This is a genomic window from Flavobacterium sp. GP15 (assembly GCF_014281985.1).
GTDB lineage: Bacteria > Bacteroidota > Bacteroidia > Flavobacteriales > Flavobacteriaceae > Flavobacterium > Flavobacterium pygoscelis.
The window spans coordinates 173,015-230,685 of record NZ_JACFTC010000004.1; the positions used below are offsets into that span (position 1 = coordinate 173,015).

At 33.5% G+C, this 57,671-nt stretch carries 45 protein-coding genes and 1 tRNA gene (2 of these 46 running past the window's edge); 29 read left to right on the plus strand and 17 right to left on the minus strand.

The annotated features are described in order from the left end of the window. From H2650_RS10365 to H2650_RS10380, 4 genes are all read right to left on the minus strand, one after another. Positions 1 to 512 carry the beginning of an FAD-binding and (Fe-S)-binding domain-containing protein gene (locus H2650_RS10365; RefSeq protein WP_188050735.1) on the minus strand. It extends 2,401 nt beyond the left edge of the window, so 512 of the gene's 2,913 nt are visible here — the first part of the coding sequence; it begins with the start codon at positions 510 to 512; the stop codon falls past the left edge of the window. 140 nt (positions 513 to 652) lie between these two features. Further along, positions 653 to 2,680, minus strand: a complete 2,028-nt coding sequence (locus H2650_RS10370) for a beta-N-acetylhexosaminidase (protein ID WP_188050736.1) — start codon at positions 2,678 to 2,680, stop codon at positions 653 to 655. Between the two features lie 26 nt (positions 2,681 to 2,706). Next, positions 2,707 to 4,632, minus strand: a complete 1,926-nt coding sequence (nagB, locus tag H2650_RS10375; RefSeq protein ID WP_188050737.1) for a glucosamine-6-phosphate deaminase — start codon at positions 4,630 to 4,632, stop codon at positions 2,707 to 2,709. Between the two features lie 126 nt (positions 4,633 to 4,758). Then, positions 4,759 to 5,508, minus strand: coding sequence for a DeoR/GlpR family DNA-binding transcription regulator (locus H2650_RS10380; protein ID WP_188050738.1), 750 nt, complete (start codon positions 5,506 to 5,508; stop codon positions 4,759 to 4,761). A gap of 215 nt (positions 5,509 to 5,723) precedes the next feature. Between H2650_RS10380 and H2650_RS10385 the strand changes: the two genes are divergently transcribed. From H2650_RS10385 to H2650_RS10500, 24 genes are all read left to right on the plus strand, one after another. After that, complete coding sequence (locus H2650_RS10385; protein ID WP_188050739.1) at positions 5,724 to 8,990, plus strand: TonB-dependent receptor; 3,267 nt, start codon at positions 5,724 to 5,726, stop codon at positions 8,988 to 8,990. A 24-nt stretch (positions 8,991 to 9,014) separates the two neighbouring features. Continuing rightward, on the plus strand, positions 9,015 to 10,742 hold the full coding sequence (locus tag H2650_RS10390; protein WP_188050740.1) for a RagB/SusD family nutrient uptake outer membrane protein: 1,728 nt from the start codon (positions 9,015 to 9,017) through the stop codon (positions 10,740 to 10,742). A gap of 224 nt (positions 10,743 to 10,966) precedes the next feature. Continuing rightward, complete coding sequence (locus H2650_RS10395; protein ID WP_188050741.1) at positions 10,967 to 12,172, plus strand: exo-beta-N-acetylmuramidase NamZ domain-containing protein; 1,206 nt, start codon at positions 10,967 to 10,969, stop codon at positions 12,170 to 12,172. A 66-nt stretch (positions 12,173 to 12,238) separates the two neighbouring features. Further along, complete coding sequence (gene murQ, locus H2650_RS10400) at positions 12,239 to 13,066, plus strand: N-acetylmuramic acid 6-phosphate etherase (protein ID WP_188050742.1); 828 nt, start codon at positions 12,239 to 12,241, stop codon at positions 13,064 to 13,066. 53 nt (positions 13,067 to 13,119) lie between these two features. After that, positions 13,120 to 14,628: a sodium:solute symporter gene (locus H2650_RS10405; protein WP_188050743.1), complete on the plus strand. Its 1,509-nt coding sequence runs from the start codon at positions 13,120 to 13,122 to the stop codon at positions 14,626 to 14,628. A gap of 87 nt (positions 14,629 to 14,715) precedes the next feature. After that, entirely contained in the window at positions 14,716 to 17,715 is a 3,000-nt protein-coding gene (locus H2650_RS10410) for a glycoside hydrolase family 3 N-terminal domain-containing protein (RefSeq protein WP_188050744.1), read from the plus strand. A gap of 172 nt (positions 17,716 to 17,887) precedes the next feature. Next, positions 17,888 to 19,096, plus strand: a complete 1,209-nt coding sequence (locus H2650_RS10415) for an anhydro-N-acetylmuramic acid kinase (protein ID WP_188050745.1) — start codon at positions 17,888 to 17,890, stop codon at positions 19,094 to 19,096. Positions 19,097 to 19,124: 28 nt separating this feature from the next. Then, positions 19,125 to 20,396, plus strand: coding sequence for an acyltransferase family protein (locus H2650_RS10420; protein WP_188050746.1), 1,272 nt, complete (start codon positions 19,125 to 19,127; stop codon positions 20,394 to 20,396). 151 nt (positions 20,397 to 20,547) lie between these two features. Further along, on the plus strand, positions 20,548 to 22,080 hold the full coding sequence (locus H2650_RS10425) for a glycoside hydrolase family 10 protein (RefSeq protein ID WP_188050747.1): 1,533 nt from the start codon (positions 20,548 to 20,550) through the stop codon (positions 22,078 to 22,080). Between the two features lie 25 nt (positions 22,081 to 22,105). Continuing rightward, entirely contained in the window at positions 22,106 to 23,416 is a 1,311-nt protein-coding gene (locus H2650_RS10430; protein WP_188050748.1) for an MFS transporter, read from the plus strand. A gap of 145 nt (positions 23,417 to 23,561) precedes the next feature. Beyond that, positions 23,562 to 25,172, plus strand: coding sequence for a glycoside hydrolase family 3 protein (locus H2650_RS10435; RefSeq protein ID WP_188050749.1), 1,611 nt, complete (start codon positions 23,562 to 23,564; stop codon positions 25,170 to 25,172). 220 nt (positions 25,173 to 25,392) lie between these two features. Next, positions 25,393 to 26,850 carry a Na+/H+ antiporter NhaC gene (gene nhaC, locus H2650_RS10440; protein ID WP_188050750.1) on the plus strand — a complete coding sequence of 486 codons (1,458 nt, stop codon included), beginning with the start codon at positions 25,393 to 25,395 and terminating at the stop codon, positions 26,848 to 26,850. 180 nt (positions 26,851 to 27,030) lie between these two features. After that, positions 27,031 to 29,211, plus strand: coding sequence for a catalase/peroxidase HPI (gene katG, locus H2650_RS10445; RefSeq protein WP_188050751.1), 2,181 nt, complete (start codon positions 27,031 to 27,033; stop codon positions 29,209 to 29,211). Positions 29,212 to 29,438: 227 nt separating this feature from the next. Then, a complete protein-coding gene (locus H2650_RS10450; RefSeq protein ID WP_188050752.1) occupies positions 29,439 to 30,077 on the plus strand; it encodes a peroxiredoxin in 639 nt (212 codons plus the stop codon). 72 nt (positions 30,078 to 30,149) lie between these two features. Then, on the plus strand, positions 30,150 to 30,458 hold the full coding sequence (locus tag H2650_RS10455) for a co-chaperone YbbN (RefSeq protein WP_188050753.1): 309 nt from the start codon (positions 30,150 to 30,152) through the stop codon (positions 30,456 to 30,458). Between the two features lie 56 nt (positions 30,459 to 30,514). Further along, positions 30,515 to 30,772: a hypothetical protein gene (locus H2650_RS10460; protein WP_188050754.1), complete on the plus strand. Its 258-nt coding sequence runs from the start codon at positions 30,515 to 30,517 to the stop codon at positions 30,770 to 30,772. A gap of 190 nt (positions 30,773 to 30,962) precedes the next feature. Beyond that, positions 30,963 to 31,460, plus strand: a complete 498-nt coding sequence (gene tpx, locus H2650_RS10465; protein WP_188050755.1) for a thiol peroxidase — start codon at positions 30,963 to 30,965, stop codon at positions 31,458 to 31,460. 10 nt (positions 31,461 to 31,470) lie between these two features. After that, entirely contained in the window at positions 31,471 to 31,845 is a 375-nt protein-coding gene (locus H2650_RS10470; RefSeq protein WP_188050756.1) for a diacylglycerol kinase family protein, read from the plus strand. A gap of 18 nt (positions 31,846 to 31,863) precedes the next feature. Continuing rightward, a complete protein-coding gene (locus tag H2650_RS10475) occupies positions 31,864 to 34,308 on the plus strand; it encodes a DNA translocase FtsK (protein ID WP_188050757.1) in 2,445 nt (814 codons plus the stop codon). A 4-nt stretch (positions 34,309 to 34,312) separates the two neighbouring features. Continuing rightward, positions 34,313 to 34,990: an outer membrane lipoprotein carrier protein LolA gene (locus H2650_RS10480; RefSeq protein ID WP_188050878.1), complete on the plus strand. Its 678-nt coding sequence runs from the start codon at positions 34,313 to 34,315 to the stop codon at positions 34,988 to 34,990. A gap of 8 nt (positions 34,991 to 34,998) precedes the next feature. After that, positions 34,999 to 36,432, plus strand: a complete 1,434-nt coding sequence (locus H2650_RS10485; RefSeq protein ID WP_188050758.1) for an LptF/LptG family permease — start codon at positions 34,999 to 35,001, stop codon at positions 36,430 to 36,432. A gap of 8 nt (positions 36,433 to 36,440) precedes the next feature. Continuing rightward, entirely contained in the window at positions 36,441 to 37,574 is a 1,134-nt protein-coding gene (gene ribB / locus H2650_RS10490) for a 3,4-dihydroxy-2-butanone-4-phosphate synthase (RefSeq protein WP_188050759.1), read from the plus strand. A 166-nt stretch (positions 37,575 to 37,740) separates the two neighbouring features. Then, positions 37,741 to 37,828, plus strand: a tRNA-Ser gene (locus tag H2650_RS10495). A 250-nt stretch (positions 37,829 to 38,078) separates the two neighbouring features. Next, positions 38,079 to 39,293, plus strand: coding sequence for a site-specific integrase (locus H2650_RS10500; RefSeq protein WP_188050760.1), 1,215 nt, complete (start codon positions 38,079 to 38,081; stop codon positions 39,291 to 39,293). A gap of 138 nt (positions 39,294 to 39,431) precedes the next feature. Here H2650_RS10500 and H2650_RS10505 read toward each other — a convergent pair whose 3' ends face one another. Next, positions 39,432 to 39,725, minus strand: coding sequence for a helix-turn-helix domain-containing protein (locus H2650_RS10505; protein WP_248428647.1), 294 nt, complete (start codon positions 39,723 to 39,725; stop codon positions 39,432 to 39,434). A gap of 1,534 nt (positions 39,726 to 41,259) precedes the next feature. Here H2650_RS10505 and H2650_RS10510 point away from each other — a divergent pair. Together H2650_RS10510 and H2650_RS10515 are read left to right on the plus strand one after the other, a co-directional pair. Beyond that, entirely contained in the window at positions 41,260 to 41,652 is a 393-nt protein-coding gene (locus tag H2650_RS10510; protein ID WP_188050761.1) for a single-stranded DNA-binding protein, read from the plus strand. 45 nt (positions 41,653 to 41,697) lie between these two features. Further along, positions 41,698 to 42,771 (plus strand): DUF932 domain-containing protein, encoded by a 1,074-nt coding sequence (locus tag H2650_RS10515; RefSeq protein WP_188050762.1) that lies wholly within the window; start codon positions 41,698 to 41,700, stop codon positions 42,769 to 42,771. Positions 42,772 to 43,148: 377 nt separating this feature from the next. Here H2650_RS10515 and H2650_RS10520 read toward each other — a convergent pair whose 3' ends face one another. The 12 genes from H2650_RS10520 to H2650_RS10575 form a co-directional block, all read right to left on the minus strand. After that, complete coding sequence (locus H2650_RS10520; RefSeq protein ID WP_188050763.1) at positions 43,149 to 43,427, minus strand: molybdenum ABC transporter permease; 279 nt, start codon at positions 43,425 to 43,427, stop codon at positions 43,149 to 43,151. A gap of 212 nt (positions 43,428 to 43,639) precedes the next feature. After that, entirely contained in the window at positions 43,640 to 44,542 is a 903-nt protein-coding gene (gene traN / locus H2650_RS10525) for a conjugative transposon protein TraN (RefSeq protein ID WP_188050764.1), read from the minus strand. Positions 44,543 to 44,575: 33 nt separating this feature from the next. Next, positions 44,576 to 45,865 carry a conjugative transposon protein TraM gene (gene traM, locus H2650_RS10530; protein ID WP_188050765.1) on the minus strand — a complete coding sequence of 430 codons (1,290 nt, stop codon included), beginning with the start codon at positions 45,863 to 45,865 and terminating at the stop codon, positions 44,576 to 44,578. A gap of 285 nt (positions 45,866 to 46,150) precedes the next feature. Next, positions 46,151 to 46,774, minus strand: coding sequence for a conjugative transposon protein TraK (gene traK / locus H2650_RS10535; RefSeq protein WP_188050766.1), 624 nt, complete (start codon positions 46,772 to 46,774; stop codon positions 46,151 to 46,153). Positions 46,775 to 46,793: 19 nt separating this feature from the next. Continuing rightward, on the minus strand, positions 46,794 to 47,786 hold the full coding sequence (traJ, locus tag H2650_RS10540; protein ID WP_188050767.1) for a conjugative transposon protein TraJ: 993 nt from the start codon (positions 47,784 to 47,786) through the stop codon (positions 46,794 to 46,796). A gap of 2 nt (positions 47,787 to 47,788) precedes the next feature. Next, the gene (locus H2650_RS10545) at positions 47,789 to 48,394 is read right to left on the minus strand and encodes a DUF4141 domain-containing protein (RefSeq protein WP_370566849.1); all 606 of its coding nucleotides are present in this window, start codon (positions 48,392 to 48,394) and stop codon (positions 47,789 to 47,791) included. A 51-nt stretch (positions 48,395 to 48,445) separates the two neighbouring features. Next, positions 48,446 to 50,950, minus strand: coding sequence for a TraG family conjugative transposon ATPase (locus H2650_RS10550; protein WP_188050769.1), 2,505 nt, complete (start codon positions 50,948 to 50,950; stop codon positions 48,446 to 48,448). Further along, positions 50,947 to 51,279: a DUF4133 domain-containing protein gene (locus H2650_RS10555; protein ID WP_188050770.1), complete on the minus strand. Its 333-nt coding sequence runs from the start codon at positions 51,277 to 51,279 to the stop codon at positions 50,947 to 50,949. Before H2650_RS10555 ends, H2650_RS10550 begins: the two co-directional genes overlap by 4 nt. 10 nt (positions 51,280 to 51,289) lie before the next feature. Beyond that, entirely contained in the window at positions 51,290 to 51,592 is a 303-nt protein-coding gene (locus H2650_RS10560; protein WP_188050771.1) for a DUF4134 domain-containing protein, read from the minus strand. 363 nt (positions 51,593 to 51,955) lie between these two features. Next, on the minus strand, positions 51,956 to 52,588 hold the full coding sequence (locus H2650_RS10565) for a conjugal transfer protein TraD (RefSeq protein ID WP_188050880.1): 633 nt from the start codon (positions 52,586 to 52,588) through the stop codon (positions 51,956 to 51,958). Between the two features lie 7 nt (positions 52,589 to 52,595). Beyond that, complete coding sequence (locus H2650_RS10570) at positions 52,596 to 53,021, minus strand: DUF3408 domain-containing protein (RefSeq protein WP_188050772.1); 426 nt, start codon at positions 53,019 to 53,021, stop codon at positions 52,596 to 52,598. A 4-nt stretch (positions 53,022 to 53,025) separates the two neighbouring features. Further along, on the minus strand, positions 53,026 to 53,793 hold the full coding sequence (locus H2650_RS10575; protein ID WP_188050773.1) for a ParA family protein: 768 nt from the start codon (positions 53,791 to 53,793) through the stop codon (positions 53,026 to 53,028). A gap of 715 nt (positions 53,794 to 54,508) precedes the next feature. On the opposite strand from H2650_RS10575, the gene mobA reads away from it, so the two are divergent. From mobA to mobC, 3 genes are all read left to right on the plus strand, one after another. Beyond that, the gene (gene mobA / locus H2650_RS10580) at positions 54,509 to 54,955 is read left to right on the plus strand and encodes a conjugal transfer protein MobA (RefSeq protein ID WP_370566850.1); all 447 of its coding nucleotides are present in this window, start codon (positions 54,509 to 54,511) and stop codon (positions 54,953 to 54,955) included. Then, on the plus strand, positions 54,952 to 56,268 hold the full coding sequence (mobB, locus tag H2650_RS10585; RefSeq protein ID WP_188050774.1) for a conjugal transfer protein MobB: 1,317 nt from the start codon (positions 54,952 to 54,954) through the stop codon (positions 56,266 to 56,268). Before mobA ends, mobB begins: the two co-directional genes overlap by 4 nt. 116 nt (positions 56,269 to 56,384) lie before the next feature. After that, on the plus strand, positions 56,385 to 57,671 hold the 5' portion of the coding sequence (gene mobC, locus H2650_RS10590) for a conjugal transfer protein MobC (RefSeq protein WP_188050775.1). 714 nt of this gene lie beyond the right edge of the window; 1,287 of the gene's 2,001 nt are visible here — the first part of the coding sequence; it begins with the start codon at positions 56,385 to 56,387; its stop codon lies beyond the right edge, outside the window.

Consider the following 57,671-nt stretch of genomic DNA (forward strand, 5'->3'; position numbering starts at 1 on the left):
CCATCACTCAATATTGCTTTTATTTCAACTATTTTATCTCTGGTCACTCCATATCGAATAGAGGTTGTTCCCGAAGAGTTATTTCCTACCATGCCTCCAATCATACATCGGTTGGATGTTGATGTATTGGGGCCAAAAAATAATCCGTGTGGCTTTAAGTATAAATTTAATTCATCTCGAATTACACCCGGTTGTACAGTTACTGTTTTATGGATTGGATCAAAAGCTACAATTTTTGTAAAATGCTTAGAAACATCAACAATTATCCCGCCTCCAACCGTCTGTCCTGCGAGAGAAGTACCTGCTGTTCTTGGTGTGATAGATATATTATTTTTGGATGCAAATTGAATAATTTTTACAATATCTAACTCAGATTTTGGAATGGCAGCAGCAATAGGAAAGATTCTATACGCAGAAGCATCAGTAGAGTACAAAATTTTATGTAACTCATCGTGCAAAAGTGTTCCTTCTAATGATGTTGATAATTCTAATAATTTTTGAGTAATAGTCATTTATATATATTGTAATTAATTAGTTTTAAAAAAAAGTAAATTATAGTAAAATCATTCTATAAAAACTTCTAAAATTTGAGTCAATAGCTAATCTAAAAAAAGTTTTAAATAGGAAACTCAGTAAACATCTTCTTTGTTATTTATAAAAGCAGTTTTATACCTGAAAGCACAGCCAACTCTACATCAGCGTCATTTCGAATATTTGCTTGTTCTATCAAAACATTCAGTTTCGACTTATCACTATTCTTTTTCTTTTCTATTAAAAGTAACAGTTGCTCTGAAATTTCACTTAATTTTTGGGATAATGGTAAAAGAGGTTGCACCAATGGAGCATTACTACTTACAATGATTAAATCAGTATTCATTTTAATCCATTTTCTAAAAAAGTTAGTTACTACAACTTCATTTTCTATATTCTTATTGTCTAAATATTTTTTTACAGCGAAATTAAAATCAATTGCGTCAGAAGCATCTACAGTACAAGCATCTGCAAAAAGTGTTAGTGGAGAATGCATGCGGTATTTTTTACCACCACCATTGCGTTTATAATTTTTTAGAGGTTCACAAACATTCGAAAAATCATTTAAGGCTATTGTATTTTGGTTGTTGCTAATGTTTCTTAAAATAACCTCTTTATTTCTGATGTGTGTAATTCCGACCTCTTCTAACCTAAAGGAAATTGTTTTTAACCTTTCATACAAACTTTGCAAATCATTTACGTTTTCGTTAGACCATAATCGCTCTGCTATAGCTGCTGTTCGTGGCCAGATTCTAGAATCAATATTTAAAGGTGTTGCTAATTCACTCCACATTGCTGCTTCACCACCTAATATTCTTGCTTTTTCCTCAGGACTTAATAACGCATTTTTAGAGAGCGATTCATTTTGATAGTGTGTTGCTATACTTAGCATTAAATCGATATAAAACCCATTAGACAATACTGTATTATACCCGTTTTTTGCCGCTTTAATTAATGATTCACCAGGCTGTAGTCCTTCATTTACGCCACGCCAAGCATGTATTATGGCATCTTTAGACATTTTGTCTGTCATGATTTCTTCCCAACCCATAAGCTTTTTAGAATGCTTTTTTAGCATCGGAATTAACCTCATATTAAAATAGGTCTGTAAATCATGTTTTCCAGAAAACTTATTTTTTTTCATAAATTCCTGAATTCTAGGATTTGAGGCCCATTCTTTTCCGTTATTTTCGTCCCCACCAATATGAAAATAAGCACCAGGAAATAAGGGACAAACCTCATCAAAGATTTCTTCAAGCAATTGATAGGTTTTAGGATTTGTAGGGTCTAAAACGGCATTATAAATCCCTGAGTTGGTTTGAATTGCATAACTACCAATTCCGTTATCTACCCTACTCCCTATTTCAGGATAGGCAGCCAATAATGCCGATGCGTGTCCAGGAATATCTATTTCTGGAACAACAAGAATCCCTCTCTCATCAGCATATCTAACAATATCTTTTATTTCTTCTTGCGAATAAAAATTTCCATTTGAACCTAAATCAGTTAGTTTAGGTAGTTTTTTTATTTGAATTCTCCATCCTTGGTCATCGGCTAAATGCCAATGAAAAACATTCATTTTCATAGATGCCATAGCATCTAAATTTCTCTTAATAACAGCTACTGGTTGAAAATGCCTTGAGGCATCAATCATTAAACCTCTCCAGGTAAATCGTGGAGCATCAGTAATGGAAACAGTAGGGAAATAGTAAGAAGTACTATTGTTTTGAAGTAATTGTAACAAAGTTTCTAAACCATGTAAAGTTCCTAAATCATTTGGTGCATTTAGTGTTATTTTACTCGACGTAACAATAAGTTCGTAGCTTTCATTTTCGTTAATTTCTATTTTACCAGCTGATCCACAATTAATTTGCAGTTCAGCCTCGGAGCTTTCATTAATTTGAGTCAAAAAATTTTGTGGCAGAAATAATCCTGTTCTATTATCTAACCTACGCAAAAAGCTAGTTGCTCCTATAAAAATTCGGGAGTTTGGATTACCAGTAATATTAACTTTAAAATTTTTGTTTAAAGCGAAAGTTCCAGTACCCAAATCTATCTTTTGAGGCCAAGGCATTAAGTCTAACTGCTCTTTTTGTATTTGAGCATTAGAAACAAAAACCGATAATAATAGAATTAATATATACTTCATAATTTAAAATTTGCCTCTAATATAAATCAATAATCAAAACGTTTAAAAGCTTCTATGGCTTCATATTGTGCTAGACCCAAATCATCGTATGTTTTTGCTGTATTTTTATTTCGATCTTCGGCTCTAACCCAAAATTCTCTAGAATCATTTCCTTGAAACATGACTCTGTCTTTTTGAGATTGATGGTATAAAATAGCATGCCTTTTAATCAAAACTTCATCAGGACTTAATGGTACTGCCATGTCAATTTCATCAATATCCCATTCGTGCCATGCACCTCGATACAACCACAACCAACAATCGTTCATATACGATTCTGATTTTAATTTTTTCATTGCTGCAAAAATGGCATTCAAACAAACTTCATGTGTACCATGCGGATCTGCTAAATCTCCCGCTGCAAAAACTTGATGCGGCTTTATTTTTGAAATTATTTCAGCAACAATTGCGATGTCTTCTGGACCTAATGGATTTTTCTTTATTTGTCCTGTTTCATAAAAAGGAAGATCAAGAAAATGAGTGTTTTCATCTTTAAGACCTATATACCTAGTGGCAGCGTAAGATTCTCTTCTTCTAATAAGACCTTTTAATTTTCTTACTTCTAGAGAATCGGTTTCATTTTCAGTTTTATTTTTTAAATCCTCAATAACGGATAAAAAATCTATACCATTAGAATGATCTCCTATAAAATCAAGACCAACTTCGGCAAATTTCAAAGCTTCATCATCGGTCACAGCTATATTGCCCGAAGTTTGATACACAACATGTACATCGTGCCCTTGCTTTATTAATTTAGAAAATGTTCCTCCCATAGAAATCACATCATCGTCTGGATGTGGACTAAAAAGAATAACTCTTTTTTGGGCAGGATTAGAACGTTCTGGCCTATTACTGTCATCGGTATTGGGCTTTCCTCCAGGCCAACCCGTTATAGTATGTTGTAAAACATTAAACATATTTATATTGAGATCATAGGAAGAACCTTCGAGCGCCAATAGATCAGACATACCATTATTGTTGTAATCACGATCGGTGAGTTTAAGTATCGATTGTTTGGTTTCATTACAAAGCCAAATAATTGCTTTACTTTTTAATTCTTGTGTCCAAATACATTCTCCAACCAACCAAGGGGTTTTAAATCGTGTAAGTTCTGAAGCCGCAAATTGATCTAAAACAAAAGTGGTATTCGAATGATTTTGCAAAAAAGTAGCAGGAACGTCTGCGCTAATGTCCCCTTGAATTGTTCTTTTTACAATATCAGCTTTATTCTGTCCCCAAGCCAATAGTACGATTCTCTTTGATCTTAAAATAGTAGAAACGCCCATGGTAATCGCTCTTTTAGGAACGTTTGCAATACCATTAAAACCCGAAGAAGCATCAATTCTAGTAATATGATCTAAGGTTATAATTCTAGTTCCAGAATTAATGTGAGATCCTGGCTCATTAAAACCAACATGACCCGTACGCCCAATTCCTAATAACTGAAAATCAATCCCTCCAAGCTGCATAATTTTTTTATCATAATCTATACAGTATTGGTTTAATTTGTCTAAAGTAACAGTTCCATCTGGAATATTTATATTTTCGGGCTTTATATCTATGTGATTAAACAAATGTTGATGCATAAAATAGTGATAACTCTGGCGATTTTCCTTAGTCATCGGATAATATTCATCTAAGTTAAAAGTTATCACATTAGAAAAACTTAATCCTTCCTCTTTGTGCATTCGAACTAATTCCTCATAAACCTTGATAGGCGATGATCCTGTAGCTAATCCTAGCACACATAATTCGTTTGAAGACTGCTTATATCGTATTAATTGTGCTATTTCTTGTGCAACATTTTGAGAAGCCTCGATTGCACTTTTAAAAATTACATTATGATTTTTTTCAAATCGAGTTTCCTCAAATTTGCCAGGAACATCATAAGCCAAGGAAGCATTGTCTTTCATAATCGATGATATTAGTTAAAATAGTTTAACAAATATATACAAAAAATAAAAAGATTATTTTATTTTGCATTATTTAACAAATAAAAACAAAATAACGCATAAAAACGCAAAAGTAATTAGATACAATTAGATAATAGAAACACCTGATTTTTTAAACTCTTCTAGTTTGATCTCCTCTGGATCTAAATCGGTCACAATGGTATCTAACTTACTTAAATCACAAACAACATGTGCTTTTTTAGTATTCAATTTATCCGAAGTAAACATTGCTATCACCTTATCTGATGATTCTATCATTGCTTTTTTGACAACCGAAACCTCATATCCTTCTTCAGTAAGACCTTGCTTTATATCGATACTACTAACCCCCATAAAACAAATGTCTGCTTTAATTTTTGAAAGAACCTGCAAAACATCAATACCAATAGTAACCATTGCATTCTTTTGCATTTTACCACCAATAAAAATCAAATCAATGTTAGGGTATTGCGATAATTGCATCGCTATAGGCAAACTATAGGTATATATTGTCGCCTTTAACATTGTTGGAATGAGTTTTGAAAAAACTAAGTTCGTAGTACCACCACTCATTATGATCACTTGCCCATCATGCAATAAAGACAATGCCTTATATCCTATTTTCTTCTTCTTGTCTTCATTAGTTATCACAATATCAAAAACACTTTTGTTTTTTTCAGTAATAGGAATTGCGCCACCATATACTTTTTCAAGCGCCCCTTTTTCATGTAGTTTATTCAAATCTCTCCTAATAGAATCCTCTGAAATTCCCAAATCTAAAGCTAATTCAATAGTACTAACACGATGCTGTTCAGCAAGTTTAGTTTTTATGTAATTATGTCTTTCTGCTTTTAACATATTCTTTTTTATCGATAGGAGGCAAATGTATAAAATATTTGATTTAATATAAGTTATCTCCTATCATAAGTTAGCAAAATAATTATAAAATAACAATAAAATTATGCGTTATTTTGCATTATTAGATAAAAATATTAAAATAATTCGAAAAATGTTGCAAAAATACAGTGCGTTTAAATATATTTGTACTATAACCATAAAAAAACCAAATAATTATGAAAAAATCATTGCTGATTTCATTATTGTTTTTTTTAGTACAATTGACATTTGCACAAACGAAAACAATTTCTGGAACTATTACAAACAATGCAGATGGAATCCCAATTCCGGGTGCCACAGTTCTAATTAAAGGCACAACAAAAAGCAGTGTTACGGACATGGACGGACAATATCTAATCAATGCATCCGTAAATGATGTTCTTGTTTTTAGTTATATGGGCTTTACCACGAAAGAAGTTAAAATTGCGCAACAACAAACAGTAAATGTTGTTCTCTTAGAAAATACATTAAACTTAGATGAAGTTGTAGTGGTTGGTTTTGCCTCTCAGAAAAAAGCAAACTTAACAGGTGCAGTTGCAAAAGTAGATGTTGAAAGAGCGCTTGGTAGCAAACCTCTAACTGACATAAGTAAAGGACTTCAGGGTACAACTCCTGGTTTAAACATTACTTTTAATTCTGGTAATATTGGTAAATCTTCTAATATAAACATTCGTGGAGCCGGAACAATTATAAATGGTACTGCAACAGGATCTCCTTTAGTATTAGTAGATGGGGTCCCGTCTGATATGTCTTTAATAAATCCAGAAGACGTAGCCTCTATGTCGGTTTTAAAAGATGCAGCATCGGCTTCTATCTATGGTGCTCGTGCCGCTTTTGGTGTAATATTAATTACAACTAAAAATGGGAAAGATTCTAAAGGAAAAGTTCGTTTTTCATATAGTAATAATTACGGTTGGAGCAATCCTATCTCTCTAATTGAGTTTAATGATCCTACTGTAGAACTTCCAGCCATGATTCAGGCGCAGGAACGCGCAGGAAATGCAAATCCAGAATCGTTTGGAATGAATTATAAAACATTACTACCAGGAATTATAAATTGGCAACAAAAATATGCTTCATCACGAAATAGTAATGATAAAAACATGATTTTAGGCGAAGATTTTGAAGTTATTGGTGGAAAAGAATATTTTTATAGAGTTTGGGATCCGCATAAAGAAATGCTTAAAAAGAATGCAATTCAATCTTATCATAACTTTTCTGCACAAGGTTCTTTATCCGAAAAAAGTTCCTTTATAGTTTCCTTAGGAGTGGCCAATCAAGAAGGAGTTATGAATATTAATACCGAAACAAATCAAAGGATTAACCTAAATATGGGTATGAGCACCCAATTAGCAGATTGGTTAACAGGAGATTTCAAAATCCTTTCTTCTATCCAGAAATACGACTCTCCATTTAACTATTACAATAGCGGATTAGATACAGCTGGTAATGGATATTTTGGTTATTATATGCGTTGGGGATCATATTTTCCTTACGGTACTTACAAAGGTGTTTCTTTTCGTCATGCACCAGGTTATATGAATAATGCGTCAATGAATGAAAGAGTTGAAAATGACACCCGAATCAGTGCTAAATTGACTGCTCAGGTTACAAAAAACTTTAATATAATTGGTGAATACAGTGTAGATAACAATTACCTAAGTAATAAAATGAATGGTGGGCAAATTCCGTTATGGGATTGGTGGACAAGTGCTGCCGATTTAGTAGCTGGAATACCAACAATGATGGAATCTGGGAATGATTTTGTTGCTCAAGCAAAGTCTTCTTACATCATTAATGTAGCAAACGTTTATGCCAATTATTCTAAAACACTAAATAGCGTACACAACTTTAAAGTTTTAGGTGGATTAAACTCAGAATGGCAATCCTTTGAAAGAACTTATGCTCGAAGAAATACATTGTTGGATAAAAATAAACCCGAATTTAACCTAGCCATTGGGGATCAATTTACCTCACCCCTTTCTTCTAATTTAACCCTTAATCCTGGATTGTCGCAGTATGCTATAGCAGGATTCTTCGCTAGAGTTAATTATGATTATGATGGAAGATATTTATTAGAATTGAATGGTCGTTATGATGGTTCGTCAAAATTTCCAACACAAGAGCAATGGGGATTTTTCCCTTCAGCATCTGTTGGATATAGAATTTCAAACGAGAAATTTATGGAAAGTACACGCAGTTGGTTAAATGATTTAAAAGTACGTGCATCCATCGGATCTATTGGAAATCAAAACATTGCCAACAATGCCTTTTTACCAATTATGACCAATTCAAATCCTACTTGGTTAGGAAGTGGATCTACTGTACCGCCTTCTGTATCATTACCAAGTAATGTCGATGCAAATTTGACATGGGAAAAAGTAACGACTCAAGATATTGGATTAGATGTAAGAGTATTCAACATGTTAGGTTTGACATTTGATTATTATCAGAGAGATACTAAAGGAGTTTTGTCTCCAGGGAAAACCCTTCCAGGTTCTTTTGGTCAAGCAGCTGCTAATACCAATTCTGGAAATCTTAGAACTAGAGGATGGGAATTAGGAGTTAATTTTAATAAAGAAATCACCAAAAACATTGGTGTTTATGCAGATCTAACACTATCCGATTATACAACTGAGGTAACCGAGTGGAATAACTCTTCTAAACTATTAGGCTCTTTTTATGCAGGACAAAAAATTGGTGAAATCTGGGGTTTAACCACAGAAAGACTAATACAATCTTCTGATGTTATAGATGCTACTGGATTAATTGTAAATGGTGTTGATTATAAAGATGTTCGTTCTGGTACCTTTAAATATGGTGCAGGAGATGTTATGTACAAAGACCTTGACGGAAACGGAAAGATTACAAGAGGTAAAGGAACAGCAGATGATTCTGGAGATTTAAGTGTTATTGGAAATGCAACTCCTAAATACCAATATGGAATACGTCTTGGTGGAAATGTTTACGGATTTGATATCGATGCTTTCTTTCAAGGAGTTGGCGAAAGACAATATTGGGCTACTTCTGATTTAGTGTTGCCATTTTACAGTAGAACAGATGCGATGTATGCTAATATGAATGATTATTGGACACCCGATAATACAGATGCTTATTACCCTAATCCATACCCAAAACATGATGCTAATGCTTTTGGAACCTATGCTCCGGGCTCTAACAACTTTGTAGCTCAATCTAGATACTTGCTAAATATGGCTTATTTAAGATTAAAAAGTTTAACTGTTGGTTACACTTTACCTAAAACATTGACTAAAAAAATTGGTGTAGACAAATTTAGATATTATGTTTCTGGACTTAATCTATTGACTTTTAAAGATGGTAATTTACCTGTAGATCCAGAAATTAATGAATCTGAGGCGACTTGGGGAAGAACTTTCCCTTATTCTAAAACATGGTCGGTAGGTATTCAAGTTGCATTTTAAAAATTAAATTAAAAATTAAAGAAAATGAGAAATTTAAAAATAAACGCTAAGATAAAGCTATCCGTTCTTGCCCTTTCACTAGCAGGACTGTCTTTTAGCTGCTCGGATTTTCTAGACACACCACCAAAAGATATATTTACAGATAGTAATTTTTGGACCTCTGAAAACAATGTTAAAACCTATTCTTGGTTAAATTATGATACCTTTTTAGGATACGGAAATAATTCAGGAACAACTGCTGATTTTTATTTTCATAACTCAAATAATTTTGATGATAATTTAGCGATGAATGTTTTTACTACATTCAATACTACTGCTAATGCAACCAACGCAAACTGGAATTCATATTACACTTTGATTCGTCGTTGTAACTTAATGCTTGAAAGAGTGCCTGCTGTCTCTATGGAGGAAGCCAAGAAAAACCACTATTTAGGGGTTGCAAAATTTTTTAGAGCTTTTAGTTATTTCCGCTTAGCACAAGAATTTGGTGACGTTCCTTATACTGATGCCTACTTAAATCAAGATGACGCTAAAGTGTATAAACCAGCACTTAGCAGAGCTGAAGTAATCAATAATGTGATTAAAGATCTAGAGGAAGCAACAACTTTGATGCTCCCTATTGATGATAAAAACATTACTGTAAATAAATATACTGCTTATGCTTTATTAAGTAGAGTAGCGCTTTACGAAGGAACTAATAGAAAATACAATCTTGCACAACCAGGAACTCAATACCTTCAAAAAGCTAAAGATGCGGCATTGGCAGTTATGAATAATGCGGCATATAAATTAAATCCCGATTGGAAATCGTTATATAATTCTTTAGAATTACTAAATAACACCGAAGTCATTTTAGGCAAAAGATACCTTAGAGGTGTGTTGGGTAACTCTATTCAAGCATACACTAATACTTCTACCGTACAAAGTGGTTTATCAAAATTTGCAGCAGAAAGTTATACAACAATAAATGGTTTACCGGTAAAACAAATCGGAGGAAATGCTGAATATCTTGGAGATAATACGATTACAAATGTATTTGCAAATAGAGATCCTCGTTTTGCTAAAGCTTTTGGAAATGTTGATTATGCCTATTCTGACAAACCCTTAAACGGATTAACATCAATTACGGGTTATGTATTTCAATTGTATAATAATCCTGCTGCCACTGGGACTGAGGTGACAACTATTGGACAAAACCAAATTGACGCTCCCATATTTACTTTAAGTGAAGTTTATTTAAATTATGCAGAAGCTTGTGCAGAACTTGGAACAGCGACCAATGCAGATCTTAATTTATCAATCAATAAAGTTAAAGCACGCGCTGGTATTGCTACCTTGACTACAGATGGCTCTAATGCATCAGTGGGCGGAATACAAATTAACGATCCTCAGAGAACATCCGCTTTAGAGCAGATATCGGGAGTTGTAAGTCCGCTTATTTGGGAAATACGCCGCGAACGCAGATTAGAATTCATGAGCTGGACCAGTCTTAGAAAAGCAGATATTTTACGTTGGAAAAAAGGAGATTATCTTGACGGTACCAAAAATCCAGATGTATTATTAGGAGCAAGAATTCCTTCATTAATAGGAACTGCGTCTAAAACAAAAGTCGATGCAAACGGTTACGTGATACCCTACACTGTTTCTAGAACTTTTATCGCACCAAAGCACTACTTATCAGCCATCCCAACAAATGATATTAGTTTATTCCTTGCTGAGGGAGTAGAATTAAAACAAAATCCAGGTTGGTAATACTATAAATTAACTAGCTCTAGAGATCAAACCTAGAGCTAGTTATATAAATATTGCTCTTTTAAAAAATTAATTAAACGATAAAAAAACTCATTAATTCTCGTTTAAATAGTTCACTGTATCTATAACTGTAAACCTTTAAGCTGTATGAAAAAGGAATTATTAAGTATAAAAGTTACTTTTACTTAAAATCTAAGCTTACCAACAATAAACTCCTGTTTAAAATGATCAAATTTATAAAAAGAAGTATAGCTATCACATTTGCTTTAAGTTGCCTAACAACTTACAGCAACTCACTTGGTATAAATACAGCTAAAATTGATATAGAAATTAAAATCCAAACGATCAAGACTGGTGCAGATAATTTTGAGAAATACCTTCCTTTATTAAAGAACAAAAAAGTTGGAATCGTTACCAATCAAACTGGGATTTTAAGTGATAAGACACATGTTGTCGATTTTTTGGTTGAGAAAAAAATAAATATTCAAACTATTTTTGCACCCGAACACGGTTTTAGAGGAACTGCAGATGCTGGCGAACATGTAGTTGATGGTAAAGATGCTAAAACAGGATTGCCTATTATTTCGCTTTATGGCGATAATAAAAAACCTAAGAAAGATCAATTAGCCACACTTGATGTAATGGTATTTGATTTACAAGATGTTGGCGCTCGTTTTTATACTTATATTTCTTCTTTACATTATGTAATGGAAGCTTGCGCTGAAAATGGAATTCCATTAATAATACTCGACAGACCTAATCCAAATGGAGCTATTATTGATGGTCCACTTTTAGAAAAAGATTTTTCAAGTTTTGTTGGCATGCACCCTATTCCGTTGCTTCATGGAATGACAATTGGAGAATATGGCCAAATGATTAATGGTCAAAAATGGCTTAAAAATGCTGCTCAATGCAAACTAACTGTAATACCTTGCCTTAACTACAAACATACAATGTCTTACAGTTTACCCATAAAACCTTCTCCTAATTTACCAAACGATCAAGCTATTAATTTATACGCTAGTTTATGTCTTTTTGAAGGTACCAATGTAAGTGTAGGACGCGGAACTGAAAAGCAATTCCAAATTTATGGTTCACCTTTTTTAACCAAACAGTACTTTGATTATACTTTTACTCCAAAACCCAATTTTGGAGCTAAAGATCCCATGCATAATGGTAAAGAATGTTTTGGAGAAGATTTATCATCTAATAAAAAACTAACACAATTAGAACTTAAATGGATTATCAAAGCGTATCAAAACACAACTGATAAAACCAAATTCTTCAATCCTTTTTTTACAAAATTGGCTGGAACCAAAAATCTACAACAACAAATAGAAAATGGTGTGCCTGAAAATAAGATAAGAGAGAGTTGGCAAAAAGATTTAGCTTCATTTAAAAAAATGAGAGCGAAGTATCTTATCTATTAAATAAAAAATTAATTAATGTCGACCTCGAATTACTAGAATGACAATGATCCTTTAAAAAATAAAAAAATGGCTAAAAACAATCCTGATACCGAACAAGAATCACTGTACGCTAATCTAGAAAAAATGAGTACTGAGGAAATACTCATGGGAATAAATGCGGAGGACAAGAAGGTTTCAAGCGTGATAAAAAAACAAATTCCGAATATCGAAAAACTAGTAGATGCCATTGTGATTAAAATGCAACAAGGCGGACGCTTATTTTACATTGGTGCTGGAACTTCTGGAAGAATAGGTATTTTAGATGCTTCTGAGTGTCCTCCTACCTTCGGAGTTTCACATGATTTAGTAATTGGTATTATTGCTGGAGGCGATTACGCAATTAGAAAAGCGGTAGAAAATGCCGAAGATGATTTTAATCAAGCTTGGGAGGATTTAAAAAAACATGCTATAACCAGTAGTGATTTTGTAATTGGTATTGCTGCTTCTGGAAATACACCTTACGTTATTGGGGGTTTAAAAATGGCACGCGAACATAATATTAGTACCGGAAGTATCTCATGCAATAGCGAAAGTCTAATTTCTAAAGAAGCTGATTTTCCTATAGAAATTGTTGTCGGTCCAGAATTTCTAACAGGAAGTACTCGTATGAAAGCAGGAACTTCACAAAAACTGGTTCTCAATATGATCTCTACTTCGGTAATGATAAAGTTAGGAAAAGTCTACGGTAATAAAATGATAGACATGCAGTTATCTAATAAAAAACTAGTACAAAGAGGTGTAGAAATGATTGTAGAAGAACTAAAAATTGATGAAAAATTAGCTTCTGAATTATTAAACAAACACAAAAGTGTACGAGCAGTTCTATTAGCTGAGAATAAAAACTTAGAACATTAATTCCAAAAATAGCTATTACGCTCTGTAAATTACCAAACTAACCACCAGATAAAATGACACCAAGCGCCATCCTAATTCTTATTCTTGTTTACTTCGGAGTATTATTTTATATCTCGCATATTGTGAGTCGGAAAGATGATGGAAATGAAGCTTTTTTTACAGCGAATAAAAACTCTAAATGGTATTTAGTAGCTTTTGGAATGATTGGAACGGCTCTTTCTGGGGTAACCTTTATATCAGTTCCTGGCGAAGTTGGTGCGGCCAGTGGGGAACAATTTAAATATTTTCAGTTCATCATAGGAAATGCTATCGGCTTTATAGTAATTACAAAATTATTATTGCCGTTGTATTACAGAATGAACTTAACCTCAATTTATAGCTATATTGAGCAAAGAATGGGTTTTTACAGTTATAAAACTGCTGCATCAATATTCTTAATTAGTAGAACCATTAGCTCTGCTTTTAGATTGTACTTAGTCGTTATTGTGTTGCAGCGTTATGTTTTTGATTACTACGGAATTCCTTTTGCGGTTACCGTTTTAATTTCGCTACTACTTATCTTTTCTTATACATATCGCGGTGGACTAAAAACAATTATTATTACCGATACTTTACAAACATTTTTCTTAGTAACATCGGTTTTCTTGACAATCTATTTTATTTGCGACAGTATGGATTTAAGTGCCATTGGCGCATTTGAAGAAGTAAAAAACAGTAACTATTCAAAAATATTTTTCTTTGATGATTTCTTAGGAAGTAAATTCCATTTTGTAAAACAAATTTTAGGCGGAATGTTTGTCACCATCGCTATGACAGGCTTAGACCAAGATTTAATGCAAAAAAATCTGAGTTGCAAAAATATTGGTGAAGCCCAAAAAAACATGTTCACCTTTACAGGAATATTTGTTCTTATTAATATCTTTTTCTTGAGTGTTGGTGCTTTACTTTATATTTATGCCAATAAAAACGGAATAGCAATACCAACCGATTTAGTTACTGGCAAACCAAGAACCGATTTGCTTTTTCCAGAAATAGCTTTAAATCATCTCTCCATAGTTCCGGCAATCGTGTTTTTACTTGGTATTATTGCAGCTACTTTTGCCACTACAGATTCTGCTTTAACAGCTTTGACAACCTCCTTTTGTGTCGATTTTTTAGGAATGGACAAAGAAGAAAATCAAAAAAAGAAAAATAATGTCCGCATTAGGCATTTAGTTCACATCAGTTTTTCCGCACTAATTTTCTTGGTGATACTTGTTTTTAATTCTATCAATGACAGCTCAGTTGTAGGAATGATATTTAGAGTAGCATCCTATACTTACGGACCATTATTAGGATTATATGCTTTTGGCTTATTTCAGAAAACAAGAAATGTAAACGATAGACTAGTGCCATATATCTGTTTACTCTCTCCCCTATTTACGTACTTAATAAATGAGTATTCCAGAACCTTATTTTCTGGATATGTATTTGACAACGAATTAATAGTACTCAACGGACTGTTGACTTATTTAGGTTTATTAATAACCAGTTCTCATAGTGCAAAAAAAATAAGCTTTTAGCTCTACTAAAGATAAAAATTACTGACTAATGAATTGTGTCCATCAAAAAAAAAATGATGGGTACGCAATTCGCTTAAAATAAACTAAATGAAAAATTACTTTATAAAGATTAGCCTTTACATTGCGTTTCTATTTTTAATTACCAATTGTGCAACTACAAAAAAAGCAACTACAACTGGCCATTTAAAAACGGATTCTTTAATAAACGACACTATGGTTTATAAGGGTTTAAATAAATCAGAAAGAAAAAAATTTTTAAAAGATTCTGATTCTGAAACACGTTGGGTAGATAGCATCTATGATAAATTATCGGTCAAAGAAAAACTTGGTCAACTTTTTATGGTTTCTGCATATTCCAATAAAGATTCTATACATGAAAATAAGGTTAAAGACTTAATAGAGAATTATAAAGTAGGTGGAATTATTTTTTTTCAAGGCGGTCCGGTTCGACAAGCGAAATTAACAAATGAATACCAAGCTAAAGCAAAAGTTCCTCTTTTTATAGGTCTCGATGCCGAATGGGGTTTGAGTATGAGATTAGATTCTACTTATGTTTTCCCTTGGAATATGACCTTAGGAGCCATTCAAGATTTAAATTTAATAGAGAAAGTAGGGATACAAATGGGTGCTGAAGCAAAAAGAATGGGCATCCATTTTAACTTTGGTCCTGTGCTAGACATAAATACCAACCCTAAAAATCCGATTATAGGAAATCGTTCCTTTGGCGAAAGCAAAATTAATGTGGCAAATAAAGGGGTTGCATTAATGAAAGGGGTTCAAAGTCAAGGTGTATTTAGTACTGGGAAACACTTTCCAGGTCATGGCGACACTTCTGCTGACTCGCATTACACGTTGCCATTAGTAACATTTTCAAAAGATAGAATTGATAGCGTAGAATTGTATCCTTATAAAAAAATGTTTGATGAAGGTTTAGTTTCAGTGATGGTGGGACATCTTAATATACCAAGTTTAGAAACTAAAGCTGATTATCCCTCCTCGGCCTCCTATAATATTGTTACGAATTTGTTACAAAATCAATTGGGTTTTGATGGTTTAATTATAACCGATGGTTTAGCGATGAAGGGCGCTACGGATTTTAAAGGTCCAGGCGATCTTGAGTTAGCCGTACTTCTTGCAGGAAATGATATGTTGTTAGGTCCAGAAAATGTTCCTGTTGCAATGACAAAATTAGAATCTTATTATAATGAAGGAATTCTTACCGAAGAACGTCTTGCACATTCTGTCAAAAAAATATTGCGTTACAAATTTAAAGCAGGCTTAAACAATTATAAAGCAATAGAAATTAAAAATCTTATTGCTGATATCAACCCTTCTCAAAATGATGCTTTAAATTACAAATTATACGAAAATGCAATCACCGTCCTAAAAAACAAGAAGGAAATTCTTCCTATCAAAAATTTGAGTCAAAAAATAGCCTATGTAAAATTAGGCGATGATTCTAATAGTACTTTTGTGTCTACACTAAAAAAATATACCGATGTAACCGAAGTTGCAAGTAGCAGTATTGATAGCTTAAACACGGAATTAAAAAAATACGACATTGTAATTATTGGTTTTCATAAAGAAAATAAAACTTGGGCTAAACAAGACTTTACCGAAACAGAAATGCTTTGGCTACAAGAAATTGCAAAGCACAATAAAGTGATTCTAGATGTATTTGCTAAACCTTACACCTTACTTCCTATTTCAGATTTTGATGCTATTGAAGGACTCGTAGTCTCCTACCAAAACTCTGATATAAGTCAAATAGTTTCTGCAGAAGTAGTGTTTGGTGCGGTCGAAGCCAAAGGAAAACTTCCTGTATCGATCAACAAATCTTTCCGTGTAAATGATGGTTTATCGACAACTAAACTAAATCGTTTGGGTTTTACTGCTCCTGAGAATGAAAACTTAAATCCAAAAATTTTAGCTAAAATAGATGGTATCGCACAAAAAGCAATTGATGGCAAAATGACTCCAGGAATGCAAGTTTTAGTTGCTCGAAAAGGAAATGTTATTTTTCAAAAATCATACGGACATCTTACTTATGAAGGCGGAAAAGAAGTAACCAATTCCGATTTATATGATGTAGCTTCACTTTCTAAAATGATTTCGACGCTTCCAAACGTGATGCAATTATACGACCGAAAAAAAGTTACGCTCGATACAGAATTAAAAAAAATGGTGCCAATTTTCGCAAAATCAAATAAAGCAAACATCAATTTCAAAGATTTACTGACCCATTATGCAGGGCTTCAAGCTTGGATTCCGTTTTATAAAGCAACATTGGATAGCAATAATAAACCATTAGAAAAATACTATCATAAAGTTCCAAGCGCTGCATTTTCTACCAAAGTAGCTGACGATCTTTATATTAGAAATGATTATCATGATACGATTATGAAAATCATTACTAACAGTCCTTTATCAGTTAAAAAGGAGTACAAATACAGTGATTTTACCTTCATTATCTTAAAAGAATATTTAGAGCGAAAAACAAAACAACCACTTGAGGTATTGAGTCAAAAAAACTTTTATAGTTCCCTTGGCATGAATTATACTCTTTATAATCCCTTGACAAAATTCAATAAAAATGATATCGCACCATCAGAAATAGATACTTATTTTCGTCATCAAGTGGTGCAAGGATATGTACATGATATGGCCGCAGCAATGGAAGGTGGAGTTGCGGGTCATGCCGGAATTTTCTCGAATGCAATGGATGTGGCTAAAATGATGCAACTTTATTTACAGAAAGGAAACTATGGTAATATTCAATATTTTTCTGCTGCAACATTCGATGCTTTTAATACGTCTTATTACGCCGCTGAAGGTGTAGAACGAGGCTTAGGTTTTGATAAACGAATAGGAAAAGATGGCCCCACTTGTGGTTGTGTATCGAAAGCTAGTTTTGGCCATACTGGTTTTACTGGAGATATTGCTTGGGTAGATCCAGAAACCGAAATTGTTTATATTTTTCTATCCAACAGAACTTATCCTGAAGTTACAGCCGAAGGAAATAAATTAGCAAAAGAAAAAATTAGAGAAGAAATTCAACAAATAATTCAAGATGCGATTATAAAATAGCTTCGTAAAGTCTAAAAATTAAATTGCATGAATTTTTATAATCGGATGTAAAACTTTTAACTTTACCCAATAAGATATCTATTATGAGTTTAAAAAATCAATAAAGCAAAACGTTGATATTCTTTATTTTTTTACATGGTCAAAAAAAGACTTTATTTTTATTACTTAAATTATGAATTCAAATATAGAATCTCTTTATCAAATTGCACAAAAGCCAACACGTACTATTATTGGTTTGATGTCAGGAACTTCATTAGATGGATTAGATGTGGCTTTGTGTGAAATTTCAGCTTCTGGTGAAGAAACAGAAGTAAAATTAATTGAATTTGAAACTGTTGATTATTCCGAAGACATAAAATTGGAAATCAGATCTGTTTTTGCAAAACAAACAATTGATTTTCAAAAACTCGTTTTACTGAATGAATGGATTGGTATTCTACATGCGAATATGATTTTGGAATGTTTAAATAAATGGCAAATTGATGCAGATAAAATCGATTTAATCGCATCCCACGGTCAAACAGTTTTTCATGCTCCTAAGATTTTACACCAACAAGAAAAGTTCCCAAATGCCACATTACAAATTGGAGATGGCGATCATATAGCAGTTAAAACAGGAATTATAACCGTCTCTGATTTTAGACAAAAACATGTCGCCGCGGGCGGCGAAGGCGCACCTTTAGCCGTTTATGGTGATTACTTCCTGTTTTCAAAAAAAGGAGAAAATAGAATTATGCTCAACATGGGCGGAATTTCAAATTTCACTTACTTGCCTACTTCTAGTAATCCAGAAGAGGTTTTTGTAACCGATACAGGAACCGGAAACACCTTGATTGATGCTTTTACAAAACTTCATTTTCCAAATAAATCATTTGATCAAGATGCAGAAATTGCTAAAACGGGTTCGGTAAACGCAGCACTTTTAGAAAGTTTAAAATCACATGATTTTTTTACAAAGTCGTTTCCTAAAACTACAGGTCCAGAACTTTTTAATATAGATTATGTAAAAAAAGCTCAAGCCCAAAGCAACACAACAAACATTTCAATTTCTGATTTATTAGCAACATTAACGCGCTTTAGTGCTGAAACTATTGCCGAGGCTATACATTTTGTAATAAATACCAGTATTTATGATCCTCAAACATTTACTATTTACATGTCTGGTGGCGGTGCACACAATCCATTATTAGTGCAATGGCTTAAAGAATTATTGCCTTGTACTTTTGCAAAAACCGATGATTTAGGAATTTCGGGAGATGCTAAAGAAGCGTTACTATTTGCTATTCTGGCTAATGAAACTGTTTCTGGAGGAAAATCAAATTTTGGAAAACTCAAAGGAATTCCTTCCGTATCGATGGGGAAAATTTCTTTCCCGTATTAAAAAAACTAAAACTAACCAAACTAATACCATGCAAAAAGAACGTTTAATTTCACTTGATGTCTTCAGAGGATTTACCATTTTACTGATGACTATTGTAAATAATCCCGGAAGTTGGTCTCATATTTATCCTCCGTTAGAACATGCCGACTGGAACGGCTGTACCCCTACTGATTTAGTTTTCCCCTTTTTTATTTTCATAATGGGAACAGCAATTCCATTTGCTATGCCTTCAAAACTGTTGGATTATGCCGTTTTTAATAAAATTTTGGTTCGTTCGTTACGCATTTTCTGTTTGGGTTTATTTTTAAATTTCTTTAGTCGAATTGAAGTGTTATCATTAGAAGGCATTCCTTTGTTAATTGCAAGACTGATAATAACATTTGCAGTAGCTTATGCCCTTTTAGGAAACTTCACTTTAAAAATTAAATCGTACTTAGTTTTTCTATTATTAGCAATACTATTATTCTTGGCTTATAGTGGCATTCCGGCTTATGAAGACGTAAGAATTCCAGGAGTTTTACAAAGAATTGGAATTGTTTATTTCTTTAGTTCCCTTTTATATTTAAAAACAAATCTTAAAACACAACTTGTAATAGCATCTATTATCTTGCTGGTTTACTGGGCTCTGATGACCTTAATCCCTGTCCCCGGATTTGGGCCAGCAAATTTAGAAAAAGGGACCAACTTAGCTGCTTGGATAGATAATTTAGTACTCAATGGTCATTTATGGGCTTCCTCTAAAACTTGGGATCCAGAAGGGATTTTAAGTACCTTACCAGCAATAGCCTCGGGAATCTTAGGAATGTATATTGGTCAGATTTTAAATAAACCAATTGAAAAATTAGAAATAGTAAAAAAAACAGCCATTGCCGGAATTATTCTGCTAATTCTAGGACTAATTTGGGGAATTTTTTTTCCAATAAACAAATCATTGTGGAGTAGTTCTTATGTTTTATACACAGCAGGAATTGCCTCTTTGTGCCTAACACTTTTATACTACATCATTGATGTAGCAGATTATAAAAGATGGACTAAATTATTTTTAGTTTGGGGTGTAAATCCAATGATTGTATTTTTCTTTTCTGGAATAATTCCGAGAGCTTTAAGCGCTATCAAAATTGAAAATCCTAATGGAACGAGTGAACCAATTAATCTTCAAAAATTTATATACGATTTTAACATCGTTCCTCTTTTTAGTGATCCTTTAAATGCATCACTATTTTATGCTTTGGGATACGCAGTGTTTTGGAGTTTAATTTTATGGGGATTTTATAAATATAAATTATTCTTTAAAGTATAAATTTAAAAATCATTATTAAACATTTTACACAAGAGCAACTCTAATTTGGCAAAGAAATTGAAGCAGGAAAATAAGTCAAATTATAAAACCTATTTCACTGGTAAATTTCACTAAAAAAACTAATTTTGATTACTTTATAAATAAAAATCTGATGAACAATTACAAGCACATTCTTTTAGTTATTTCCTTTCTTACATGCTCTTTTTCGAAAGGAAATGCACAAGAATTGGTAGCCCATCCCAAAAATGAATTTAGAGCCGTTTGGATTGCAACGGTAGCAAATATAGACTGGCCAAAAACGAGCACAGATAACGTTGCCAAACAAAAAGCCGATTATTTAGAGATTTTAGATACTTATAAGAAATTAAATTATAATGCTGTCATTGTTCAGATTCGTAGTGTAGGCGATGCTTTTTATCCATCAAAATTAGCACCTTGGTCCAAATATTTAACTGGAAAAGAAGGAAAAGCACCCAATCCCTATTTTGATCCATTAGAATGGATGATTACAGAAGCACATCAAAGAGGCTTCGAATTTCATGCTTGGTTAAATCCGTATCGTGCAACAATGAATTTAAAAACGGAAGAATTAAGTCCTGAGCATGATTTTTATAAACATCCAGATTGGATGATTAAATATGCTGGAAAATATTATTATAACCCTGCTCTTCCAGAGGTTCAAAACCATCTAACGGCTGTTGTGGAAGAAGTAGTGGCTAATTATGACATAGATGCTATTCACTTTGATGATTATTTTTATCCGTATAAAGTTCCAGGAGAAAAATTTAACGATGCGGCCTCTTTTATAAAATATGGAGACGGAATGTCCTTAGAAGATTGGAGAAGATCTAACGTAAACGATTTTGTAAGATGCATTGCTATTGCCATAAAAAACAGTAAGCCTTGGGTACAATTCGGAATCAGTCCTTTTGGAGTTTGGCGCAATAAATCTGTAGATCCTAGAGGTTCAGAAACAGAATCTGGTCAAACCAATTATGATGATTTATTTGCAGATCCAATGGCTTGGATGGAATACAGGTGGATTGATTACTTAATACCACAATTGTATTGGAGTATGGATCACCCAAAAGCTTCTTATTCAAAACTCTTACGTTGGTGGTCAGAAAACTCCAAAAATGTAGCCGTTTATATTGGAAACGGAAGTTATAAAATCAACGCAGATTCTGATAAAAGATGGAATAATCCAAAAGAAATTCCAAATCAAATTGACTATGCAAGAAACTATAAAAACATTCAAGGAAATGCTTTCTTTAGCGCTAAATCATTTATAAATAGGAATCAAAGTGTTACAAAATTACTTACAGAAAATCAATATAAATATCCAGCGCTTCCTATAGTGGTACCAAATTCTGTTAAAAAAATGGTCATTGTACCAACACCAACTAATATCGTTACAGATTCTCTATCTACGCGTTTTAATGTGCAATATCCTTTATATAGTAAAGTGCGTTATCTAATGGTTTATAGTGCTCCATCCAGTATAAAAATTGATATTAACGATGCCACTCAAATTAGTAATAAAATAGCTTACAAACAAAATAGTGATACTGTAGAGGTTGTTATTCCTACTAACAAATTTGATAAAAATGCGACTTATGCGATCACATTTATAGACTATTATGGTAATGAAAGTGAACCTACAGAACTGCAATTTGCACAATAAACTTAACTGACTTTAATTTCCCTAGATGAAAACAGATAATAGACCTTGGTATTGGATTCCCGTTTTAAATTTTGCTTCTGGATTTCCCTACGTAATAATCATATCCGTTTCTGTATTAATGTACAAAAACCTGGGAATAAGCAATGAAGACATTGGTTTTTATACTAGTTTACTTTATTTACCTTGGGTAATAAAACCATTATGGAGTCCATTTATAGACTTGTATGGTACTAAAAGAAAATGGTTTTTATTGATGCAATTACTAATTTCGATTGCCTTTTTAATAGTAGGTTTTATTATTCCCACGAGCCAATTTTTCATACTGAGTTTAGCTGTTTTTTGGATGGCTGCATTTGCATCGGCGTCCAATGATGTTGCCAGTGATGGCTTTTACATGTTGGCGTTAGAGAAAGAACAACAATCTTTCTTTTTAGGAATTCGAAGCACGTTTTATCGAGCATCAATGCTAACTGGAAATGGCTTAATTATATTATTAGCAGGTTATTTAGAAAATCGCTTTGGTAATAATGTTCAGGCTTGGTCTTACACGATGATTTTCGTTGGAATTGTAATGTCAGTATTAACGCTTTACAACTTTTTTGCTACGCCAAAAACAGAGCTTCCAATTGCTTTAGGCGAAAAGGAAGAGAAGAATTTTGGAAAAGTATTCAGCAGTTTTTTTAAGAAAAAACAAATCGGATTAATTCTAGCATTTATTCTTGTATTTCGTTTAGGAGAATCGCAATTATTAAAAATGCTAACTCCTTTTTTAGTAGATCCAATAGCAAATGGTGGAATGGGTTTACAGACTGAAGATGTTGGTATTATATATGGAACTTTAGGATTAATTGCACTAACGATTGGTGGGATTTTAGGCGGAATTGCTATTTCTAAAGATGGATTAGGAAAATGGCTCCTTCCTATGATTTTAGTGATGCACTTGCCTATAATAGGATTTGTTTTATTATCACATTTTCAGCCACAAGATGTCATGCACATTGTCATAAATAATTCTTATGCAAACATTGATTATTCAATGAATACTTATACCAGTTTAGTAGTAATAATTGAACAATTTGGTTATGGTTTTGGTTTTGCTGCTTTTATGATGTATTTAATATATGTCGCAGATGGCGAATCTAAAACATCCCACTACTCTATTGCAACTGGATTTATGGCACTCGGTATGATGCTACCGGGAATGATAAGTGGTTATATTCAAGAATATTTAGGATACGGAAATTTCTTTATTTGGGTGTTCCTGGCAACTATACCAGGATTAATATTATCTCGTTTCTTAATTTTTCCAAAGGAATTTGGTAAGAAAACGGTATAAAAGGGTTCCAAAAAAAATCTAAAAAATTCTAATGCAAATTTGTAAAATTTTTACAATGCTGTAACTCGATGCAAAATGAGTAGTAAAATAATAATCTTCGCTAAAAATTTTTAAAATTTTATCTAGCACTACTAAATTAAATACAATGACTTTAGAACAAAAAATAGGACAATTCTTTTTTCCAGCCGTTTTTATAAACGATACCGAAGAAAATATTCAAGAAACAGAAAGGTTAATAAGAGATCATAATATTGGTGGTTTAACTTTTTTTCATAGTAGAGCCAGTGCCGCTACCAATTATGAAACCAAGAAAAAAGTAATTCTAAACGATGACAGTTGCCAGCGTCTGAAAGAACTTATTGTTCGTTATCAAAAATGTGCTCCTACACCACTATTGATGAGTATTGATGCCGAATGGGGATTGGCAATGCGTGTCGAAAAAACACCCCAATATCCTTATGCTATTACTCTTGGTGCATTGCCAAAATCACAATCCCATCTAGTTTACGAAGTTGGAAAGCAGATTGGTTTAGATCTAAAATCAGTTGGTATACATTATAATTTAGCCCCTTTGGCTGATATCAATAATAATCCAAATAACCCCGTAATTGGCTATCGTTCTTTTGGTGAAAACAAAGAAAAGGTAAGTGATTTTGCTTTAGAATATCTTAGAGGAATGAACGATGTGGGTGTTTTAGGATGCCTCAAACATTTTCCTGGACACGGAAATACTAATGTGGACTCTCATTTGGGATTACCCATTTTAAAGGAAAATTTAGAGCAATTATTAGCAAACGAATTAGTTCCATTTATCAAAGGAATCGAGAATAATGTAGATTCGATAATGATAGGTCACTTAGCTGTTCCTGCTTTAAATGAAGGAAAAGACACATCTGCAACTTTATCAAAATCAATTATAGAAACCCTTTTACGCAAACAATTAAATTATGATGGTTTAGTAATTTCTGATGCACTTAATATGCGAAGCGTTTCTGATTTATATGAAAAGAAAGGGCAATTGGAGTGGGAAGCTTTCAATGCTGGAAACGATATCTTGTGCTTTGCAGTAAATGTTAGAGAAGGAATTCAAGAAATTATAAAAAACGCTTCTCCGCAAAGAATTGAAGAAAGCTATAATCGTTTGTGGAAATGTAAAGAAAAAGTAGGCATTTTAAATGAAAATTTTAATTTCATACAAAACTCCACTATCAATTTTGATTTTGATAAAACCTCAGAATTAAATTTAAAAATAGCCCAAAATTGCATTACTAAAATTAAAGATAACCAAAATACAGACCTTGTTTATTCTGCAAAAGCAAACAACAGTTTAGCCAAAATAAGCCTCTATAAAAACTGTGATAATTCATTTTTTAAAAATTTATCTCCCGATTTATCTTCTCCAGAATTTTCTTTTGAAATTGAAAATGAAATTAGCATGACTAATTTAGAAGAAAATCTAAAAGAGTTTGATACGTTAATTATATCCTTGTTTGTACCAAAAGCAAAACCATTAAATAATTTTGACTTAGAAGACTCTATTTTAGAATTTTTAAAAAAAATATTTTTATCTAAAAAATGTATTTTATATGTCTTTGGTAATCCTTATGTTTTACAAGTCATTCCAAACGTAACTTCAGCACTGGGAATTATACAAATGTATCAGGATTTCGAAGAATTTCAACAAGCAGCAGCCAATCAATTACTGTTAAATTCTGAATGCCAAGGAACACTACCTGTGACCATTAGCAATTTATAAAAAAAGAAATTATTTCAAAAAAATAATGGTTTATATAAATGCTATTATTTACAAAACATTAAAATAATGGCATAAATTCAAAAGCTAATAATACTAAATTACATATATAATTTTGGAGTTAAAAAAGAGTCTAAAGTTCATTTAAAATAGGAGTTTTCAAAAATTCACTTTAGGCTCATAGCAACATTTTTATCTATATTGCAAACTTAAACGATATAGAATGGATACCAAAATTAACAGAAATAAAGAATTATCAATTGGAGAAGCTTTAATTCCTGTTGCGGCACTTATTACAATGTTAGGTTTTAATGTTTATGTTTTTGGCGATGAAGCTTTAAGCGGCAGTAACCAATTTGTTTTATTACTAGGGGCTGCAGTAGCTGCAATAGTGGGCTTTTTTAACAAAGTTACTTTTATCAAAATGATGGAAGAAGTAGCCGAAAATATTAAAGCTACCGTTGGCGCTATTTTGATATTATTAATGGTCGGTGCGTTGGCCGGTACTTGGCTTATTAGCGGAATCATTCCCTCAATGATTTATTATGGTTTACAAATCCTAAGTCCAGCAATTTTTTTACCGGCTACTTTAATCATATGTTCTATAATTTCTATAGCAACAGGAAGTTCTTGGACTACTAGTGCTACGGTTGGTATTGCACTAATTGGTGTAGGTGGCGCTTTAGGTTTTGATCTAGGAATGGTAGCAGGGGCAGTAATTTCGGGTGCTTATTTTGGAGATAAATTATCACCAATGTCAGACACAACAAACCTTGCTCCTGCTATGGCCGGAACAGATTTGTTTACGCATATTCGCTATATGGCATTGACAACCATACCAACATATATCCTTACACTTATTTTATTTATTATTCTAGGTTTATCAGTAGATATTAAGGGTGATGTTGATATAGCCAAACTACTAACAGATATTCAAACTTCTTTTACAATCTCACCTTGGCTATTTGCTGTACCTGTAATTGTTATCGGTTTAATTGTTAGAAAAACAGAACCATTAATTGCTTTATTAATAGGTACATTATTAGCTGGCTTTTTTGCTTTATTTTTTCAGCCACAAATCATTAATCAAATCGCAGGAGTAGAACAAATGACTTTTCAATCGGCATATAAAGGAATTATGAATGCTATTACTGCAGAGGTAATTGTACCAACGGAAAATAAAACATTAGAAACACTTTTCACCTCTGGTGGAATGCAAAAAATGCTGGGCACAATTTGGTTAATTCTTTGTGCAATGGTTTTTGGTGGTGTCATGGATGCTATTGGTGCTTTGTCAAGAATTAGTCAATCATTGCTTAAATTAGCGCATACTACTTTTGGTTTATTTGCAGCAACCGTAGGAAGCTGTTTAGCACTAAACATAACGGCATCAGATCAATATTTAGCCATAGTAGTTCCAGGAAAAATGTTCGCAAAAGCTTATAAAAATAAAGGTTTAGCACCAGAAAATTTAAGTCGAACTCTTGAAGATTCAGGAACTGTTTCTTCTGTTTTAATACCTTGGAATACTTGCGGAGCTTATCATGCTGGAACTTTAGGGGTTTCAACTATAGATTATTTGCCTTATGCCTTTTTTAATATTATTAGTCCTTTCATGACTTTAATTTTTGCTGCTTTTAACATCAAAATTAGACAGTTAGTATCAGAAGTAAAAATTTAATTTTAAAATGCTGTATTTCAATTATTTCTTCCAATTTCACAATATTTTGCTCATTTTCTAATATTTTTTAATGATATAACAAAAAACTATGATTTAATAAAAAGTTATAATCATAATCAATTAAAATTATCTATCTTTAGAGTAAATTTGTATTAGAAAATAACGAATAAATAAAAACATATGGAACATTCTAACGAAATTGGCAAGTGTCCTTTTAGTCAAAAAGAAGATACTTCAAAAGACGTAATTACCAATCAACATTGGTGGCCAAAATCATTAAACTTAGACATATTAAGTCAACATGATTCAAAAACAAATCCTTTAGGAAATGACTTCAATTATGCTGAAGAGTTTAAGAAATTAGATTTAGAAGCATTAAAAAATGATCTTAAAAAATCAATGACAGAAAGCCAAGATTGGTGGCCTGCAGATTGGGGTCATTATGGTGGATTGATGATTCGTTTGGCTTGGCACTCTGCTGGAACGTATAGAATTTCCGATGGCCGTGGTGGTAGTGGAACTGGAAATCAACGTTTTGCACCTTTAAATAGTTGGCCTGATAACGGAAACTTAGATAAAGCACGCAGGTTATTATGGCCTATCAAGAAAAAATATGGTAACAAAATATCTTGGGCAGATTTAATCGTTTTAGCCGGAAACATGGCTTACGAATCAATGGGTTTTAAAACCTTTGGATTTGCTGGAGGACGTAAAGACATTTGGAATCCTCAAAAAGAAGTATATTGGGGAGCTGAAAAAGAATGGCTAGCAAAATCAGGAAGTGAAGGCAGCAGGTATTCTGGAGAAAGAGATTTAGAAAATCCTTTAGCAGCTGTAATGATGGGATTGATTTATGTGAACCCAGAAGGAGTCGATGGAGTTCCTGATCCTTTAAAAACGGCACATGATGTTCGCGTTACTTTCGAAAGAATGGCTATGAATGACGAAGAAACTTGTGCATTGACTGCAGGAGGTCATACCGTTGGAAAAGCGCACGGAAACGGGGATGCTTCTAAACTAGGAAAAGAACCAGAAGGCGGAGAAATTCATGATCAAGGTTTTGGTTGGATCAATCCAAGTGGAAATGGTGCTAATACCATAACTAGTGGTTTAGAAGGTTCTTGGACCACAAATCCTACGCGTTGGGACAATGAATATTTTCATTTGCTATTAACTTATGATTGGGAATTGAAAAAAAGTCCAGCTGGTGCTTGGCAATGGGAACCAATTAATATCAAAGAGGAAGACATGCCTGTTGATGCTTATGATCCAACAGTAAAAAGAAATCCTATTATGACGGATGCCGATATGGCGATGAAAATGGATCCGAAATACAGAGTGATATCAGAGCGTTTTCATAAAGATCCTGCCTATTTTAATGATGTTTTTGCTAGAGCTTGGTTTAAATTAACACACCGGGATTTAGGTCCAAAAAATAGATATTTAGGCGCTGATGTTCCTAATGAAGAATTGGTTTGGCAAGATCCAATTCCAACAGTAGATTACACTTTATCAGAAACTGAAATTGAAGAGTTAAAAGTAAAACTACTTAATAGTGGTTTAACAAGAGTAGAATTGATCAATACCGCTTGGGATAGCGCAAGAACTTTTAGAGGTTCTGATTTTAGAGGAGGTGCAAACGGTGCAAGAATTCGTTTAGCTCCTCAAAAAGATTGGATTGCAAATGAACCAGAACGATTACAAAAAGTAATTACAAAATTGACTGAAATTCAATCTGGATTAGCAAAAAAAGTCAGTATCGCTGATTTAATTGTACTTGGCGGAAGCGCAGCTATTGAAAAAGCGGCTCAAGATGGTGGGTTTAATGTAAAAGTTCCTTTTTATGCAGGAAGAGGAGATTCTAGTGACGCACAAACCGATGCAAACTCTTTTGGCGTTTTAGAACCAACCAATGATGCTTTTAGGAACTTCATGAAAAAAGAAAACACTGCTCAACCCGAAGAATTAATGTTGGATAAAGCACAATTATTAGGATTGACCGCTCCAGAAATGACCGTTTTACTTGGCGGAATGCGTGTTCTTGGTACAAACTATAATGGTACCAAAATGGGCGTTTTCACTAATAATGAAGGTGTTTTGACCAATGATTTCTTTGTTAATTTAACGGATATGAACTACAGCTGGAAATCAGTTGGAGAAAATTTATATAATATTGTAGATAGAAAATCTGGAGTAACAAAATGGACTGCTAGTCGTGTAGATTTAGTTTTCGGATCTAATTCTATATTAAGATCTTATGCAGAAGTATATGCGCAAGATGATAATAAAGAAAAATTCGTCCAGGATTTTGTCAAAGTTTGGACAAAAGTGATGAATTTAGATCGTTTTGATTTAAATTAAAATTTAATTTGTTTTGCTTAAAATCCACCATTTATATGGTGGATTTTTTTTTACAAACGGATAATTTACAGAATATAAAATGAAAAAAAAATATTAAAAAGTATCTTTATGACGAATAGGTTTTGCTTATGATTTGATAAGAAAATACCATAAAATTATAGAAATAGCTTGACCTTTTTTTGTACTTTTGTACTACAAAAAATAATAACAATCTAAATTAAAATTATATGTCTTTAGTAGGAAAAAAATTCCCAAGTATTGCAGTAGATGCCATTTCAGAAATGGGTGATAATTTAAAAATTAATATTTTTGAAGAAGCTACAAAAAACAACAAAAAAGTACTTTTGTTTTGGTACCCAAAAGATTTTACTTTTGTTTGCCCAACTGAATTACATGCTTTTCAAGCTGCTTTACCTGAATTTGAAAAAAGAAATACAATCGTAATTGGAGCTTCTTGCGATACGAATGAAGTACACTTTGCTTGGTTAAATACTCCAAAAAACAATGGTGGAATTGAAGGAGTTACTTATCCAATTCTAGCTGACACTAATAGAAATTTATCAAACATTTTAGGAATTCTTGATATTGATTCTACAGAGTATTCTGAAGAAACAGATTCTGTAATTGTTGAAGGATCTAATGTTACTTTTAGAGCTACTTATTTGATTGATGAAACTGGAAAAATTTTCCACGAAAGTGTTAATGATATGCCATTAGGTCGTAACGTAAACGAATACTTACGTATGGTTGACGCTTACACACACATCCAAGAAAAAGGAGAAGTTTGTCCTGCAAACTGGGAAGCTGGTAAAGAAGCAATGAGCGCTGACAGAAAAAGTACAGCTGAATATTTAAGCTTAAACTAAATTAATAACAATGTAATTTGTCATAGCAGTTTTAAATAATGCTATGGCAAATTATTTTTTAAATTCAAAAATATGTTAATCGAATTAACCGAAGATACGTTACAGGATTTAATCTCAAAAAATGAGAAAGTTGTAGTTCAATTTTCTGCCTCTTGGTGCGGAAACTGTAGAATTATGAAACCTAAATTTAAAAAATTAGCCGCTGAAAATGAAGCTATTACTTTTGCTCTAGTAGATGCCGAAAATTTTCCAGAATCTAGAAAACTAGCTAACGTGAGTAATCTGCCAACTTTTGCCACTTTTGTAAATGGTAAATTAGTAAATGAAACTCAGACTAATAAACAAGAAGTACTTATTGATTTAGTGCAAGAGATTATTTAATTTATTTAGCCGTTTTATTCCAAATTAAAATTTAAAAACACAAAATAACTAAAACTATGAAATTACCTGTAATTAAGCATTTAACTCAATTTATAGAAGAAAATGATGAAGATTATATCGTAGAAACTATTGAAGTACTAGAAGCAATGACTGAGATTTCATCACTTAAAGATGAGGAAATGGATGTAATTGGAGAGTTGATTTCAAACATGTATGGTTCTTTAGAAGTGAATAAATTAATAAAATCTGGAGTCGATAAAAAAGAAGCTTTGAATACTTTTATGAAAAGAGTTTTAGGCGCTATAGACAAATAAAATAATTCATACTACCCTATTGAAGAACGTACTCCTAATCAAGTACGTTTTTTTTTGTTTAAGAAATTAAACAGTAAGAATTTATACTACTTACTATTTTAACCCAAAAAAGGGAAACTTTAAACCTAGAATTGAGAACAAAATCTTAAATAATTTTCATACTTTTGAACCTCACAAAAAAATTGACATCATGGCATCAATAACATTAGGAGGAAATCCTATTCACACTTCAGGACAATTACCTGCAGTTGGCACTAAATTGAGTGATTTTAAATTAATTAACACTGATCTTTCTGATGTTTCATTAGGAGATTTTTCAGGAAAGAAAGTAGTCTTAAATATTTTTCCAAGTATTGACACAGGTACCTGTGCAGCATCCGTTAGAAAATTTAACGAAAGTGCTAGCCAATTAGATAACACTACTGTTTTATGCATTTCAAGAGATTTACCATTTGCACAAAAACGTTTTTGTGGCGCAGAAGGACTTGAAAATGTAGTTAACTTATCGGATTTTAAAAATGGTGATTTTGGAAAAAATAACGGTTTAGAAATAACTGACGGACCTTTAGCTGGTTTGCACTCAAGAGCAATTATTGTTTTAGATGAAAAAGGAACAATAATACACACCGAGCAAGTAGCCGAAATTGCTGACGAACCTAATTACGAAGCTGCATTAGCAGTATTATAAAACTTCATTAATGGAATTTCAAAAAGACAATACCTTCATCACAGGTAGAATGAAGAGCATGACCTATGCTTATAAAGGGGCAATAAAACTAATCACAACGGAACACAGTATAATGGTTCAATTTTCCTTAGGAATTTTGATGACCATTGCTGGGTTTTATTTTGGTATTTCAAAAACAGAATGGCTCTTTCAAATTTTTGCTATTGGTTTAGTTTTAAGTGTAGAAGGTTTGAACACTGCTATTGAGAAAATAGCAGATTTTATACATCCTAATTATCACGAAAAAATTGGATTTATTAAGGATATCGCTGCAGGAGCCGTGTTCTTTGCTGCAATGACAGCAATCGCAATTGGTTTAACAATATATGTGCCTCTATTTTTATAGGCTTTAGTACAAAAAAGAATGGCAAAAACAATAAAAACAGCTTCTTCAAACAAGAAAAATGAAACTATTGCGGAGACAAAAGCTCCAATAAAACTTACCAAGCAGCACAAAATTGTTATTGGTTCTTTATTAGTTTTATTTTCTATAGCTTTATTGTTTGCGTTTGTTTCCTTTTTTATTTACGGACAGCAAGATCAAAGTGCCGTTGGCGAATTGACCGACCGTTCTGAGATCGTAGAAAACTGGTTGGGTAAATTTGGCGCTTTTTTAGCCAATTTATTAATATACAAAGGCTTTGGCCTTGCTGCATTTGTATTTGTACGTTTATTTTTTCTTACCGGAATTTATATGGTGCTGGGCATTAGTGTACGAAAATTAAAAAACACTTGGTTTTGGGATTTATTCGTAATTATAATTTTGTCTATATTGTTTGGTTTTTTTGCTACATCAGCACCAGAATTAGGCGGAACAATAGGATATGAATTAAATTTATTTTTACAAGATTACCTCGGTAAAACAGGAACTTTATTAACTTTAATCTTCGGATTAATAATTTACATTATTTTCAAAATAAAGTTATCACCAGAAAGCATACAATCCTTTTTTAATGATACTAAAAAAGAAACAAACCCTACTGTTAATACTGAAATTTCAAATAATAAAAATACAGATTACAATTTAGAAGAGTTTGCTGTTGTTGATGAAGAAGACACTATTCACCTAAAAACTAATGGCACTCAATTTGAAATCAATAAAGAAGCGTTAAAGCCTACTATTAACAACTCATCTGATATAAATAGAGATCCTATTGCAAAACCTCTTGCAATGGAAATTATGCCACCACCATTACCTGAAGTTATGGTTGGTGCAGGCGAATCATTTGTAATTGAAACCGCTCCCGAAGAAGATATAATTGAAGAGAATCTCGCATCAAGATTAGTGGCTGATTTTGGTTTATTTGACCCTACTTTAGATTTATCAAATTATAAATTTCCAACCATTGATTTATTAAAAGAGTATTCAACTGGAGGAATTACAATAAACCAAGAAGAATTAGAAGAAAATAAAAACCGAATTGTAGATACACTTCGAAATTATAAAATTGAAATAGCTCAAATAAAAGCAACCGTAGGACCCTCAGTTACTTTATATGAAATCGTACCAGAAGCCGGAATACGTATTTCTAAAATTAAAAGTTTAGAGGACGATATTGCTTTATCACTTTCGGCATTAGGAATTCGTATCATCGCTCCTATTCCTGGAAAAGGAACGATAGGAATAGAAGTTCCTAATAAGAATCCAACGATGGTTTCTATGAAAAGTGTTATTGGCTCTGCCAAATTTCAAGAAGCTGAAATGGAATTACCAATTGCCCTTGGAAAAACAATTTCTAATGAAACATTTGTAGTTGATTTAGCTAAAATGCCTCACTTATTAATGGCTGGTGCAACTGGTCAAGGAAAATCAGTTGGATTAAATGCGGTTCTTACTTCACTTTTATACAAAAAACATCCAGCAGAAGTTAAATTTGTTTTAGTCGATCCTAAAAAAGTAGAATTGACTCTTTTTAATAAAATAGAAAGACATTATTTAGCGAAACTTCCAGACATGGATGACGCCATTATCACTGATAATGCAAAAGTGGTTAATACATTGAACTCACTTTGTGTAGAAATGGACAATCGCTACACTTTGTTAAAAGATGCAATGGTACGTAACATCAAAGAATACAATGATAAATTTAAAGCAAGAAAACTGAATCCTGAAAATGGACATCGCTTTCTTCCTTATATCGTGTTAGTCGTAGATGAATTTGCCGATTTGATTATGACTGCGGGTAAAGAAGTTGAAGTTCCTATTGCTCGTTTAGCACAACTAGCGCGTGCTATTGGAATTCACTTAATTATTGCAACACAAAGACCATCGGTAAACGTGATTACAGGTTTAATAAAAGCCAACTTCCCTGCTAGAATTGCTTTTAGAGTTACTTCAAAAATTGACTCTCGAACAATTCTTGATACACAGGGAGCAGATCAATTAATTGGTCGTGGAGATATGCTTTACACCAATGGAAATGATGTAGTACGTGTACAATGTGCTTTTATCGATACACCTGAGGTTGAAAAGATAACAGAATTCATTGGTTCACAAAAAGCATATGCAACTGCTTATTTACTTCCAGAATTTATTGGAGAAGATAGTGGCATCAATCTTGATATGGATATATCCGACAGAGATACTTTATTTAGAGAAGCAGCAGAAATTATTGTTAATGCCCAACAAGGATCAGCCTCTTTATTACAAAGAAAACTAAAATTAGGCTACAATAGAGCGGGTAGATTAATTGACCAACTTGAAGCTGCAGGAATTGTTGGCCCATTTGAAGGAAGTAAAGCACGAAGCGTAAATATTCTAGATATGAGTTCTCTTGATCAATTTTTCAATAATGAACAAAATAAATAATACAATGAAAGTAACAAATCAAGATTTTATAAAAAATTTAGGCTCAAAAATTCTTCTTATAACCGCCTTATTCCTTATTGGATTTTCAGGGCAAGCACAAGATAAGAAAGCTAAAGAACTACTAGACCAAGTTGCAGCTAAGGTAAAAAGCTATGATAATATCACCATTGACTTTAAATATTCTTTAAATAATTCTAAAGAAAATATAAACCAAGATAGTAAAGGAAATGTAATTATGAAAGGCAATCAATATGTCTTAAATTTCATGGGCGTTACAAAAATATTTGATGGTAAAAAAACCTATACTATCGTACCAGAAGATGAAGAAGTGACTGTTTCGACGGTAAATGAAAAAGATGACAATGCAATAACACCATCAAAAATGTTGACTTTTTTCAATACGGGATACAAATACAATATGGACATATTGCAAAATGTAAAAGGAAGAAAAATTCAATACATTAAATTAGTTTCTACTAACCCAAAAGACCAGAGAAAAGAGGTGTTATTAGGTATTGATGTGCAGACCAAACACATTTACAATTTAATTGAAGTGGGTAAAAAAGGTACAAAAACAACATTAACGGTTAATTCTTTCAAAACCAATCAACCTTTGTCAAAAAATCAATTTACCTTTGCGGGAAGTAAATATCCAAATTACTACATTAACAAATTAGATTGATGCATTAAGTGAAAATTCTTGACAAATACTTATTAAAAACCTTTCTGACTACATTTGCTACGGTATTTGTAATCCTATTTTTCATATTTATACTTCAAACTGTTTGGTTATTTATATCGGAACTTGCGGGTAAAGATTTAGATTTCTTGATGGTTCTTAAATTTTTGGCTTTTTCGATGCCAAGGATTGTACCATTAGTGTTACCCCTATCTATATTGCTTGCTTCGATCATGACTTTCGGGAATTTAGCTGAAAATTATGAATTTGCTGCAATGAAATCATCTGGAATTTCGCTTCAAAGATCCATGCGAAGTTTAACTGTTTTTATAATCTTATTAAGCATTGTTGCTTTCTTTTTTGCTAATAATGTGATTCCTTTTGCTGAGTATAAATTTATTAATTTCAGGAAAAACATAGCGCAACTCAAGCCTGCATTAGCAATTGCAGAAGGACAATTTAATGATGTTGGTTTTTATAATATCAAAGTAAATAAAAAAAGTGGACCAGAGGGAAATACTCTCACGGGAATCACCATTCATAAAAAATCTCAAATAGGTGACGGCAGTAAAACCGTAATTAAAGCTAAAAATGGTAAATTGATAAGTAGTGAACAGTCTAGCATTCTACAATTGGTGCTTAATGACGGTTATTATTATGAAGATATTGTACCCAAAAAATATGAAGATCGCGATAAAATGCCTTTTGCAAAAAGTTCCTTCAAAAAACAAATTATAAACATTGATTTATCAGAATTAAATAAAGTAGATGTTGATAAGGAATCCGTTTCCAATACCAACACTATGTTAAATATTAGTGAACTTAATTACACATTAGATTCATTAAATAAAAACATAAAAACTGATATTCTCTCTTTTGCTGAAAATAGCAATAGTAAAATTGAATTTCCCAAGAAAAATAAATTTATTGCGACACCTAAGAATAAGCCATTACCTAATGATATTTTATCATTATACACAAATGCTGAAAAAATAGAGGTTTTAAAAATGGCGAATAGCAATATAGCGAATAGCATTTATTCAATAGAAGCATCAAATGCAGAGTTTTTAAACAAACATAAAAACATTAACAATCACCTATTAGCACTTTACGATAAGTTTGTAATTGTTTTTGCTTGCTTTTTAATGTTTTTCATAGGAGCTCCACTAGGTGCAATTATTAGAAAAGGTGGATTAGGACTTCCTATTGTTTTTGCTATTTTGATATTTATAACTTTTCACTTTATAAATACTTTTGGAAAAAGATTAGCACAAGAGAACGGAATGACTCCTTTTATGGGCGCATGGTTATCCTCTCTAATTCTGACTCCATTAGCTATTTTATTGACTTATAGAGCTACTAATGATATAGGTTTAATCAATATGGATGTTATATTAGCTCCATTCCAAAAACTACTAAAAAAACTATTCCCAACACAAAACTAATACCCGAAATGGACTTAAATAAAATACAACTCAACACAATTGAAGAAGCAATTGAAGACATTCGTCAAGGCAAAATAATAATTGTTGTTGATGATGAAGATCGTGAAAATGAAGGTGATTTTTTGGCTGCTGCCGAAAAGGTAACTCCTGAAATGATTAATTTCATGGCTACACACGGACGTGGTTTAATCTGTGCTCCTTTGACAGAAAGCCGTTGTAAAGAATTAGGTCTTCACGTAATGGTTACTAATAATACTGATCCAATGGAAACTGCTTTTACAGTTTCAGTAGATTTAAGAGGAAACGGTGTAACTACTGGAATATCTGCAGCTGACAGAGCAAAAACTGTTTTGTCATTGGTAAATACCGATACAAAACCACATGATTTGGCAAGACCTGGACATATTTTTCCTTTAATTGCAAAACAAGGTGGTGTTTTAAGACGTACAGGGCACACAGAAGCTGCTATTGATTTTGCACGCTTGGCGGGTTTTAAATCAGCAGGAGTAATTGTTGAAATTATGAATGAAGATGGAACTATGGCACGTTTGCCTCAATTGGTAGAAGTCGCTAAAAAGTTTGATTTAAAATTAGTTTCAATTGAAGCTTTGGTTGCCTATCGCATGCAACATGATAGTTTAATTATCAAAAAAGAAGATTTTGATATTGAAACGCGTTTTGGAGCTTTCCGTTTAAGAGCGTATCAGCAAACGACCAATAAACAAATTCATATTGCATTAACAAAAGGGACTTGGAATCTAGGAGAATCTATTTTAACACGCATTAACTCATCTCAAGTAAATAATGATTTATTAGGAACGCTAACAAATAATGCCGACCAGCAGTTAGACGATATGTTCAAAATAATTAATGAGCAAGGCAAAGGAGCAGTTATTTTTATTAATCAAGATATGCAATCTGTAAATTTATTAAATCGTATCACTGAATTAAAAGAATTACAGACAAAGGGTGAAATGAAAGCACCAAAATTAAAAATCGATAATAAAGATTTTGGAATTGGAGCCCAAATTCTACATGATATTGATATTTCAAAGATAAGATTGGTGTCTAATACGAAACAAGAAAAACGCGTTGGAATGATTGGTTATGGTCTTGAAATAACAGAATACGTTAGTTATTAAAAGTTTTTAGTTTCATTTCTGAAATTATTTTCAAAGCTAAAACAAAGGAAATGAAAGGTTTAAAAAATACTTTAAAAAACAGTTGAAATTTTTATTAAAATTGTTTTTGTAAACCGAAAAAGGTGCTTATATTTGCACTCGCAATCAGATAACGAAAGCACATATTGGAGAAATGGCAGAGCGGTCGAATGCGGCAGTCTTGAAAACTGTTGACTGTAACAGGTCCGGGGGTTCGAATCCCTCTTTCTCCGCCACATAGAGTTTCAAAAGAAACTTTAAAAGTCAAAAGCCTTTAAATACTAGTATTTAAAGGCTTTTTTGTTTTCTGTCAAGACTCAAAAGACACATATACTATCAAAGGCTAGTGTCCCTATTAGTGACCCTCTTATTTTTCATTAAAAATAGGGACACTAAAATTCAAGTATTCCCTGGGAATTCCCCGTGAATGCTAGATACTTTCAAAGTTTTTAAATCAATTTGATTATTAATTTAAAAACCTAAATTATGTTAAAAGTAATTTTTTTCCTCAAGGCCGGAAAAGCAAATTCAAAAGGAGAATCTCCTGTCTTTGCGCGAATCTCCCACAATCAGCAATCTATTGATATGACCACCAGTAAACGTATCTCTAAAGAGAGATGGCAATTTACTAACAACCTTCGAAATGTGCTTAAACTTGAAAAAGAAAAAGTACTCAAACATGCCTTGGACATATTTGAGTTGAACCTCGAAAAAAAATTTAATGAGTTGACTAAAGTTGACCCAGAAATCTCTTTGACTCAACTTAAAAATGAGTTTACAGGGAAAACAAAAACTGAAGGGACAAGCATTTTACACCTGATAGAAACGCATAATAACTATTTTCAAAAAAAGGTCAATACAGACGAAAGATCTAAAGCATCTTTCCAAAAATATGAACGCTCCAAAGAACTACTGACCATCTTTATGAAAAAGCAATATGGAATTGAAGATATTTCATTAAATGAAATATCTAGCGCCTTCATTTATAATCTAGAATCTTTCCTTAAATATGAAAGTGTTTATAAAGGGCGGGTTGGCATTAAAAACAATTCGGTGGTAAAGTATATGAGAATGTATAAAACAGCCTGTTATTACTGCATAAGGATGGGTTTGATAGATAAAAATCCATTTATACTTTACGATGGTAAATTAAATATTAAGAATGCAGTATTCCTAACTCAACAAGAGTTAAACCGCATTGAAAATAAAATGTTCACGACGGAGCGTCTTGAGAGAGTAAAGGACACTTTCCTTTTTAGTTGCTACACAGGATATGCTCCTGTAGATGCATCAAAACTTACTTCAAATAATATATTCCAAGACAATAATGACGCACTTTGGATTATGACTAACAGAACAAAAACGGCAATCAGAGCAAACGTACCTGTACTCCCTCCCACTCTTAAAATTATCAGTAAATATAAAGACTTACAAATAGGATTAATCCCTCAAATATCAAATCAAAAAATGAATGCATACCTTAAGGAAATTGCGGATTTATGCGGAATTGATAAAAACCTGACCTGGTATGTCGCAAGACATACTTTTGCAACCACCGTAACTTTAGGTAATGGTGTTAGAATAGAAAATGTTTCTTCAATGATGGGGCATACAAATATTAAACAAACGCAACATTATGCTAAGGTTTTAGATGTAAACGTAATGGAAGACATGGAAAAACTGAAGGAAAAATACGTATAGTCTTTCATCACCATTCCTAATAGAGATATCTTTTAAAAAACCAGGTATTCTCAACAAAAAAGGATTCCCGCAGGAATCCTTTTTTGTTCTAATTATTCGTATCGCAAGAATCTCCAGTTCTTGATTTTATTTCTATTTTCAATGTCCATTCTTATTCAGTAATTTTTCTATTTTACTTGCCTCATACAAAAATATATCACCCATCTTAGTATACGGCAGAATTCCTGTTTGTCGATACTTAACAATAGTGTTACTTGAAAATCCAAAAACTTTTTTTAAATCTTCATTTCTATAATACTGTGGAAACTTGTTATTATTAGAAGATACAAGCTTAACTTCAATTTCATCTAATTTGGAATATAATGGTAGTAGTACTTTTTTTAAAATTATTATCATCTCTTCATGTCTCTTTTCTTTTTCTTCTTTTCCCATAACGTATACATTTTAATAGTCAATTAATTTTCTGAATCGTAAGATTGCAGCCCCTTAAATACATACTATGATTTAGTTAAATATTCCTTCTTTGATAGCAATATCATAATAATTTTTTCAAGGTAGCGCAATTGCTTCTCCCTATACGTATAACCTACACATTCCGAAAAATGCCTACTCGAATCTAAGATGCGATGCTGGAAACCGCCGTCTCCAAAGTATGTGAAATTTTTTTCAATGAAGTTTTGAAAAAGCCTTCTGTTCCTTTTCTTATCTACTGGATCAAAATATAATATTCCATCTTCCATCAAAATGTGAAACAAATAGACTAATTCACCTTTTTGCAGACTAGAACCACATTTAACAGTTTCAACACCTTCCGTAAGTAATATGTGATGACTTTTCACAAAGCCAATTCTAAATAGATAGTCCTCAACAATTCCTAGTCTTTCATGTAAATTCTTGACCATATATAGATCATCGCCTAAATTTTTTCTATTACACTTCATAATTCCATAGCATTGCGGAAGTACAAATCATTGTTCTTAATCTAAAATTATTTTGCACTTACTCGTTTAACATTTAGCTCCAAAACTTAAATTTAAAGCAATACAGCGTAAACAAAACTATATGTCATACAAAGTCACTTTTTGACCATTTTTGTCCAACCGTACTAAACAACTATAATTCAACGAATTAACTTTCACCTTCACATCAAGAATAATATATTTATTAAATAATTTATACAGTTCACAATTTAGGTTGATCCTCAAAGCACATTTATAACTCCGCTACGCTCCATTATAAAAGAGCTTAATCGGATATCTTATAAAATAATTTTAAAAAATAATGGCGTTATACTATTCATTATTTCTTAAAATACTTTTACGTGGCTTTCATAGCCAGATATTATAATAAAATATTATCGAATGGAACTTTTAAAATTGATCCTCAAAGCACATTTATAATTCCGCTCCACTCCATTAAAAAAGAGCTTAGTCGGATGTCTAATAAAATAATCATAAAAAATACTATTGATTATTTTTTAAGATCCTTTTACCTGGCTTTCGAAGCCAGATTTTTTAGCAAAGTAGAAAAAACTTAAAGTTTTGAAGTCATTCTTTATGGCTGATCTCTTTTTTCGAACACATTGAACCATTTTGAACAGACCTTTTCTACAACTTCCACTCCTTTTTTATTCAAGTGCCAATATGCTTTTCTGTCCCATTTCAAGAGCAAAGGTATACTAGTGTTCTTAACGCAAAAAAAAGGTCATGCCCTACGGGTTTGTCAAAAAATCTCCATCCGCCGAGGCGGATAGTATTTATTTGACAAAACCTTGTTTTTGCTAAACACTAACCTTTTATGCTCTCGAAATGAAACATAGCATACTCCGACTCTTTAGACGAATAAAAAAAATGTCAATCATGGAAAATAACAGCTTTAGAAATGGAAACAGAGTGAAACGAAACAGCTCCTCCTCTCATTGCCGAATAAATTAATTAAAAAATTATAACTCTAAAAATTAGAAATTATGAACATCATCGGAAGACTGACATGGGATGCGGAAGTACGCACAACGTCACAGGAAAAACAAGTAGTAAACTTTTCGATAGCTATCAATGAAAGCTATCGCAACAAACAGGGCGAACGCATAGAGCAAACAAGCTATTTTGATTGCTCGTATTGGCGAAGTCCAAATGTAGCGAAGATACTGACCAAAGGCGCTTTGGTAGAGCTTACAGGCAGAGTAAGCACTAGAGCGTGGACAGCGAACGACGGGGAACTAAGAGCAAGTTTAAATTTTCATACGGCTACTATTAAATTGCATGGAGGCGGTAAGAAAACAGACAATCTACTTGACATCTCAGATCAAGAAAAGAGGAAAGTTACAGAACATGAAACGGTCGATGATCTACCTTTTTAACACCTTTTATTTAATTATTTTTCAACCTTTTAAAATTTTAATATCATGGCACACAATTTAAATTTCAACGAAAGAACGGGACGTTATTCATTTTTTAGCGTACAAGAAAAAGCATGGCACGGCTTAGGTCAAATAGTAACAGACTATCCTACAAGTTCGGAAGCTATCCAGCACGCTGGACTTGATTATGAGATAATAAAAAGCCCTATTTTAACAAAAGTCTCAAATAGTATTGAAAATACAAACGCTACCGAAATCAGAGATAATGAGCTGGAAGTTCCTAATTATTTTGCTACTATCCGCAATGATAACAATACTGTATTGGGCGTAGTAGGCAAAGATTATCATATCGTACAAAATCGAGAGGCCTTTAGTTTTTTTGATTCTATTGTAGGTGGTACAGATGGAATCATGTACGAGACTGCAGGCGCATTGGGCAATGGGGAACGCATTTTCATTACTGCAAAATTACCTGACTATATTCGTGTGGGTAATGGTGACGATGTCACAGAAAAATACATTTTCCTTACCACTTCTCATGATGGTAGTGGAAGTATTACGGCAGCTTTTACACCTGTTAGAATTGTTTGCCAAAATACGCTTAACGCTTCACTTCGAAATATGAGCAATGTAGTACGCATCCGCCATACTTCGGGAGCTAAACAACGTTTAGATAACGCTCACAAAGTAATGGGATTAGCAAACGAATTTAGTAATCAACTTGAGGGGATTTTTAATGAATGGGCAAAAGTAAGAGTAAATGACAACGAGGCAAAAAAATTGATACAACTAGCACTATGTCCCAATAAGGAAACCTTACAGCATATTAAAAACGGAAATGAGGACGAAATATCCACCGTTTTTAAAAACACGGTTGAAGATGCTTTTGCCTATGCTATGACAAGCGACTCACAACAAATGGAAACGACAAAAGGCACTTTGTTTGGAGCTTATAACGCAGTTACAGGCTACTACCAAAATGTACGTAGCTATAAGGATAATGAAGCCAAATTGCAATCTATCATTTTGGGCGGTACTGCACAGATAAAATCACAAAAAGCTTTTGAACTGTGTGCCTCATTTCAAAAAATAGGTACTGACGTTTTTAACTTCAATTAAACAAATTTTAAAATTAAAGGCGACTACTCACTGAAGCAGTCGCCTTTAATTATTTTTTTTATTTTTAAGAAAAGAGTTTTTTCTAAATTTTAAGAATTTTAGAACATAACCTATTCCGGTTGCATTACTCCAAAATTTGGCTGCAAAAAGACACTCCCTTCCCTTGGTCGGAAAAGTCTTTTTGCAGGAAGCGGTACAACCATTTTACCAAAACAGCAATAGCGCAGCTTCTCATTGCTCTTGCTATTTCACCAAAAAGGTCGCGATTATAATATAGTATATTCATTATCCTATTAATTTTTACTGGACTTCTTTTCTTTCAATATAAGCGTCAAAAGAAACGAAGCAAAAGAATGCCGCTTTATTTTATTTTGGTTTTAAACGTGTACATACGATACCTCTTTTTGAATCATCTCTTTACTATCTTTATTTTCTCTTGAATAGCTCCACAAAAAAAGGAGTCCAAAAACAATTAGAATATAGGCTATCCATTTTCCTGTACGTTCCAGAAATGAAATAAAGACTGATTTTTCATAACTGGAAAAACCTTCTGCACCCAAAGAACTTCTTCTATAAAATTTTCTTCTGTTAATCCAATAACGCATACCGAAACCACTTAGTAAAGCTAGAATACTTAAAACTAATGTTGAATACATAATGTGATTATTATAGTTTTCAGTTTCTAAATTTAAGAGAAATTATTTTTAAAAAACCTAAGCTATTGATTTAAAGCTAATTAAATAATAAAATATGTAAATCAAACAAAAACAGGCTCTGTCATTACGAGTGACACAGCCTGCTTTCCATTTTAATATTTTGAAATTTTGTAGAGACTAATTATAAACAGCCACCTTCAAAAGCATCTATTTCAGTCACGAGAATTGCTGTCCGTTATTAGTCTCGCCTTGACCAAATCTGAATTTTTAAGTTTTAACAGCTGATGTCTATCTCCGTTTTTCTCATAAATCTCTATCAGCAATACTTTGTCATTAGCAATTGTAAATTGATTTAATAGAAATATATTTGGTTCTACTGTTTTACCTTTAATTTCGCCCAATGGCTTATATAATTTCAGTGGATTCAACGTCCTTTCTTGTATTACTGTGCGTTTAGCTAGCTTTTTGTCCACTACTTTGAAAGTAACAAAATCGATATTGAAGGAGACATGACTGCAATTAGTAACTTGAGTATGGAAATAGAACTTGCCATCATCGATGTAGAGTCCTTTCAATAAGAATTCGATACCAAAACTTCTAGCTCCCTTATTTTTTATTATACGTTTGTCTTTTTTATATATCGTTTCCATTAAATCGCTTACCAATGAAGGCGAATTCTTTCCGAGTTCCTCAAAAAGAACATCATTTGTAGGTGATCTACTAATCCCTTTCTGCATTCCTAAAAGATTATAATTCAGATCTACAGCTAGAGGATTGTAATCCACATTGAAATTATAAAAATGGCCATCTTCGGTAATTACAGAAAAGTTGGTTTCTTCCTCAAAATTGCGCACTGAAGCTTTTACTCGTAATACATTTTCCGCATCTTCTGCTTTGCTCGCAATCAAATAATCACTTCCTAAATCTACGTATCGGATTGCAGCAGGAAATACTAGATGCGAAGTTTTATTGTAAGTTACCTCTATTTTATATGGGTCGATTTTTTCTAAATTCAATTTTTGGGCATTATTAACAGTCACTTGCCCTTCTGATTCCGTACTGTATCCTAAAACTAAGACCAGTACTAGTATTAAAGCTTTTATTGTTGTTTTCATATTTTTTTTATTAAATTTTATAAAGGGGAGCATTTAATTTTTTGAGACTAGAAACACTTGAAGTCCTGACTTCAATGTTACTTTTGGAGTTTTCATTTTTTTTGAAAAATAACCTGATATACCTTGTACCAGACCACGGCTCAAATCGCCGGCTATTTGTTGCCCAGGGGAACTAGAAAGTATAATACTGCTTCCTGAGGTTTGCCCCATATTGGCAGCCATTTCTTTTACAGCGCTCATTTCGGGGGAATAGGGTACAAATAATCCTTGTTGTCCATCTAAACCATAAATAGTAAGATCAACTGGAAGGATAGTGCCATCCAACTCAATGGAAGAAATTTTCATTTGCAGCCTTCCTTGATTAAATTTTGAATTTGCCGTCAATACTGTCCCTTGTGGAATAATACGGTTTTGCATTTTGGCAGGCTCTAACAAACGTAAACGAACATTACTTTCCACTGATACTACCTGTGTGGTTTGAATGATGGCACGAACACTATTTTTGGGTTGTGACTCTTGTTCTATTTTCCCAACTGTAATGAATCCTCGATTGCGACTTTCGCTCCAATTGGCTATAAAAGTGCTATCAGGAAGATCTCTATGCAATGACGAAACCGCACTTTTGCGAGCAGGAACAATTGAAATAAACGACTCCTTTTGACTCGAAGAATTAGCAATAGGTACCGTTTTTTCCGTTGATGCTGTATTCGTAGGCAAGTATTTTGCAGCCATCTGATAGGATTTTTCCATTAGCTCCAATTGGATATCTACTGGATTCATAGGCGCTTCGTCTTTTCTAGCCAGTTGTGCTTTTAATTCATCCAATTGTTTCTGCAATTCTTGTGTCTCAGCAGTATCGTTTTCATAAAAAGTACCTAATGTCTTTTTGGCATTGCGATAACTATTCAGCGAAGTATTGGCATTAGCTTCTTTTTCATTTTCAGGATCATCATCAATTGCGTCATGGGGGTTACCTTCACTCCAGTAATCGGAAAGCGAGCTTAACGTATTTTGCTTTTGTTGATTTTTTTCGTCCACCAATTCTTGTTCATAGGCTTTTTGTTTATCATGCTGTAAGCCGACAGTAGAGGCTTGAGGAACTGAATCATTAAGACCTACTCCTTCTTTCTTTTTTATGTCTTCCGATGGTTTAAAAATTAAATACATACAACCAAGAAATACTATACTCATCAACGCGAACAGGATTGGCTTTTTAAATTTTTCTAATTTATTAGCTGAATGTTCTCGTACTATATCTGTACTTTCATTTAAGTTTCCATCCGTAACCAAGACCGTATTTTTTTTGTTTTCACTTTCTTTCATGTTTTCTGTTTTTTATAATTAATAGCAATGAATCCCCGAACCTTGTCGTGGATTCGTTCTTTTTGAGAAGAGCGTTTTCAATACGCTCCACATCCAGCTTACTGCTGTCCTTTCTTGTTTCAAACCAAACGCTAAGGGTAACAACTACCGTAAGAATCAAATAACTGATAAAACAATACAGAATATACTTGTACTGTTTCTTTAAAGGGAGCGCTCTCCAGCGTTCATCAACCTTTACTAACCATAAGTCAATATTTGTTCGTAGATTTTCCATCTTGGTTTATTTTAGCGTTCTATAATTTCTAAATCATTATTCTGCACTACAGTAAACTTTTCTATGTTGAAGCCTTGCGGATTAGTATCTGAACGCACCGAATTCACAAGATAGCAGGAGGTAATTAGATTGCGTTTGGTTACATTACTAGAGCGAATGATGATTTGTTTAGCATAGGTTTTTACAGCATAAGGATAGGTTTCGAAGTTACACACCACACTATCTACTTCAAGTCGCTGTTGTACATTCCCCGAAATGATCCGATTGTAATATCCCTTTTCAGCTAAGTCTTTGTAATAATTAAAAGCGCTTTTGTCTGCTAGATTGAAGGCTCTTTTCACATTATTTTCTATAGCATCCTTGTCAGGTGCGAGCGTAAAAAAAAGCTCATGAAATCGGCGTACATGCTCCCGAGCTTCTACAGGACGATTGATTGAAGCATCTTGCGCCAGCGCTAGCATTAATGATTTTCCGTTATCCAATACATAAACTTTTTGACGCTGCAATTCTGCAAATCGATACGATTCCCAAATTGCATATCCTGCTACTCCACTACAGAGTACTGCAAAGACTATGGCATACAGTCTGATTTGCTTAAAGCTATTTTCGATATTTCTTAATGTTTTAAATTCCATTTTCTTCAATTTTAAATTGTTACTGCATTAATCTGCCTCCAATATTTCCGGCAACTGCTCCCGTACCAGCACCTACCATATTTCCAGTTTTGGTGGTAGTTTGGTTTAGGTTGCGCATAAAATTACCTGCTCCCCCAGCCTGAATAATCCAGCCAGTCACCGTGGGAATCGTGAAGTAGCCAATGATGCCAATAATCATAAAAATGATGTACACCGTACTGGATGAATCTGGAATAAAACTGGGATCGGATAAACTGTCGATATCCTTTTGGAGTATTAACGATTGGATCTTGGACAACATCGCGCTAAAAAGATCAGAAACTGGCAACCAGAGATACACACTAATGTATCGGGTAAACCACTGCGTCAGCGTGGACTGAAACCCATCCCAGACCGAAATAGCAAAAGCTATAGGTCCTAAAATTGATAGCACAATTAAAAAGAAAGTGCGAATCGTGTCAATGACCAGTGCGGCAGCTTGAAAAACCACTTCTAAAAACTCTCGAAAACTATCGCGAATCATTTTCTTGATACTATACATTTCTCTTTCAATATACATACCCGAAATGGTTGCCAAATCAGAAGGCGTCCATCCTAATTCATCCAATTTCTTATCAAATTCTTCATTCGAAACTAAATAAGCTGTCTCAGGATTTCGCAGCATAGCCTCTCTTTCCAATTGGTCTTTTTGCTGTTGCAAAGCATTTAAATCCAGCACTTGGTTTTCTAATATACTGTGTGTTCCTTTTACAATTGGACTAAGCACCCCATTGAGCGTTCCTAAAACAATCGTTGGAAAAAACATAATGCAAAGACCTAATGCAAATGGCCTAAGTAGCGGATATACGTCTATCGGTTCTGCGCTACTTAGTGCCTGCCACACTTTTAATGCAACATAAAACAAAGCACCCAATCCAGCTAAACCTTTTGCTACTGCTGCCATATCAGCTGATAGTGGTAACATCTCGTCATAGAGCGAACGTAGTACTTGGTGTAGATTACTAAATTCCATGATTACCAATATTTTTGATTAGCAGTTCCATAAAGCTCCAATACCCTTTTACTACTGTTTGCTTTCTTAGCTCGCAGATAACTAACCGATATATTTTTATTGGTAAAATAACGAACCAAGTTGTGGTACTCTTTTACTTTTAGATAAACACGATCAATAATATCCATTCGCTCCTTATCAGTAAGCGACAAGCTGGAAGTGCTTACAATTTGCTTTAGCTCTTTCAGAAGTTCGGTGCTTTCAATTAACAATATGGAATACCCATTAGCAATTGCCGTTAATTCTTGTTCATTAAAATTAGGATCGTTCAACATTTTCCCAAAATTACTTACATACATCTCAGAGACATCACCAACAAGTAATACGGTCTGCTGTACTTTTCGAGCATCCTTTACTAAGTTATTTACAGCCTTTAGCTTGTCATAATATTCTTTTCCTTGATTGTAGACTTTTTGGACTTCTTTAAAGTTGTTGATCATATTAGTCGCAGTGCTTGAAGTCTGTATAATCTGTCTCGCTGAATTAACAATTCCTTGAGCCAAATTGGTAGGATCGGTTACTACCCATTGTGCTTTAGCAGTCGGTATCACAGTAAATAAAATTGCCATGCGTACCATAATTTTTAAATTTTTCATTTTTATTCGTTTTTAAAATGTTTACTATTTGCTTTCTTTTTCACTTTTCTCAAGAGCTAATCTTTTGATGGCTTGCTCTACATTTCCATCCAGTTCTGCCGCAAGACGCATCACTTCTAACTTTTCGGTTTCTTCTGTGGTATAGGCTAGATATTCTTCGAAACTAACTTCTGTGGCATATACTGCAGAATGCGTTCCCCCTAGCCCAATCCAAACTTCTTTGTAAAGTCTTTTAGGATCATTGTTCATATTGATCGAAAGTACCTGCGCTTTTTCTTTCTCGGTTAAACCTAGCATGGCTTGGATATCATCAAATTTGTTCATGTATTTCCGTTGATCAAGGAGTATTTTACAATCTGAATTATTGATAATACTTTCCTTTACAATAGGTGATTGAATAATATCATCTACTTCTTGGGTTACGACAATCGCTTCTCCAAAAAACTTCCGTACTGTTTTAAACAGGTATTTGATGTACTCCGCCATTCCTTCTTTAGCGATCGCTTTCCAAGCTTCTTCAATCAGGATTAGCTTTCGTATTCCCTTCAAACGACGCATTTTATTGATGAAAACCTCCATAATAATGATCGTCACAATTGGAAAAAGGATTTTATGATCCTTGATTGCATCAATTTCGAAAACAATAAATCGCTTGGAGAGTAAGTCAAGTTGTTTCTCTGAGTTCAGCAAGTAATCGTATTCACCCCCTTTGTAGTATGGTTCTAATACATTGAGAAAGTTGTCAATATCAAAGTCTTTTTCCCGTACCTTTTTATCTTCTAATAGCTTTCTATATTCTCCTTGCACAAATTCATAAAATCCGTTGAAGGAAGGAAATTCATCTTTCTGCTTGATACGCTCGATATAACCGCTCACGGCATTTGAAAGTGCCACTTCTTCTGATCGAGTTGGTGGTTCATCATCCCTTTTCCATAAGGTTAATATCAAAGTTTTGACACTTTCTCTTTTCTCAATATCGAATATGCCATCATCGGTATAAAAAGGATTAAAGGCAATTGGATTGTCTTCGGTATAAGTGAAATAAACGCCATCTTCTCCTTTGGTTTTTCCTTTGATGAGTTCGCACAAACCTTGATAGGAATTACCCGTATCCACCAACAAAACATGCGCACCTTGCTCGTAATATTGCCTCACCATGTGATTGGTGAAAAATGACTTTCCAGAGCCTGAAGGACCTAGAATAAACTTATTCCTATTCGTGATAATACCCTTTTTCATTGGCAAATCAGAAATATCCAAATGAATCGGTTTTCCTGTGAGTCGGTCAGCCATTTTAATCCCGAAAGGAGACGGTGAACTTTTATAATTCGTTTCCTCCGTAAAAAAACACAACGCAGGTTCTATGAAGGTGTAAAAACTTTCTTCACTCGGAAAATCTCCTGCATTGCCAGGCATTCCTGCCCAATAGAGCGTCGCAACATCGGTAGTATTATGCCTTGGCTTGCATTCCATGAGTGCCAAAGCACTACCTGTGTCGTTCTTTAACTGTTTTAGTTCTGCTGGATTATCTGACCAAGCCATCACATTAAAATGTGCCCGAATAGAAGCATGACCAAACGAATGTGCTTCGTTCAAATAGCGTTCGATCCATTCCTTATTGATTTGATTGGCTCTGCTATAGCGTGCCAACGAATGCATGTTTCGTGCTGATTTCTCAAACTTCCGAAGGTTGTCTTCGCTGTTATCCAAAAAAAGATACTGGTTGTAAATGTGATTGCAAGACAATAATAATCCGACAGGTGCGGCAAAAGACAAAAGACAATCACTCCTATCGGTGGACAGCTTTTCGTAACGTGTTTCTGCCGACACCGAACTAGGCAGATCGTCGGTATCGGACAACGTATGCAGACACAATCTTTTGTTTCCAATACGAACTTCTTCCGCCCCCAAAGCAATATCCTGCATGGGTGTTCCCTCCTCTCTTGAAAGGCTTAGGTATTGTTCCAATAATCCTTGTTTGTCATTTGTTCCAATGATGTCTTCTTCACTTAAACGTTCCAATTTTATAAAACCCGAATCATTGACGATACGCTCAAATTGTGCCACCGATTCCATAAAACGAGAAATGATTTCCTTATCTCTTATTTCTTTTGGAATAAGTACCCCTTTGCAAAGTGAAGAGAAATTACTCTGCATTCGCATGCGCTCTTTCGTAGTTTTTGTTAAGAACAGATAACAGTAATGATTGAGAAACGGACGCTCATTGAAATGTTGTTGGTAGGATTTTGCCAAAAAACTCAAATCTTCTTTCGCAATTTCAGGAGCATAATTTTCCTTGATGTACCAATCCTGTTTGTGTACCACCGTATAATCTGGCAAGGTTTTTATTGCTTTGTGCCAAGCGGAATGAATCGCTTCATATTCCGCAGAAGCTACTGTGAACAGCTCGGGTAGCTGTACTCGAAAACATGCAGTTATATCAGCATCCTTGGAGATAATGCAATTATGTTCTACTGCCAACAACGGAAACTTAGATTCCAATGTCGTTGCTTTTGATTTATTTCTCATAGCTGGTACAATTTGGAGTTGAACTTGAAATAACGATGCACTGGCTTTCGACAGATGATATATCGTAGATGTCTTTTAGTGGCTCCTACTTTCATCAAACCATGTTCACCATACTTTTTGTTTAGTGAAAATGTTTGCCACACCAATACTGATCCCCCAACGATTCCGATAAACAGACAGACATAAGAATTAATTCCAGTCATGTACAAGATCATGATCAGGATAAGCATCCCGAGCAAACCACCTGCGAATAGGAACAAGTATTGTGCTTTCAGTCCTTTGAATTCTACTGTTCTTCCTATACCCTTATTTATATTGTAAGTATTCATAAGGAAATAATTAAAGGAAGAAGGAACGTAAGACAGTTGCCGCTACGATTAAAAAGATACAAGCTCCAAACCAACTAGCCGCTGTCTTGCTAGTATCAGGATCACCACTACTAAACTTATTGTACACCTTGACCCCTCCAATTAGACCCACTACTGCGCCAATAGCGTAGATAAGTTTTGTAGCAGGATCAAAATAAGAAGTCACCATTTGTGTAGCTTCTGTGATTCCTGCTGTTCCATTTCCTTGTGCCATTGCACCAATTGTTGATAGTGCAGTCGCTAATAACACTACTTTTTTTCTTTGATTTTTCATGATTTGAATAGATTAATTTGTTCTTAATTCCTGCACTTTGCGGAATTTAAGGGTAAATATCTTTCGCAATCGATAATGTTATTGTAAAGTGGCAGTTAAGGGAATTGTTTGTCGTTAAGTGGTAATTTATTTTACCAGACCCATTAGAATTCTTAAGCGCCTTTGTTTATGTGATGATACTTTGGGAAAAACCATACTGAAAAAAGTGTCTAGAAAAATTCAAATAGTTAAGGAAGAATTTCACTGATAACTATGGATGATCATATCATTACAATTAATAAAAGATTTTTTCAGTTTATTGAATTGCTAGAGGTTAAGTGAAGAATATTGTAAAGCTCATTAATAATAAAAAGAGGAGCTTGCTCACACAAACTCCCCAATATCAAAATCCTCCAAATCATTTTTTCTCAAAATAGAAGAACCAGAATCCATTTCTGCAGAAAGTGTACCGTCTAGCAGCTTGGCTATTTTTTGAGAAGCATCTTCGATAGAATTTTCCAATAGGTCGAACAATTCGGTTCCTTGTATTTTCTGAAGTAGTACTGTTACTGTTTCCTTTTGAGAGGGTCTCATTTTCTCTTTTTTTAACAACGATTTTACAGTGCTTAATTCTTCAAAGGTAACCCCTTGGGCAAAACCATTTTCGCCATCGGATATTCCATAACTATTCCATTCTTCTTCTTCATTCTCAAAATCAGGTACATTCCTAAAAACTTCATCCAGCTCTTCTGGTAGCATTTGTAATTCGACTTTTTCTTCATCGATTTCAATATCAAAATTATAACTAATTTGTTCCTCTTTTTGCTCCTGACTTTCATCGTCGTTTTTTGGCATAGCAAGGCTTCTTTGAGGCTTGGGCTGCCCCAAAATATCAGGTAGCTTTGGATTATTTTTTTCTTGCACTGGCTTTGGTTCATGATATTTTTTAATGACAATCTTGTCTTGTAAAAGCATTACAATAACAATAAGCAAACAAATTACGATCACTGTTTCCATAGCTTCTTTATAAAATGGGTTTGTATTTATCATTAAAACTCTTGGTAATCTGCTCACCAAATTCCTGAAAATGGTAATCTAGCATATTATCTAAATAAGCATAAATAGTAATCTTGTCTTCGCCTATGACCTGAACGATACGGGATAATTTTTCATGAAAATCGGGTCTGATATAGACCGTTTTTCCGTCCCGTGCATTGGTGTCAATTCTTTTAAAAAAGATATTTTCGTAATCCCCTTCGTTTGCTCGTTTGCCCCTACTCTTTTCTTTACTTATAGATTTTTCTTTTGGAAACTCCTTAGAATTGCTGTTTACTATTTCCTTTTCTACTGGAACTTTTAACCCTTCTTTTTTTATACCATCCACCATCAAATTCATCATCAACTCTTCGTTGATATCGGGAGCGTTTTTTTTCTTGTTTTCTTTCTCCATAATTCTATAATTGAATGATTTCTAAAAATTCGTTTATAAATTGATCTAACTGACAAGCTTTCATCAAACGTTCATCTGGAGGCATAACGGTTGAACGAAATACAGTTTTGCTATGTTCTTCACTTTCTTTACGAAAGCGAGTGCTGTTCTTAATTTGGCTTTGCATTAAACTTAATCCCAATTGCTCGATTAGTTGGTTGTAAACTTTGTACAAAGGGGTACTTTCCCTACCGTCTACCTGATTCCAAAACAGATTGATAGTTTCAATACTAGTTTCTCCTTTTTTCATAATAACGTCTTGTAAAAGTTGTGTAAAAATGAGTGTACTCTCCATTACCAAGCGGTCAGCCGTAATAGGTGTAAAAATGTGGTGCATTCCAGCCAAAGCTTTCAGAATACCAGGAGTGTTTACCGTTCCAGGGAGATCAAAGAATATAATATCTATAGCAACCGTAGAGGTATTTAGAAATTCTTGTGCCGCATCCAATACGCTTTCTGCTTTGTGTTGTATAATTGGATACGCTTTTTTGCTGATGCTAGTAAACTGTCTATATGCTAGTTTTTTCAAATGCTCATTTTCCATTACCATAGCCAGATCACGATATTTCATTTTAAGCAAACTGTGCTGTGGAAAATCGGCATCAAATACGGCAACATTGTAACCCAATCGATAATGCATTGTACTTGCAACCAATGTTGTAAACGTACTTTTTCCAACACCGCCCTTTTGCGAAGAAAAGGCGATAAATTTTGTTTTGTGATTTGCATTCATATTTCAAATGTTTAAATTATTTATATTTTCAATTAATTGTAGATATACATATTCACTAAGTTCCATAGTACAGTATATCTATTCCTTCCTACCTATGGTTTTATGTAGTCAATTAGGTACTTAACAAAGTATCTGTACATTGATATATGCTTTTAAATCTATAGGTAAATATTGACCCGCAGATGTAGTTAGAAACCTAAATAGGTCTATACTTAATCCTATAATTAGGTAGTTCAATCCATAGCTAAGTATAGCTGTATCACAGTACTTTTCTACAGTACTACATGCGTAGTTATGTTGTTACTCCCATACCTAAATATGTATTTATGTTTGTTTATGAGTACAAATAAAGGAGCTAATACATCTATGTTTTAGCAGAAGGTATTTATTGGCTTTTACTGGCGTTGTTTGGCAATGCTTCCTAATACAACATTTTAAAATTCTATTATTTACTTTGTTTAAACACAAATTAAATGAACCAATGAAAGGATCAAATCAATATTTGGCTAAGAACTGGAACGGCCTTAAGCCGTTTATTCCCTGCTCTACTAAATCCTGTTCCGCCGAGAGGCGGACGGATTATCTGTTCACCAGAACAGAGCAAGTTGTGTTTTGAGGCACTCGAAATGAATTCCGTGCCTCAAAACAACTTGCCCCCTGCGGCGGGGCTAAAAACTCCCTCCAAAGTCGGGGTTTTCTAAAAATTAAAATTGGAATGATGATGGAGAATCAAGAGAACAAAAAACAACACAAAGGTGGTAGGAATCCCAAAAAGGATCCTAGCATACACCGTTATGTTTTTCGTTTAACGGATCAGGAAAATGCTAAATTCCTATCTCTTTTTGAAACTTCAGGTGCAGACAATAAAGCTCATTTTATTACTTCAGTTCTATTTGAAAAGCAAATAAAAACGGTAAAATTAGATATGGCAGGAATGGATTATTACATGCGATTGACCACTTTGTATGGTCAGTTTCGTGCCGTTGGCGTTAATTACAATCAAGTTGTCAAGATACTGTACCGTAATTTTTCCGAGAAAAAAGCAGCAGCCTATCTCTTTAAATTGGAAAAACAAACGATACAACTAGCGCAGTTATGCCGCGATATCGCTCAATTAACAGCAGAGTTTGAATTAAAACATTTGAAAAAAGAAGAAAAATGATAGCGAAAATTGGTCGTGGAGCAAATATAATTGGTGCGCTTTCGTATAACAATTTGAAAGTTGATCAAGAAAATGGAACAATAGTAGCCACCCATAGAATAAGAGAAACAGTCAATGGACAGTATACCGTAAACCAATTATACAGTTCATTTGAACCGTATCTAATGGCGAATAAACGAACAGAAAAACCAGTTTTACATATCTCTCTCAATCCCAATCCAAAAGACAACGTAAGCGATGAAGACTTTAAAAAAATTGCAAAAGAGTATATGGAACTTATGGGTTATGGAGATCAGCCCTATGTAGTATTCAAACATACAGATATTGAACGCACTCACATTCATATTGTTTCGACCTGTGTAGATCGTTACGGTAAAAAACTACCTGATTCCTATGAAAAATTACGTTCGATGGAGGCCTGTCGTTCATTAGAACAGCAATTCCAACTACTCCCTGCAACTGTAAAAAATCGAAATCCAAAAGAAGCAATTTTCAAACCAGTTGACTACAAAGAAGCTAATGTAAAAAGCCAAATAGCATCAGTAGTGAGACATCTACCAAAGTATTACCAGTATCAAAGTTTAGGAGCATATAAAGCTTTACTTTCTCTTTTTAATATAACCGCTGAGGAAGTGAAAGGAGAGCTCAATGGCATACCCAAGCAAGGCCTTGTCTATTTTGCATTGAATGAAATGGGACAAAAAGCAACTAATCCATTTAAATCCTCTCTCTTTGGAAAACAAGCTGGAATGGATAGTTTGCAAGAATATTTCGAAAAATCGAAAGAAAAAATGAAAACTGAACCTGCAAAAGAAATCCTAAAAAAAACGATCGCAGTTGCGATTCATTCCTCTTATGATGAAACCGATTTTAAGAAACAGCTACTAGAGCAAGGCGTAAATACGATTGTTCGAAGAAATGACCAAGGACGCATTTACGGAATCACTTTTATCGACCATGAATCACGTACGGTATGTAATGGCTCACAATTGGGCAAAAATTTATCTGCCAACGTTTTTCATGAGTTATGGAAAAATGATGGAACTCAAAAAGTTCAGAATGATAGTAAGATTAATAAAATAGACTTATCCAAAAATCAAGAGAAAGATTCTAAACCAGAAAATGAAAAACCACACGCTCTTTTCGATTTTCATAATGGAAATAATTCAATACTTTCTAATACTGATTGTGGACTTATAGAAAGTCTTGGAAGTTTATTACCAAATCCTCAAGGTGAAGATTATGAAGAGCAAGCATTTGCTAATCAAATGCAGAAAAAGGCGAAACGAAGAAATTATCGAAGCAAGAAATAGAACCATAAGTTATTCTACAGACAAATAGTGCCACTAAAAGCCTTTTGAAGTCACTTCGATTTTTGGATTTATCCAAACTATTAAATTCACTTGCTGAAATTTTAACTAGTTTAAACATGCAAGGAGAAGACGATTTAAGAGGACTCGCCAAAATAATGGCTTTCATGCGAGCAGTAAGTATCCTTTTGATGCTAATGCACTTTTACTGGTTTTGTTATAGCTTTTTTTTAGAAAAGGGCTGGACACTGCAAATCATTAACAAGATACTGGGTAATTTCCATCGTACAGCAAGCCTGTTCTCCCGTACTTTATATACCAAACTATTCTCTTTGATCCTATTAGCGTTAAGTTGTTTGGGAACGAAAGGAGTAAAAAACGAAAAAATCAGTTGGTCTAAAATATCCATCGCCTTAATCATTGGTTTTATACTTTTTTTTCTCAATACACCATTACTCAAGCTATCCTCAAGCATAGCAACTTCTGTGTATATCGTGACTAGCTCAGCTGGTTATATTTCGTTAATGATGGCTGGCGTTTGGATTAGCCGTTTGCTTCGTACCAATCTCATGAACGATGTATTTAATAACGAAAATGAAAGTTTCATGCAGGAAACCAAATTGATGCAAAATGAATATTCCGTTAATCTGCCTACCCAATTTTATTATAAAGGCAAATGGAATAAAGGATGGATTAACGTCGTAAATCCTTTTAGAGCTTCCATAGTTTTGGGAACACCTGGATCAGGAAAAAGTTATGCCATCATAAACAACTACATCAAGCAGCACATTGAAAAAGGATTTTCCATGTACATCTACGATTTCAAATTCGATGACCTTTCCACCATTGCATACAATCATTTATTAAAGCATAGCGATAAGTATACCGTTAAACCAAAGCTTTATATTATCAACTTTGATGATCCTAGTAGAAGCCATCGCTGTAATCCCATCAATCCGGATTTCATGACGGATATCTCAGATGCTTACGAATCGGCTTATACTATTATGTTGAACCTCAACCGAAGTTGGATACAAAAACAAGGAGATTTCTTTGTCGAATCTCCTATTATATTACTGGCCGCTATAATCTGGTATCTGAAAATTTATGATAACGGAAAGTACTGTACGTTTCCCCACGCCATTGAATTACTCAACAAGAAATATGTTGATGTATTTACCATCCTTACTTCCTACCCTGATCTCGAAAACTATTTGTCTCCGTTTATGGATGCTTGGCAAGGTGGCGCTCAAGATCAGTTGCAAGGACAAATCGCTTCCGCAAAAATTCCGTTGTCACGAATGATTTCGCCTCAATTGTATTGGGTGATGACTGGTGATGATTTTTCGCTGGATATCAATAATCCAGATGAACCTAAAATACTTTGCGTTGGAAACAATCCTGAT

Excerpts from the sequence above, each read along its gene's own strand:
- H2650_RS10370 (WP_188050736.1), bottom strand. The coding sequence starts at position 2,680 with ATGAAGTATATATTAATTCTATTATTATCGGTTTTTGTTTCTAATGCT.
- nagB (WP_188050737.1), bottom strand. The coding sequence starts at position 4,632 with ATGAAAGACAATGCTTCCTTGGCTTATGATGTTCCTGGCAAATTTGAG.
- H2650_RS10380 (WP_188050738.1), bottom strand. The coding sequence starts at position 5,508 with ATGTTAAAAGCAGAAAGACATAATTACATAAAAACTAAACTTGCTGAA.
- H2650_RS10385 (WP_188050739.1), top strand. The coding sequence starts at position 5,724 with ATGAAAAAATCATTGCTGATTTCATTATTGTTTTTTTTAGTACAATTG.
- H2650_RS10390 (WP_188050740.1), top strand. The coding sequence starts at position 9,015 with ATGAGAAATTTAAAAATAAACGCTAAGATAAAGCTATCCGTTCTTGCC.
- H2650_RS10395 (WP_188050741.1), top strand. The coding sequence starts at position 10,967 with ATGATCAAATTTATAAAAAGAAGTATAGCTATCACATTTGCTTTAAGT.
- murQ (WP_188050742.1), top strand. The coding sequence starts at position 12,239 with ATGGCTAAAAACAATCCTGATACCGAACAAGAATCACTGTACGCTAAT.
- H2650_RS10405 (WP_188050743.1), top strand. The coding sequence starts at position 13,120 with ATGACACCAAGCGCCATCCTAATTCTTATTCTTGTTTACTTCGGAGTA.
- H2650_RS10410 (WP_188050744.1), top strand. The coding sequence starts at position 14,716 with ATGAAAAATTACTTTATAAAGATTAGCCTTTACATTGCGTTTCTATTT.
- H2650_RS10415 (WP_188050745.1), top strand. The coding sequence starts at position 17,888 with ATGAATTCAAATATAGAATCTCTTTATCAAATTGCACAAAAGCCAACA.
- H2650_RS10420 (WP_188050746.1), top strand. The coding sequence starts at position 19,125 with ATGCAAAAAGAACGTTTAATTTCACTTGATGTCTTCAGAGGATTTACC.
- H2650_RS10425 (WP_188050747.1), top strand. The coding sequence starts at position 20,548 with ATGAACAATTACAAGCACATTCTTTTAGTTATTTCCTTTCTTACATGC.
- H2650_RS10430 (WP_188050748.1), top strand. The coding sequence starts at position 22,106 with ATGAAAACAGATAATAGACCTTGGTATTGGATTCCCGTTTTAAATTTT.
- H2650_RS10435 (WP_188050749.1), top strand. The coding sequence starts at position 23,562 with ATGACTTTAGAACAAAAAATAGGACAATTCTTTTTTCCAGCCGTTTTT.
- nhaC (WP_188050750.1), top strand. The coding sequence starts at position 25,393 with ATGGATACCAAAATTAACAGAAATAAAGAATTATCAATTGGAGAAGCT.
- katG (WP_188050751.1), top strand. The coding sequence starts at position 27,031 with ATGGAACATTCTAACGAAATTGGCAAGTGTCCTTTTAGTCAAAAAGAA.
- H2650_RS10450 (WP_188050752.1), top strand. The coding sequence starts at position 29,439 with ATGTCTTTAGTAGGAAAAAAATTCCCAAGTATTGCAGTAGATGCCATT.
- H2650_RS10455 (WP_188050753.1), top strand. The coding sequence starts at position 30,150 with ATGTTAATCGAATTAACCGAAGATACGTTACAGGATTTAATCTCAAAA.
- H2650_RS10460 (WP_188050754.1), top strand. The coding sequence starts at position 30,515 with ATGAAATTACCTGTAATTAAGCATTTAACTCAATTTATAGAAGAAAAT.
- tpx (WP_188050755.1), top strand. The coding sequence starts at position 30,963 with ATGGCATCAATAACATTAGGAGGAAATCCTATTCACACTTCAGGACAA.
- H2650_RS10470 (WP_188050756.1), top strand. The coding sequence starts at position 31,471 with ATGGAATTTCAAAAAGACAATACCTTCATCACAGGTAGAATGAAGAGC.
- H2650_RS10475 (WP_188050757.1), top strand. The coding sequence starts at position 31,864 with ATGGCAAAAACAATAAAAACAGCTTCTTCAAACAAGAAAAATGAAACT.
- H2650_RS10480 (WP_188050878.1), top strand. The coding sequence starts at position 34,313 with ATGAAAGTAACAAATCAAGATTTTATAAAAAATTTAGGCTCAAAAATT.
- ribB (WP_188050759.1), top strand. The coding sequence starts at position 36,441 with ATGGACTTAAATAAAATACAACTCAACACAATTGAAGAAGCAATTGAA.
- H2650_RS10500 (WP_188050760.1), top strand. The coding sequence starts at position 38,079 with ATGTTAAAAGTAATTTTTTTCCTCAAGGCCGGAAAAGCAAATTCAAAA.
- H2650_RS10505 (WP_248428647.1), bottom strand. The coding sequence starts at position 39,725 with ATGGGAAAAGAAGAAAAAGAAAAGAGACATGAAGAGATGATAATAATT.
- H2650_RS10510 (WP_188050761.1), top strand. The coding sequence starts at position 41,260 with ATGAACATCATCGGAAGACTGACATGGGATGCGGAAGTACGCACAACG.
- H2650_RS10515 (WP_188050762.1), top strand. The coding sequence starts at position 41,698 with ATGGCACACAATTTAAATTTCAACGAAAGAACGGGACGTTATTCATTT.
- H2650_RS10520 (WP_188050763.1), bottom strand. The coding sequence starts at position 43,427 with ATGTATTCAACATTAGTTTTAAGTATTCTAGCTTTACTAAGTGGTTTC.
- traN (WP_188050764.1), bottom strand. The coding sequence starts at position 44,542 with ATGAAAACAACAATAAAAGCTTTAATACTAGTACTGGTCTTAGTTTTA.
- traM (WP_188050765.1), bottom strand. The coding sequence starts at position 45,865 with ATGAAAGAAAGTGAAAACAAAAAAAATACGGTCTTGGTTACGGATGGA.
- traK (WP_188050766.1), bottom strand. The coding sequence starts at position 46,774 with ATGGAATTTAAAACATTAAGAAATATCGAAAATAGCTTTAAGCAAATC.
- traJ (WP_188050767.1), bottom strand. The coding sequence starts at position 47,786 with ATGGAATTTAGTAATCTACACCAAGTACTACGTTCGCTCTATGACGAG.
- H2650_RS10545 (WP_370566849.1), bottom strand. The coding sequence starts at position 48,394 with ATGGCAATTTTATTTACTGTGATACCGACTGCTAAAGCACAATGGGTA.
- H2650_RS10550 (WP_188050769.1), bottom strand. The coding sequence starts at position 50,950 with ATGAGAAATAAATCAAAAGCAACGACATTGGAATCTAAGTTTCCGTTG.
- H2650_RS10555 (WP_188050770.1), bottom strand. The coding sequence starts at position 51,279 with ATGAATACTTACAATATAAATAAGGGTATAGGAAGAACAGTAGAATTC.
- H2650_RS10560 (WP_188050771.1), bottom strand. The coding sequence starts at position 51,592 with ATGAAAAATCAAAGAAAAAAAGTAGTGTTATTAGCGACTGCACTATCA.
- H2650_RS10565 (WP_188050880.1), bottom strand. The coding sequence starts at position 52,588 with ATGGAAACAGTGATCGTAATTTGTTTGCTTATTGTTATTGTAATGCTT.
- H2650_RS10570 (WP_188050772.1), bottom strand. The coding sequence starts at position 53,021 with ATGGAGAAAGAAAACAAGAAAAAAAACGCTCCCGATATCAACGAAGAG.
- H2650_RS10575 (WP_188050773.1), bottom strand. The coding sequence starts at position 53,793 with ATGAATGCAAATCACAAAACAAAATTTATCGCCTTTTCTTCGCAAAAG.
- mobA (WP_370566850.1), top strand. The coding sequence starts at position 54,509 with ATGATGATGGAGAATCAAGAGAACAAAAAACAACACAAAGGTGGTAGG.
- mobB (WP_188050774.1), top strand. The coding sequence starts at position 54,952 with ATGATAGCGAAAATTGGTCGTGGAGCAAATATAATTGGTGCGCTTTCG.